The organism is Shimia sp. Alg240-R146 (assembly GCF_947331465.1).
Classification (GTDB): domain Bacteria; phylum Pseudomonadota; class Alphaproteobacteria; order Rhodobacterales; family Rhodobacteraceae; genus Shimia.
The window spans coordinates 748,168-805,838 of sequence record NZ_CAMZOK010000002.1 but is presented as its reverse complement, the minus strand read 5'-3'; the positions used below and the strand labels follow the sequence as shown (position 1 = coordinate 805,838).

The following is a 57,671-nucleotide window of genomic DNA, read 5'->3' as shown; positions in this document are numbered from 1 at the left end:
CGGCATCGACGCCGTTCTGACCGGTCACCACCACCGCGTGTTCCCATCGTCTGCTTACGAAGGCATCGCAGGCGTCGATGTGGCCAAAGGCACCATTATGGGCAAACCGGCCGCTATGGGCGGCTTCTGGGGCTCGCACATGGGTCTGATCGATCTGATGCTTGAGCGCTCCGGCAACGAATGGAAGATCGTCAGCCACACGACCGAAGCCCGTCCGATTTCCAAACGCAACGAGGACCGCTCGATCACTGCGCTGGTCGAAAGCCAGCCCGACGTGCTTGCCAGCGTCCAGAAAGAACACGACGAGACACTGGCCTATGTGCGCCGAGCCGTTGGTAAAACCGACGCACCGCTGCACAGCTATTTCGCGCTAGTAGCGGATGACCCATCTGTGCAGATCGTGTCGATTGCCCAACTTTGGTACATCGAGCAGATGATGAAAGGCACCGAGTACGAAGGTCTGCCGATCCTGTCCGCTGCTGCCCCGTTCAAGGCAGGCGGCCGTGGCGGCCCCGAATACTTCACCGACGTGGCCAAGGGCGATGTTGCGATCAAAAACGTCTCCGATCTCTACCTCTACCCCAACACGGCACGCGCAGTGAAAGTCACAGGCCAACAGGTCAAAGACTGGCTCGAACGCTCTGCTGGTATCTTCAATCAGGTAGAAGCCGGCAAAGCCGATCAGGTGCTGCTGAACCCTGAATTCCCGTCCTACAACTTTGACGTCATCGATGGTGTCACTTACCAGATCGACCTCAGCCAACCGTCAAAATTCGACCCCAAAGGCACTCTGATCAACGCCGATGCAAACCGCATCGTTGACCTGATGTTTGACGGAAAACCGCTTGATATGGCGGCGGAATTCATCATCGCAACCAACAACTACCGCGCTGGCGGCGGCGGCAAATTCCCCGGTGCCATGGGTGACACCGTGGTGTTTGAAGGCCCCGACACAAACCGCGACGTGATTGTGCGCTACATCGTTGAAAAAGGCACCATCAGCCCACGCGCAGATGCCAACTGGACCTTTGCACCGCTGCCCGGCACCTCGGTTCTGTTTGACACAGGCCCCAAGGCTGCTGACTACGCCGCTGACGTCGAAGGCGTGTCAATCGCACCCGCAGGCGAAGGCCCCGACGGCTTTGCGCGCTTCCGCATCGATTTGTGACCTGATCCGTCACCCCAAGATCTACAAAAGGGAGCCCCCATGGCTCCCTTTTTCACTTCCTACAATCCACACCGTTTCCCCCTCGCCCCTATGGCCAATACCTGCCAAACTGCTGCCAACACATCTTGGCAAACAAGGGCAGTATTCATGAGTATCTCGCGTCGCAATTTCACCTTGGGCCTTTCCGCCCTTGCGCTTTCCGCCTGTAACAGCACGTTGCAAACCACCTCACAGGCGCGTGCGCCGGCGCCAACTGGCCTGCCTGCCGACCTTCGACCGCAACTCAACCGTGACTACGCCGCTTGGGTCGCCAGCTTCCGCGGCCGCGCCCTCTCGCAAGGCATCACCGAATCCACACTCAATTCTGCCTTCCGCGACACCGGCTACTTGCCCGGCGTTATCAAACGCGACCGCAACCAAACCGAATTCACGAGAACACTCGAAGACTATCTGTCTATCGCCGCCTCTGACGAACGGGTCAGCAAAGGCCGGGCCGCGTTCTCACGCCACAAAGGTACCCTGCAAAAGCTAGAACAATCATACGGCGTTGACGCAGAAATTATCTGCGCGATTTGGGGATTGGAAAGCTACTATGGCGACCGTAAAGGCGACATTCCGGTGATCTCGGCCACGTCCACGCTGGCCTTTGATGGCCGCCGGGGCAGCTTTTACGAAAAACAACTGATTGCCGCACTTAAGATTTTGCAAAACGGCGACATCACACCTGCCCGCATGACCGGAAGCTGGGCCGGTGCCATGGGCCACACCCAATTCATCCCCACCAGCTATCAGGCCTTCGCCGTTGACTACACCGGTGACGGCCGCCGCGACATCTGGTCTGATGACCCGTCTGATGCATTAGCCTCCACTGCCGCCTATCTTGAGCGTAACGGCTGGTCGCGTGGCACAAAGTGGGGCCGGGAGTTGCGTTCTGGCGAAAGCGCAAGTCGCGTGATTCAACCTCAAGCAAACGGCCCACGTTTTGCTGTCACCGGAAATTTCAACGCCATCAAGCGCTACAACAACTCTGACAGCTACGCGATTGGCGTTGGCCATCTGGCCGACCGCATTGGGGGCGCAGGCCCTCTGCGCACCGCCTTCCCGCCGGACAAGTACGGCCTGACCAAAGACGACCGCATCGCGCTGCAGTCCCGCCTGACGGCTCGTGGTTTTGACACCGGCGGCGCCGACGGCGTGCTTGGTCCAAAATCGCGCGCGGCGATTGCGGATTATCAGCGCAGCCTCGGGTTGGACCCCACCGGCGACCCGTCGCAGTCCTTGCTGAAATCTCTGGCCTAACCGGTGGCACGCGCAATTGTCTGCGCGATCAGGACATTCACCTGATCAGGCGTTTCAATTGTACTGGAATGGCCGGCGCCTTTGAAAACGGTCAACTGCGCGCCTTTGATGGCGGCCTGAATGCGTTCTGATTTTGCGGGCACCGTGGCGACATCTTCTTCGCCCGCGCCAATGCCCACCGGAAGGTCGATCTGCCCAAGCAACGCTTCGCAGCCTTCGCGCGCGAACACCGCCTTCACGGCGCGCGTGATTCCAATCCTGTCGCCCGACGTCATCGACGCGCGCCAAAACGCCCGCTCTTGCGCCCGCGCCGGATCGTTCAAAAACGTCCGACCAAACATCGACTTCATCGCGCCGCCGACCACAGACCCCAGTCCCAGCCAACGCGCACAAAAGGTCATCACCGCATACTTGGGTCGATTGGACGTGGGCTCGGCTTCAGATGAGGTGTTCAACAACGTCAGGCTACGCAACACATCTGGCCGCCGCGCGGCAAGGCGCATCCCGACAAAACCGCCCATGGAAAGCCCGACAAAATGACACGGTCCGACACCGAGATGCGCGATCAAAGCCGCTGCGTCTTCGCTCAGCGTGTCCATGTCATACCCGTCATCGGTGATGCCGCTCTGCCCCTGCCCGCGGTGATCAAACGTGATCACGCGATAATCGTCCTTCAGATGCGCAACCTGCGCCGCGAACATACCTCCGTGATGCAAAAGCCCGTGGCTGAACACCACCGCGTCGCCGTCTCCTCCGGTATCAGTGTAGTGAATATGTGCCCCGTTCAGATCAGCAAATGGCATCGCGTGGTTCCTCCCCTATATGGGGATCAGACTAGCAGAGGGATTTACGGAATGCGCAAAATCCCCAACTGAACCGCAACGTCGGCCCCAAAAGAATTGGGACCGACGCGATACTGACGCGATACCGACGCATAACAGACAGGCATTTCAACCTAGTTTTGGGTGGTCAACGCCACCGATACCGGCGCGAGCGCCACTGTACCTGCGCGGTCCTGCAAGCCCCAAAGGACCAGCGCTGAAATCGTTTCTTCACGCAAACGACCGACCATCACGACCCCGCTTTCCTGCGGTGCTTTGAACGCCGCCTGATCGAGGAACCGGCGGATCACCACAGCGGTTTGCCCCTTACCATCAAAGTCTCGGAACACGCTGGCAGAAGGCACGCCCTCTTTGGCCGCGAGCTTTTGTGCGGTGTTCAGGCCTTGGGGAAACAAAACCAAACCATAACCTTCATTGAGCGCCACATCAGTTACTTGATCACTGACCACTTTGCCCCCCTGCAAGCCGTCGCCCACGCCCTCCATGATGCCGACAAAATCATCCGATACCGACAAATGCGCCTGCATAGCGACCTCGACATCGGACGCCCCGGCCCCGGCTGGCATGTCAATCATAGCCAACACTTCCATTCCTTGGGATCGGTACTGCGCAGCCTTGACTGCAACTTCCGGATCCAAGGTCGAAATCGCGATACTCAGCGGATACGGAAACCCTGCCAAAGCCTCTAGGTTGACCGGCTTGCCTTCGTCGATCAGGACTATCGACATGACCGGCTTTCCATCCACGTTCTCATATGGTTGCGCATTTACCGTAATGGGTTTGGATGCCCCCGTTTCAGGTGTTTGTGCTGCATCAGCGGTTTCATCACCAACACTTGGCAGGCGCGTTGACGTGCGCTGCTCAAAACTCTCGCCAAGCTCGCCTGCGGGCTTCAGCATCGATGTTTGCGCTTCGTCCGACGTCGCACCTTCCGCCGTCTCCTCGGCCTGCGGTGTCACATCTTCAGCTTCCGGTGTTCGGGCAGGTTCAGTCACAGACAGCGCTCCGTCCTCTTCTTGCTGATCTGTTGGAAAGGCGCTGTCCTGCCCTTCAACCGGCGCCTGCGGTTGCGGCGGGTTCACCGAAATGGACAGCTCGGTATCTGCGGCAGGCACATCAGGGCTTGGCGCCTGTGGATTGGGTAGCACCGGGCTCTCGCCTTCCAACGTCATCGAGCCGCTGTCTTGGGCCGCATCGGGCGCCTGCATGCTAGTCTCCGCGCCGCCAGTTTCCGGTTTCGGCGCCGAATCTGTGCTGCTTAGCACCGGTTGATCCTCATCAGCCGGAGTCGCGACATCGCCACCGGTTGCATCGCTGACGTCCGCATCAGTAGCACCGCCGGCCGCCGGCGCATTGGCAGCCTCGCCGCTGGTCTGCCCCTCAGTGCCTGCCGCCGCCTCGGTCTGTGGCGACACCGTCGCTGGCAAAGGCGCCAACAAAGACGTCACCGCCAGCACACCGCCGACAACCACGACACCCCAGATGATCCCTGACAATACTCCGCGCACCATGCCCGTTGCCCCCTAATTTCTTTCTTCGTTTACCCGTGCTCTTTGGGTCTCTCAGGAGGTTTCATGCCTGCGCCCCCCTTGACCCTTTTGCCCAAGCCTGAACATGTATACCGCGACCAAGGCCTCGGCCTCCACCCTGTTTCGCAAAACAGTAACGGAAGATGCAACATGTTGCTCCTAATCGATAACTACGACAGCTTTACCTACAACCTCGTTCACTATCTGGGCGAACTAGGGGCTGACGTGCAGGTTTGGCGCAACGATGCTTTGACGGTACAGGATGCAATGGGCATGAACCCTGCAGGCATTTTGCTCTCACCCGGGCCTTGTGATCCGGATCAGGCGGGCATTTGCTTGGCTTTGACCGAAGCCGCCGCCGAAACCCGCACCCCTCTTATGGGAGTATGTCTGGGCCATCAGACCATCGGACAGGCCTTTGGCGGCCAAGTTGTGCGCTGCGACGAAATTGTTCACGGCAAAATGGGCACGATGCACCACACTGGCAAAGGCCTTTTCGCCGGTCTTCCCAGTCCGTTTGAAGCCACACGCTATCATTCATTGGTGGTGGACCGCGAAACGCTTCCTGAGTGTCTCGAAATCACTGCAGAGCTTGAAAACGGCACCATCATGGGCTTCCAGCACCGTGAATTGCCGATGCAAGGCGTGCAATTTCATCCGGAATCAATCGCATCCGAGCACGGCCACAAGATGTTGCAAAACTTCCTCGACATGATGCCGCAAACCAAAGGGGCAGCCGCATGAACGACGCAATCAAACCGCTGATCGGCGCTGCTGCCGAACGCCCTCTGACCCGCGAAGAGGCCGAAGCCGCCTTTGCGATTCTCTTTGAAGGCGAAGCAACGCCAAGTCAGATTGGCGGCCTCCTCATGGCGCTGCGCACCCGTGGGGAAACCGTGGATGAATACGCCGCTGCGGCCGCAGTGATGCGCACCAAATGCAACGCCGTCAAAGCGCCTGAAGGCGCGATCGACATCGTCGGCACAGGCGGTGATGGCAAACACACGCTAAATATCTCGACTGCAACCGCTTTCGTTACGGCAGGTGCAGGCGTACCTGTCGCCAAACACGGCAACCGTAACCTAAGTTCCAAATCCGGTACGGCCGACGTACAAACTCAGATGGGTATCAACGTCATGGTTGGCCCAGATGTTGTTGAAAAAGCGCTAAAAACATGCGGGATCGCCTTCATGATGGCGCCCATGCACCACCCTGCAATTGCGCATGTGATGCCAACCCGCGCCGAACTTGGCACCCGCACGATCTTCAACATTCTTGGCCCGCTGACCAATCCGGCAGGCGTAAAACGTCAACTGACCGGCGCATTCACCCGTGACCTGATCCGACCAATGGCAGAGACGCTAGGCCAGCTTGGATCCGAGCGCGCTTGGTTAGTACATGGCTCGGACGGCACCGACGAGCTGACCATCACCGGCGTCAGCTGGGTGTCGGCATTGGAAACTGACGGAAGCATCAAAGACGTGGAACTTCACCCCGAGGACGCTGGCCTGCCCGTGCATCCGTTTGAGGCCATTGTCGGCGGCACTCCCGAGGAGAACGCCAATGCTTTCCGCGCCCTTCTGGACGGGGCCGACTCCGCGTACCGCGACGCTGTTCTGTTGAATACGGCGGCTGCACTTGTTGTGGCGGACGCCGCAAGCGACCTGCGAGAAGGCGTTGAAAAAGCGCGCGAAAGCATCGACACCGGTGCCGCAAAATCCAAAGTCGAAGGCCTCGCAGCCGTCACTTCCGCAGCATGAGCCTATCCACCGCCAAACTCGGCGGCTGGGCAGGCCTTCCTTTCTTTGCACAAGACCTGCCGGCAATTGCCACGCAGGTCCAAAACGACACGCGCGATATTCTTCCACCCTCAGATCAGGTCTTTGCTGCCCTTGAACGCACGCCGCTCTCCAAGGTTCGCGTTGTCATCCTTGGTCAGGACCCCTACCCGACGCCAGGCCACGCGCACGGCCTGTCTTTCTCTGTAGACCCAGACGTGAAACCACTGCCCCGCTCTCTCAACAACATCTACAAAGAGATGATCGACGACATCGGCTCAGCCCCGATGACAGGCGACCTCCGGTTCTGGGCAGATCAAGGTGTATTGTTGCTCAACACCGTTCTCACCGTTCCCGCAGGTGAAGCCAACGGACACAAAGCCCTCGGCTGGCAACGCCTCGCGCATCAGGTGCTGGCCGCCAGCTCGGCCAAACCCTGTGCCTTTGTCCTATGGGGAAAACAGGCACAAAGCCTTGCGCCGCACATCACATCGCCTAAAGATGGCACCAACCCTGAAAACGGGCACCTGATGATCGAAACCGCACACCCTTCGCCTTTGTCGGCGCGTCGCGGCTTCTTTGGGTCAAAGCCGTTTTCACGCATCAATACGTGGCTTTCCAACCGAGGAGAGCCGCCAATTAACTGGACTGACGCATGACCGAAACCGTTCTGGACAAAATCAAAGCCTACAAACTCGAAGAAGTGGCCGCAGACAAAGCCGCAAAACCGCTCGAGGCGGTGGAAGCCGAAGCCCGCGAAGCTGGCCCGACACGCGGCTTTGCGGATGCACTGCACAAAGCATCGCGCACCGGGTATGGTCTGATTGCCGAGGTCAAAAAAGCCAGCCCTTCCAAAGGTTTGATCCGCGAAGACTTCAATCCACCGGAGCTTGCAAAAGCCTATGAAGACGGCGGCGCTAGCTGTCTGTCAGTACTGACGGATACGCCTAGTTTTCAGGGGGATAAGTCCTTTCTGACGCAGGCACGTGCGGCGACCAATCTGCCCGCACTGCGCAAGGATTTTATGTATGACACCTATCAAGTGGCAGAAGCCCGCGCGCTTGGGGCTGACTGCATCCTGATCATCCTCGCAAGCGTCAGCGACGCGCAAGCACAAGAACTCGAAGACGCTGCATTTGGCTGGAACATGGATGTTCTGCTCGAAGTCCATGACGCCGAGGAGCTGGAGCGCGCAAGTCATTTGAAATCCTCACTTATGGGCATCAACAACCGCAACCTCAAAACCTTTGAGACGACGCTCGACACCACACGCATCCTGTCCAAACGAGTGCCTGCGGACCGTTTGATTGTTTGCGAAAGCGGCCTGAACACGCCTGCGGAACTGGCTGATATGGCGCGCTATGGCGCGCGCACATTCCTGATCGGCGAAAGCTTGATGCGCCAAGACGATGTCGCGACGGCAACCCGCACGCTGCTCGCCAATCCGTTGACCACAGGAGCCCTGTGATGAGTGGCCTCACCCATTTTGACGGCAAAGGCGACGCCCATATGGTGGACGTCTCTGAAAAGGCCGTAACCTCCCGTGTCGCCACCGCCGAGGGTTGGGTGAAGATGGCGAAACAAACCTATGAAATCATTACTGAAGGTCGCTCCAAGAAGGGCGACGTTCTTGGGGTCGCTCGCCTTGCCGGCATCATGGGTGCCAAGAAGTGCTCAGACCTCATACCGCTCTGCCATCCTTTGCCGATTACCAAGGTTGCGGTGGAACTGACCCCCGATGCCAGCCTGCCCGGTGTGCGCATCGAGGCCACAGTGAAAACAACCGGCCAAACGGGGGTCGAGATGGAGGCGTTGACCGCAGTCAATGTCGCAGCTCTCACTGTTTATGACATGTCCAAAGCCGTGGACAAGGAAATGGAAATTGGTGGCATTCGAGTGATCTTAAAGGATGGCGGAAAATCCGGGCGGTTCGAAGCCAAATGATTTCCGTTTCCGAGGCGCTCGACCAACTCTTTTTGCTCACCAAACCATTGCCCACCGAAACCATCCCTTTGGCGCAGGCCAACGGCCGCGTACTTGCGCAACCGGTTGCTGCTACCCGCGATCAACCACCGTTTTCGGCCTCGGCAATGGATGGTTATGCCGTCAGCGCCGAAGGCGTTGCGCCGGGCGCATCCTACGCTGTTATCGGCGAAGCCGCCGCAGGCCACGCGTTTGACGGAACTATTTCCTCCGGTCAGGCCGTCCGCATCTTTACAGGGGCACCAGTGCCGGACGGCGCAGGCCACGTCGTCATTCAGGAAGACATTGATCGCACCGGCGACACGATCACAATCACTGACCGACTTGGAACCGGCACCAACATCCGTCCCGCAGGTGGCGACTTCAAGGTCGGCCAAACCATTGATGCACCAACAATTTTACGCCCCAATGATATTGCTTTGATGGCGGCGATGAACATCGCTGCAGTCACCGTCGCCCGTCGCCCACGAGTGGCGATCCTGGCAACCGGCGACGAGTTGGTGATGCCCGGCGAAACCCCCGGCCCGGATCAAATCATCGCATCCAACTCCTTTGGCCTACAGGCGATGTTGCTGGATGCGGGATGCGAGGCGCGCCTATTGCCGATCGCAAGTGACACCGAAAACTCGCTTAAAACCGCATTTTCACTGATTGATAACGCGGACCTGCTGATCACAATCGGTGGTGCCTCAGTAGGCGATCACGATCTGGTTGGCGATGTCGCGGCCAGTCTCGGGATGGAACGCAGTTTCTACAAAATCGCCATGCGCCCGGGCAAACCGCTCATGGCTGGCACGTTGACCAATGGCACCATGATGATTGGCCTGCCCGGAAATCCTGTCTCGGCCCTTGTTTGCGGGCAAGTCTTTGTTCTGCCTGCCGTCCGCGCCATGCTGGGCCTTGGTCAATCCGCTTCGCCGGAACAGACGGCACAACTTGCGCACGACTTGCCGCCAAACGGCCCGCGGCAACACTACATGCGCGCCAATGTCGAGAACGGCACGATCCGCGTTTTTGACAATCAGGACAGCAGCTTGTTAACCGTTTTGAGCACTGCCAATGCCCTTCTCATTGCGCCGCCACACGCAAGGGCAATGACAAAGGGCACCGAAGTCCAATACCTTTCACTCTGATTTCTTATTACTTTACATAATGTTACGCACAAACTCAGGCAGACCGTCCCGCCTATGTTTCCGCTATGTTCACAAAAAGTTTTGACACAAAACAAGAACATGAATAGAACAAAGGGAATAACCCACAGGAAACGCCCACTCTAAGGCCGTTCCTTTAAAGGCAAAACCGACCCGGGTCAGACACAAGGGGGAGCAGTCCCATGTTAACCAAAAAACAGCTCGATCTTCTGGAGTTCATTCACACCCGCCTGCAACGTGACGGTGTGCCGCCCAGCTTTGACGAAATGAAAGACGCGCTGGATTTGCGGTCCAAGTCCGGTATCCACAGGTTAATCACCGCACTCGAAGAACGTGGGTTCATCCGCCGTCTTGCCCACCGCGCCCGCGCAATCGAGATCGTAAAACTACCTGAAAGCATGGGTGGCACGCCCACCGCGGCCGGATTTCAGCCCAAAGTCATCGAAGGTCCACACCCCTCGCCCGCGCAACCTGCGAATTTGGCCTCCGACAGAATCCAATTGCACGCACGTGAACTGCCGGTCATGGGTAAAATCGCCGCCGGTGTACCAATCGAAGCCATCAGCCATGTGGACCACCACGTCGCCGTGCCCGGACAGATGCTTGCACCTGGCTCAAGCCACTATGCGCTTGAAGTCAAAGGCGATTCGATGATCGACGCGGGTATCAATGACGGCGACGTTGTCATCATTGCCGAGACCACGACCGCCGACAACGGCGACATCGTTGTGGCCTTGGTCGAAGATCAGGAAGCGACGCTGAAAAAGTTCCACCACAATGGCACGTCCATTGCGCTTGAGGCGGCGAACCCCGCGTATGAGACCCGCGTTTATCCGGAGGATAAGGTCAAAGTGCAGGGTAAACTGGTTGGTTTGATCCGCACCTATTGATCCGAATGTGGCAGCGTTGCGTGCCACAGACGCCGCCCGCTGACCTGCCGCGCGCTGACCACCTTGGGGCCGGAAGGCGATATCTGAATCGCCACCGCGCCCAGAACACGAAGGTTTTCAGGACCAAAGCTTTGGCATGCCCAACGGATGTCTGACGTCTGATTTGTGACCAGAATGTCCCCTTGATGGCAGCCCTGAAACGCAGACAAGGCGCGCTTTCCGGATAGATGGATCAATCGGCCCTGCCCCACAATCGGCATCACAGACATGCCCTTTTCCGATGCGTCCCAACGACTTGCCGCATCTTCCTGATCTCGGGCACTGCCGTCATTTTCCAACCAACTGCGAGCAACAAAACCATTTCCGCGCGGCTTTGACAGCGCCCGACCATCAGCAGTCATGAGCCCGACCAATCCACCTGTGTCCGAGATAAGAATGTCCGGGCGCTCTGTCTGGCTCCACAATACTCCTGCTAAAACCAAGCAGCCAACCCCGCCCCAACGTGACGGTTTGCGCCAGAGGATCACCCACAGCGCACCAAACGCCACCAGCGGCAGCACCCAACCGCCCGGCGTCACAACAAAACTGCGCGCGCCTTCAAGTGAGCTGAAAAAACTCGCCACGCCCTGTATCCAACTCAACCCCTGCGCCATGATCCACAATGGTACGGCTTCCAGCCCCAACAGGCTCAGCACCCCCGCAAGCACTGCTGCGGGAACAACGATCGTGCCCATGACCGGCACAGACATCAGATTGGCGGGCAATCCATAGTGGGCCAAGTGATTGAAATGCATGGCTGCAAACGGCGCGGTGGCCAATCCCGCCACCAGTGACGACACCACGACTGCACTTACCGGACGAAACCACTTTGGCCCCAAGGGGATCTCACGGTCGCGCAGCCCGCCAAACACCGCCACAAGCGCAGTTGTGGCCGCAAATGACATCTGAAATCCCGGCCCCAACAGGGCCTCCGGGCGCATCGTCAACACAATCGTCGCCGCAACGGCCACCGCTCTCAAGCTGAGCGCGCGCCGGTCCAGCAAAATCGCGGTCAGCATCACGGCGGTCATCACAAAAGCACGCTGGGTTGATACACTTCCACCAGAAACCACCAGATACGCAGCAGATGCCGCCAAGGCGACCACCGCGGCCGCCTTTTTCCCATTTATTCGTACCGCCAATGGCGGGATCACGGCCACGCCAACCCTGACAGCGCCAAACACAAAGGCCGCCAACAGACCCATGTGAAGACCGGAAATCGCCAACAAATGCGCCAGATTGGCGATGCGCAATGATTCCAACACATCTTGTGATATTGCTGAACGGTCGCCGGTTGTGACCGCTGCCGCGAACCCCGCAACCTGTGGTGGCATGCGTGTCTGAATCGCTTTGGACAAGCGCATCCGAAGCGCAAGAATCGTCGCGTTCCCTTCAGTGCTGCTCAAAGTCACCAACGGCGTTCGGCTGTAGCCAATTGCGCCTAATCTCTGGAACCAGGCGTGCCTTTGAAAATCAAAACCTCCCGGCTCCACCGGGCCCGCAGGCGGAGATAAATGTCCGGTTGTGCCCACGATCATTCCAGGCTTTGGAGCTGTACCGTCCTCACGCGCGTGCAAAGACACCCGAACTTTGTGCGGGGTCCGAATTGGCGCCACGTTCTCAAGCACCACATCCGTCAAGGTCACCCGAACCGCGTCGGATGCCGATCGATCCAATCCGACAACCCGACCTTCAATTGGGCCATAATACCGAAATCCCAACACCGGCGCCGCCACGCTCTGTGCGCGCACGCCTGCCAGGGTGAAACCCGTCAAAACCAACGTCAAACACCACACCAGTGCTGCAGTATCCGTTTCCCGCCCATGCGCGATCAAGGCGGCGCCGGCGGCGATCGCCATCACCAGACAAAGCAGCGCCACAGTGGGTTCAAACCGCAGCAGAAAATATGTCCCGATCCCGCCGCCCAAACAGACAGGCACCCAATTAAACAGATGCCCCTGCTGTTCCAAAACGGCGATCCTGAAATTTCGGATCATGCGCAAACTGGTGGCCTTTGAATCTATTTTTTAAACAATTTTTAGGTTAGGCAGCGATGATTACCGAAACGTTAAAAGGCGAGCCACTTGGTGATTCCATCACCGCCGTCGCCGCCGGAAATTGCTCCCCGATCACAGCACCCACAATCCTCAGTGCTGCACTGCTGCAAAAGGCCATTCAAATTGTCCTCATTCGCCGGTCAAAATTCACCACACACCACATACCGTATTTCTACGCAGGACAGGACGCCGCAGCTCATTCACAATCTATTTGGCGATAAAAATCGTTATGAAACAAAATAGTAAGTCGGTTCACGGACTGTTGAAAAACACCAAGAGAAGTTAACTCAACCCCCTCATGGTATCCCTTTGTATACTGAAAGAATTGACGCCGCAGCTGCAAAATGTTAGCTCATCGCGCAAGACGCTTGTAGCCGCCTGGCGGGCCAATTTTTACGCTTGGGCAATGCGGACCCGTGACATGACGTGACCTTGTGCAAGTCGTGACGTCGGACCCGCAGGAAATGCCACGCAGGCGCGAAAAACAATGGGCGAGCCGCGCGCAACTGAACCGCGCCAAGCGCATGCCAAACACACATGGCGCCAATACTGACGGTTGCGATATGCACACCGCGGCATTGGCAGGGACACCGCCGCGACTTCACTTGTCGTGCGCATGAAGAAAAGGAATACAGTGATGTCTGAGACCCAGAAAACTGCAACTCTAACGATTGAGGGCGCGACTTTCGATTTGCCAATCTACTCGCCCACCTCCGGGCCGGACGTATTGGACATCCGTAAACTCTATGGTCAAGCTGGTGTCTTCACTTACGACCCGGGCTTCACCTCGACCGCGTCCTGCGATTCGACGATCACCTATATCGACGGCGAAGCCGGCATCCTGACTCACCGCGGCTACCCTATCGGTGATCTGGCCGAGAAATCGCATTATCTCGAAGTCTGTTACCTGCTTTTGTACGGTGCCCTGCCAACTGCAGCTGAGTTGGAAAAGTTTGAACACACCATCACGCATCACACGATGCTGCACGAGCAGATGGTCAACTTCTTCCGTGGCTTCCGCCGTGACGCGCACCCAATGGCGATCATGACCGGCGTCGTTGGCGCTATGTCTGCCTTCTACCACGACTCCACCGACATCAACGATCCGCGCCAGCGTGAAATCGCGTCGCACCGCCTGATCGCCAAGATGCCGACAATCGCCGCGATGGCTTATAAATACACCATCGGTCAGCCGTTTGTGTATCCGCGCAACGATCTGGATTACGCGTCCAACTTCCTGCGTATGTGCTTTGCCGTGCCTGCTGAAGAGTACGAAGTGAACCCGATCCTGGCACGCGCCATGGACCGTATCTTCACATTGCACGCCGACCACGAGCAAAACGCCTCGACCTCGACTGTGCGTCTGGCGTCTTCTTCCGGTGCGAACCCCTTCGCCTGTATCGCGGCTGGCATCGCTTGCCTCTGGGGTCCTGCCCATGGTGGCGCAAACCAAGCGTGTCTCGAGATGCTCAAGGAAATCGGGTCGGTTGATCGCATCCCTGAATACATCAAGCGCGCCAAAGACAAAGAAGACCCGTTCCGCCTGATGGGCTTTGGCCACCGTGTTTACAAAAACATGGACCCGCGCGCGACGGTGATGAAACAGTCGGCCGACGAAGTGCTGGAACTGATGGGCGTCGAAGACAACCCTCTGCTGCAGGTCGCCAAAGAGCTTGAGCACATCGCACTCAACGACCCCTACTTCAAGGACAAGAAGCTGTTCCCGAACGTCGACTTCTATTCCGGCATCATCCTCGAAGCGATGGGCTTCCCTACCTCGATGTTCACACCGATCTTTGCACTGTCGCGCACCGTCGGCTGGATCTCGCAGTGGAAAGAACAGCTGTCTGATCCCGGCCACAAAATCGGCCGCCCACGTCAGCTGTATCTGGGTGAAGACACACGCTCCTACACTGACATCGAAAACCGCTAAGGTTTCGACACCTGTTGCAAGGCCGTCCCCATTGGGGGCGGCCTTTTTCGTTGCTATTGTGCTTAGATTCCGCGCGCGCTACAGATCCCTGAGGGTCCGCAGTTCACCCAGGCGCCGCCGGTCATCAGACTTTGCTAAACCTGCGATATATCTTTTCGACAGCACCTTTGTTTCGTGCCGTCGACAAGGGCGGCCATCGACCCCGCTTTGCGGATGGCACTTCTGTCAAAGGATGCAAACATGTCTCAGGACGTGACCCCTCTCTATGTGGCCGATGTCTCGGCTTTCACCAAACAACTGCGCAAATCTCTGTCTGAGGCCGACACTCTGCCCGGGCACGCGGCCATGCTCGCGCTTGTGGCCAAGGCTGCGGGATTTCGCAATCACCAGCACCTCAAAGCCGCGCAACCGGCTCAGGTTGACCTCGACGAATTGGCACTAAAACGGGCGCTGCGGGTGTTTGACGACACCGGCCGCATGTTTCGCTGGCCAAAATGGACCAAGGTGCAGGGCCTCTGCCTTTGGCCATTCTGGGCGCAGCTGCCCGCACATCAGGATCTCTCGGAAAAAGAGGTCAACGCGGTCCTCAAAGGCGGTTTAAGCTTTAATGACCATGTGCTTCTGCGCCGCTCGTTGATTGACCACAAGCTTGCGACGCGCACCATCGACGGGCGGGTTTACCGCCGGATAGAACAAAGGCCAACGCCCGAAGCGCTGGCCCTTATGGATCGCTTGAAAGACCGCTGAAACGGATCAGCGCCCCTCGTATGTCGCGGGGCGCTTGTCCAGAAACGCCACCATGCCTTCCTGAAAATCACGGGTGCCGCCCAACTTACCCTGGCGTTTGGCTTCCTGTTCCATTTGTTTGGTCCAGTCGTTGCCCCAGGTCTCCTGAATGGCTGCCTTGATCTCGGCATAAGCCAGCGTTGGGCCTTCTGCCAAATGCTTGGCGCGCGCTTTCCAAACAGCTTCAAATTCGCCGTCCGCAACCGCTTCCCAGATCATGCCCCACTGATCGGCTTGGCGCGCGCTGATCTTGTCGGCAAACAACGCCGCCCCCATGGCTTTGGCTGCACCCATTGCGCGCGGCAACTCATAGGTGCCACCTGCATCTGGCATCAGGCCGATCCGTGAAAAGGCTTGCAGGAAATAGGCGCTCTCAGTGGCAATCACCACATCCGCCGCCAGCGCAAGGTTCGCGCCTGCCCCTGCGGCGGCGCCGTTCACGGCACAGATTGACGGGATTTTACTTTCGCGGATTGCACGGATCATCGGCATATATTCGTCGCGCAGCGTCCGCTCAAGGTTCAGGTTCGCTGCACTTGACGCGTCGCCCAGATCCTGCCCTGAACAGAACGCCTTACCCGCCCCGGTCAGCACCAGAACCCGCGCCTCTTTGTCCGCGGCCAGCACCGCGTCGGTGATCTCGGCCCGCATCTGCTGCGTCATGGCGTTATACGTATCCGGCCGGTTCAGCGTCACAACCGCAACGCCGTCCGTCACCTCATAAGAAATCGTCTGATAGTCCATAAATCCCTCCGGTCCTGCTCTTTCATCGCATTCCGGTCCGCCGTCTCCCAGCCGGACCCTGCGTCACTTTTTAAGGATTTCGTCCAGTCGTGCCTGCTCCGTATGGCTCAATCCGGCCTCGGTGCGGGCCGGTGCCTTGGATCTGCCGCGCAGATAGCCAAAGGCCACCCCAAGCGCCAACAACAGCATCAACGGTCCTGCAAGGTACAGCACTAGATTTGTGCCGGTCGTGCGAGGTCGCAGCAATACATACTCACCGTAGCGATCCACGACAAAATCGACGACCGCGTCGTTGCTGTCTCCCGCAACCAGCCGTTCGCGCACCAGAACCCGTAAATCCCGCGCCAAATCCGCGTTGGACTCATCGATGTTCTCGTTGCGACACACCAAACACCGCAAGTCCTGCGAAATCTCGCGCGCCCGGTCTTCCAACACGGGATCATCCAGAATTTCGTCAGGTTGCACCGCCAGCGCTGGCATCGCCACAGCGACAACAAGCGCCGCCAAAATCCGCTTCAAGGACGTCATTCCGCCGGCACTCCTGCCTTCGGGGCCGATTTTGCCCCGGCCGCCACGCGATATCGCCGGTCCATCAGGCTGAAACACCCGCCCAAGGCCATCATGAAACAGCCAAACCAAATCCAATTGGTCAATGGCTTGATATAGGTGCGCACTATGTGGCCACCGTCGGCCTGTGGATCCCCCAAGGCCAGATAGACGTCCCGCAGAATGCGATAGTCAATTGCGGCTTCCGTGGTCGGCATTCCCGCCACCGGATAGAACCGCTTTTCCGGTTGCAACAGCGCCACATCGCGCCCGTCCTTGGTGACTTGAATGTCCGCCTTGGTGGTTAGAAAGTTCGGCCCACGCTCATCACGCACGTCCAGTAAGGTGAACTCATACGCCCCCACAGAGTAACTCTCGCCCTCATAGGCCACGCGAATATCTTCCATCTCCCAAGCCATCAGGCCCGCAACGCCAAACATTGTCACGCCAAGGCCAGCATGTGCCGTCGCCTTGCCCCAATCAGCACCCGGCAGCCGCCGCAGCCGCGCAAACCGCGACGCCACATCACCACGCCCGGTGCGTGTCCACACATCGGTCATCGACCCAAAGACAAGCCATGCGCCCAAAAACAGCCCTACCGGCCCAAGCAAACTGCGCTCGGTCTGCATCGCCCAGACAAGACCCGCCAAAGCAACAGCCAGCACAAACGCAGGCATCAGAGGTCGGATCACCTTGTTCAGCGTCGCCCGCTTCCAGCTCAGCATCGCGCCAATCGGCATTGCGATGCCCAAAAGAACCATGAACGGAGTGAACGCCATGTTGAAGAATGGCGCGCCAACGCTCAGCGTGCGGTCAAAAACCATCTCGCTCACCAAAGGCCAAATCGTGCCGACGAACACCACAAAGCACGCCACCGCGAGCAAGATGTTGTTCAGTACAAGCCCGCTCTCCCGGCTGATCATCGCAAAGACACCTTTGGCCTCCATCTCGCGGGCGCGTGCCGCAAACAGCATCAACCCGCCGCCCATGAAAAAGGCCAGAATTGCGAGGATAAACACGCCGCGTTCCGGATCATTGGCGAAGGCATGCACCGAGGTGATCACGCCGGAGCGCACCAGAAATGTCCCTATGAGCGAGAAGCCAAAGGCCATGATGGCCAGCAGGATCGTCCAACTTTTCAGGCTTTCGCGCTTTTCAACAACAATGGCGGAGTGCAGCAAGGCACCAGCCAGAAGCCATGGCATAAACGACGCGTTTTCTACCGGATCCCAAAACCAGAAACCGCCCCAACCAAGTTCGTAGTAGGCCCACCAAGAGCCCAACGCGATGCCAATGGTCAGGAAAATCCAGGCGGCCAACGTCCACGGACGCACCCAACGGCCCCAAGCCGCATCAACCCGGCCTTCGATCAACGCGGCGATGGCAAATGAAAACGCCATGCTCAGTCCTACGTAGCCGAGATACAAAAACGGAGGGTGCAGCGCGAGCCCAACATCCTGCAACAGCGGGTTCAAATCCTGCCCGTCAAATGGCGGAATCAACACGCGATCAAACGGGTTGGACGTGAACAGAATAAACGCAAAAAACGCGACAGCCACAGCGCTTTGTACCGCCAACGCCCGCGCGCGAATGCCCGGCGGCAAACTGCCTCCGAACCACGCCAAGCAGGCCCCAAACAGCGTCAGGATCAACACCCACAACAGCATCGACCCTTCGTGGTTTCCCCAAACACCGCTGACTTTATAGATCAGCGGTTTCAATGTGTGAGAGTTGGAAATCACCAGCCCCACCGAGAAATCCGACGTCACAAAGGCATAGGTCAGCGCGGCAAACGCAAAGGCTGTGAACAGGAATTGTAATCCCGCCGCGGGTTCGGCCACGGCCATCCACGCGGGCCAGCGCTTTTGCGCACCAATGAGAGGAACAATAGCCTGCACCATTGCGGTGACGGCTGCGAGGATCAATGCGAAATGGCCAAGCTCTACAATCATGCTCCCTGTATAGGGGCGCAATGCGGCGCGGCCAACGCATTTCGCACGCCGCGCCCTTCACAATGTTGCGGCCTTTTGACTACCCGGCTTTGGTGCGTTGCCAGTCCACAAGCGCCGGGTTGCCGTCATTGGCGTGGTCCAGCCCACGTACCTCTTCAATCGCCTCTACAACTTGCGGCACCCGCGCCATGGTTTGGGCGATCTGGCGTTGAAACTCCTGTCCCTTTGTCTGATGGCGCGCGCCGAAATAAAAACTCACCACCACCCCCAACAGCCACCACAACGGTTCGGGCACCAGCGACATGCCCGCCATGCGCTCGGAAAACCAAACGGGATCAACCATTGCCGCCGCAAACAACCCCAAACACCCCAAAGCCATCGCTGGTCGCGGCAGGCGGTTTACCCCGTCCATAGCCCGATCAAACCATCCACGCCGACCGCCCAGAAACTCTGCCTGAAATCCATCCATCGCAGCGATTTGAACATCCTGCGCCCGCTGCGCCCCGGACTCCTCGTTTTCACGAAACACTTCCACCGTCTCGCGCACAACGTTGCGCCCACCGCCAAACACCAAAGTCAAAACCTTGCCAATCAACCCCATTTGGCGACCCTCCGACCAAATTCTGCCTCGCTCAAATGATACTTTGGCGAAATGAACTCTTCTGCCCGCTTTATCCATCCGCCCTTGCCGCCCTTTCGGGTGCGCGCAAACTTGCGCAGGCTCGGCTGCGCGTCCGCCAATTTCAGATAATAATTCCGCCGCGCAATGCCGTAGGCATCTTTCAAGTGGCTTGGCGACACGGTTGCCGCGGCCTTTGTGGCTTCGGCGGTCTGCGGTCCAATCCGCCCGTCCACAGCCACCGCTTGGCCCATGTGCCCCAAAAGGCGCTGCAGGATCTTCACCGCATTGGCCCCCGCGTTGACATACATGTCAAACACGCTCGCCTGCACCGCTTCCGGCAATGCACCGATGCCGGGGCGTTCAAAATAATGTGTTAGGAACACGGCCTCCGCATCCGCGCGTGTCAGTCCGCGAATGTCGGCCACATCAACGTCGCCATCGCCGTCTGTGTCCAATCTCAGACTGCGCGCAGTGCCTATTGTGACCCCGTATTTCGTCGCGCCGCCCGGATCATCAGGATCGTTCACAAATCCGCCTTCGCGCGCCACGATCTCGCGCGCCACCGTTTTGACATCCAGCATGCCTGCCTCCTCGCACTGCTCTTGAACCAATGTGAATGGCAGGTGTTAAAGCGGCGGTGGCATAACGCGCGGCGGTGTTGCGCAACGAAAAAGGCCCGCGGATTTCACGGCGGGCCTTTAAATCAACCATATGAAAAAGCTTAGGAACTTTCGTCCGGGTCCTGATAAACACCCTGCTCTTTCAGCGCGTCCATCACCTCTTTGGGCATGTACGTCTCATCGTGCTTGGCAAGGATTTCCGTCGCCTCAAACACGCCGTTCACGTAAGATCCGGTGCCAACCATGCCTTCGTTCTCTTTGAAAAGATCCGGCAAGATTCCAGTAAAACTCACCGGAATGGACGCACCGCCATCGGTCACGCTGAAGGTCACTGTGTCGCCTTGGCCGCGCACCAATGTACCCTCTTCAACAAGGCCGCCGATGCGGAACACTTCATTGGGCGCTGGCGGTTCTTCGGCCACCTGACTGGGCGAGCGGAAAAAGTTGATGCCGTCGCGCATACCATACCCGATTAGCCCAGTGGACACGACCAGCGCCACAAACAACAGAATAATCACCTGAACGCGGCGTTGCTTCTTGAGGCTCTTCATCTCTCACTCTCCTGCGCGCTTCGCGCAATTTACGGAAAACAAGGCGCCAGCATCAAGCCGGCAGTCTCATCTTCCCCAAGCATCAGGTTGGCGTTTTGCAACGCCTGTCCGCTGGACCCTTTGGTCAGGTTGTCCAACGCGCAAATCACGATGGCGCGGCCTTCGATACGATCTCCCGTCACGCCAATATGGCAAAAGTTACTGCCCCGCACATGGCGCGTACTTGGCATCTCGCCAAACGGAAGCACCTCGACAAACGGCTCCTCGCCATAGGCACCGGCCAACGTGGCGTGGATTTCGGCCGCATCGCCATGGACATATACTGTCGCCAGAATGCCGCGGTTCGCCGGCACCAGATGTGGCGTAAATTGCACTTTGACCGGACGTCCCGCAATTGCAGAAAACTCCTGATCAAACTCGCCCAAATGCCGGTGCGAGCCGCCAACTGCATAGCCGTGGTAGCCTTCGCTCAACTCTGCATGCAGGAGGTTTTCTTTCAAGGACCGTCCCGCGCCCGATACTGCACATTTCAGATCCAGAATGATCTGATCCAGATCAATCACGCCAGCTTCAATCAAGGGCCGCAATGCAAATTGACCGGTCGCGGCGTTGCATCCTGTTCCGGCAACCAACCGCGCGGCCTTGATCTCTTCACGGTAAAACTCGGTCAGACCGTATACGGCTTCTTTCTGCAATTCGGTTGCGTCATGTTCGCCGCCATACCACTTTGCGTATTCTTCGGGGTCGCGCAGGCGGAAATCCGCACTCAGATCAACGACCTTAACATCAGATGGCAAGGCCTTGATAACCTTATGAGATGTCGCGTGTGGCAGTGCGCAGAAGCACAGGTCAACATTGGCGAAATCGATCTCTTCGATCTTGCACAGAACCGGCAGGTCCAGATGGCGCAGATGCGGGAACACGGCCGCCATATCCATGCCAGCTTTACGATCCGCAGACATCGCCACGATCTCCATGCTGGGATGGGTTGCGATCAAACGTACCAGTTCGGCTCCGGTATAGCCGCTGGCGCCAAGAATTGCGATTTTATGGGTCATGGGATCGACCTCTTCCTTGTTCATCGCCCACGCAATCGCGCGGACCGCCCCGTCATTTGTGAGGCTAATTAATCAGAAATTGGGAGAATTGCGAGGGCTCGCGCCCTTACGCCGCTTCAAAAGTGATTTGTCGTCGCAAGAATTGCGTCGCACGGTCCGACACTTTCTGCACATTGCCCGTCGTCAGGAACAGGTTCTCGGTACCGGTCCCAACCATTTTCGGGTGCCGCCCAAGGTAATCCGCCAGCGATTCCGCCACCAGATTGGCCTGACTGTAGACCTTCACGTCTTTGCCCAAAGCCGCCTGAAACGTGTCGTGCATGATCGGGTAGTGCGTACAGCCCAAAATCGCCGCCTGGGGTTCGGGCATCTTGCGCTTAAGCGCGTCAACATGGCTGCGCACCAAAGCTTCGGCCAGAATCATGTCGCCATCCTCGATGGCATCAACCACCCCGCCACAGGCCTGCGCCTCAACGTCCACACCAATCGCGCGAAACGCCAACTCGCGCTGAAACGCGCGACTAGCAACCGTCGCAGGCGTCGCAAAAAGCGCGGCATGCTTGATTTCCACTTCGCGCGGCGGGCTGTTGTCGCCCCAGCTACGCTCGGTCAGGGCTTCGATCAAAGGCACAAGCACACCCAGAACGCGTTTGTCCTGGGGCACCCAGCTTTCCTGCATCCGGCGCAGCGCAGCGGCGCTCGCGGTGTTGCAGGCCAAAATCACCAGATCGCACCCCGCATCCCACATGCGTTCAACCGCCTGTGTCGTCAGCCCGTAAACGTCGTCTGCATCGCGCACCCCATATGGCGCATGTGCATTATCACCGAAATACACAAACGGCACGTCAGGCAATCGCTTGCTCACGGCGTCCAGTACGGTCAGTCCGCCCAAACCACTGTCAAAAATTCCAACTGCCACACCACACCTCGTCGCGCCTTACGCGCGGTATTTTTCTTCAAACTCAAAACCATAGTCCATATTGGCCATGGGCCTCGGGCTCAGAGAATAAGTGCTGTCGCGCAGGAAGTCCATGAGCGCCTTGGTATCCGTGGCGCGGCTCTTGACCGCATCCGCATCCAACGGTTTGCCCACAACGACCCGCACGGGCGTGTCCACGCGTTTCTTAAACTCACGGATCAGAAAGCCCATGCGCAGCGTCACATGCAGGTGGCTCGCAATCTGGAACAAACGAGACGTGTGGCCATCAAAGTAGACCGGAACCACAGTCGCTTCCGACTTCGCCACCATCCGCGCGGTAAACCCGCGCCAACCCGGATCCATCGGCAAACCAAAAGGACGCTCCGCCGTGCTTACCGTGCCACCTGGAAAAATCCCGATTGCACCTCCGCTTGCCAGATAATCCAGCGACGTTTTCCGCGTCTGCAGGTTCAGTTTGACCGCTTCTTTGGTTTCGTCAAAACTGATCGGCAGGATGATCTTGTTCAAATCCTCGGCTTTGCGGAACACCTGATGCGCCAGAATTCGGAAATCTCCGCGGGTCTGACTGAGGATATTGCCCATCATCAGCCCGTCTAGAATGCCATAAGGATGGTTGGCGATCATGATCAACGGCCCTGTGGTCGGGATATTGCTCAACGAGCCCCCCACAACCTCAAGCGTCAGCCCATAACGCTCACGCATAACTTCCCAGAAATCACGCCCTGCAGCGACTTCGTTCTCATAGCCTTGCGCCCGCTTGATCAGCTTTAAACGCCCCGTGGCATTCTCCATCACGCGTATCATCGCGCGTCCGCCTTTGGTTTGGGCGGAATAGGCATAGCTGATGTCTCTGGCGACTTCGCGATTTGGGGTCATGGTCTTTGGCCTGCGTCGTGCGATCTCTTTGTCCGGCAAGCGTATGACAGGTGTACGACAGTTTTTTAACCCTCGACAACCTGCGCGTCCAAAAAATGTGGGTTTTCCGCAAAAGGCACGTGTCTGGCCCGGGCTATCCACCCGAGCCAGTGTTTTTTTACTCCGCGGCGGTGGCCAGAGGTCCTTGCTGCAACTCAACCAACAGCGCTTCGCGACGTTTCGCAGCTTTGGCTTCATTCTCAATCTTTACCGGACCAAATCCGCGAATCTCCAATGGCAACTCCGCCAAGGCAATCGCCGCCTCCGGCGCCCCTGCGCCAAACTTGCCAATCACATCAGCCATATCGGCCTCGTATTGCGCAATCAGAGCCCGTTCCATTTTGCGCTCAGGATGGCGGCCGAATGGATCAAACGCGGTGCCGCGCAGCCGTTTGAACTTCGCAAGCACAGGGAACATGCGCATCATGCCTGCGCCATACTCGGTTTTCATCGGCCGTCCGTTCGGTCCTTCCTTCGCCAACAACGGCGGAGACAGATGAACCTTCATTTTGAAATCACCGTCAAACACCTCTTCGGCCTTTGCCCGTGTCTCAAGATGCAGACGCGCGACCTCATATTCATCCTTATATGACAGCAGCTTATGGTACCCTTTGGCGACCGCCTCCTTCAGGCGTTCGTCGCGGACACTTTCCACCAAAGCGCTGTATTTGTTCGACAGCTTTTCATCCTGATACTTCACCAAATGATCAGCACGGAACGCAATCTGCTCGGCAAGCGTCTTGGGCTTTTCAACCACTTTTGGTGCCAGCATACCTGCGGCATCCGCCGGATAAAGCACCGCCCAACGGCCAATCTCAAAGGCGCGCAAGTTGCGTTCGACGGCGGCGCCGTTCAGATCGATTGCCGCAACAATCGCCTCATGGCTCAGCGGCACAAGGCCCTTCTGCCAAGCCGCTCCAAACACCATCATGTTGGAGAAAATGCTGTCCCCCATCACGACCCGTGCCAATTCAGAAGCATCAAACAATGACAGGTCTTCACGCAGGCGAGCCTGCAAAGCAACTTCCAAACGACCTGTCGGCAGCTTGAATTCTGTGTCCTTGGTGAAGTCACCGGTTATGATTTCATGGCTGTTGACCACGGCACCTGTGCGACCCGTTGATGTCAAACCAAGCGTCTTTGCGCCCGCGCTCACCACCAAGTCGCCACCGATCAGGGCATCCGCCTCGCCGGTTGCCACGCGCACTGCACTGATGGCCTCCGGTGTTTCGGCCAGACGGCAATGGATATGCACTGCGCCGCCCTTTTGGGCCAACCCCGCCATCTCCATCATCGCGGCGGCCTTGCCGTCGATCTGCGCCGCCTGCGACAGAATCGCGCCAATTGTCACGACGCCCGTGCCACCAACGCCAGTGATCACCACGTTGTGCGTGCCATCAATGGTTTTGACGTCTGGCATCGGCATCTCCGGCAGGTCCAACGTCGCTGTCGCCGCCTTTTTGATGGTCGCCCCTTCGACGGTCACAAAGCTTGGGCAGAAACCATTCACACAGCTGAAATCCTTGTTGCAGCTCGACTGGTTGATCTTGCGTTTGCGACCAAGCTCCGTTTCGACCGGCTCGATTGAAATACAGTTGGACTGTACTCCGCAATCGCCACAGCCTTCGCAGACATCGGTGTTGATAAACACCCGGCGATCCGGGTCAGGGAACAGGCCCCGCTTGCGGCGTCGACGCTTTTCGCTGGCGCAAGTCTGCACATAAATAATGCACGATACACCACTGATTTCGCGGAATTTCTTCTCCACGTTCATCAGCTCGGCGCGTTCATGAAATGTCAGCCCAGCCGGGAACACCGCCTGATCCACGTCTTCTTTCTCATCATAAACCACGGCGACGTTCTCCACGCCCATCGCGCGCACTTCGTCTGCAATCCGCTGCGGGCTCAGATCGCCATCGTTGGCCTGCCCGCCGGTCATCGCCACAGCATCGTTGAACAGGATTTTGTAGGTGATATTGGTGCCCGCCGACATCGCCGCGCGGATCGCCTGAACACCGGAGTGGTTATAGGTGCCATCCCCAAGGTTTTGGAACACATGTTTGGTCTTTGAAAACGGCGCCTCGCCGATCCAGTTCGCGCCCTCGCCGCCCATATGGGTAAAGCCAGTGGTCTCGCGATCCATCCACTGCACCATGTAGTGACAACCAATGCCCGCATATGCGCGGCTGCCGTCCGGCACCTTGGTCGACGTGTTGTGCGGACAACCCGAACAGAACCAAGGCGTGCGCACGGCTATATCTTCGGCATTGTCGGCACGCTGAGCTTCCTTCAGGGCATTCATCCCGGCTTTCACGCCATCTGTGCCACGGCCTTCCTCAACCAGAATATCGCCCAGTTTTTCTGCAATCATGATCGGATCAAGAGCCCCGCGAGTCGGGAACAGTTCTTCGCGCCCCATCAGGCCAGCGCCACCTTTATACCAGCCATAAACACGCCGCCCCTGACGGGTGTCAAAAATGGCTTCCTTGATCTGAATCTCGATCAGCTTGCGCTTTTCTTCAACAACCACAATGAGATCAAGCCCTTCAGCCCATTCATTGAACGTGGTCATATCCATCGGGAAGGTCTGCCCCACCTTATAGGTGGTGATGCCAAGCCGCTCGGCCTCGGCTTCGTCAATGCCCAACAGGTCCATCGCGTGCACGAGATCAAGCCAGTTCTTGCCCGCGGCTACAAATCCGATCTTCGCACCGGGCGTGCCCCACATGCGCTTATCCATTTTGTTGGCGCGCGAAAACGCCTCAGCGGCAAAGCGTTTATAATCAATCATCCGCGCTTCCTGCGCGTGTGGCGTGTCTTGCAACCGGATGTTCAAACCGCCTTCAGGCATGGCAAAATCAGGTGCTACAAATTCCAACCGATGCGGATCACCATCCACCACCGCCGTTGCCTCAATCGTGTCTTTCATGGTCTTCAAGCCAACCCAGACACCTGCAAACCGGCTCAGCGCCAGACCGTAAAGGCCATAGTCCATGATTTCCTGCACGCCCGCTGGTGACACCACCGGCATATAGGCGTCGACCAACGCCCATTCGGACTGGTGCAACACGGTGGAACTCTCACCCGTGTGGTCGTCCCCCATCGCCATAAGAACGCCGCCGTTTTCAGACGTGCCCGCCATATTGGCGTGACGCATCACGTCGCCGGTGCGGTCCACGCCCGGCCCCTTGCCGTACCAAAGACCAAAAACCCCGTCGAATTTGCCTTCGCCGCGCAACTCCGCCTGCTGGCTGCCCCACAATTGAGTCGCCGCCAGATCCTCGTTCAGGCCTGACTGAAACAGCACGTCGCTGGCCTTTAGCTCTTTTTCGGCGCGCAGCATCTGGCTGTCGACCGCGCCCAACGGCGAGCCGCGATAGCCCGTCACATAGCCTGCTGTGTTCAACCCGGCTTTGGTATCGCGTGCCTTTTGCATCAACATCAAACGCACCAGCGCTTGTGTCCCATTCAATAGCACGTCCCGTTTGGTCAAATCCAAACGGTCATTTAGCGAAACCTTCTGAATGCTCATCTTGCGCTCCCCTCGCTTGACGGTCCAATTCCATCTTAACGCAACAATAGGTCACAATATCTGACCTATGCAAACAATTTTTTGAGATGCGTCTTTTGTCGTTTTTCCTTATGGTCTGAAATTGCAGGCGATATTTGATTGCGTTTCAAAGTCAGAAGAAAACGAACAAGAAAGTTACCCGGATGGATTGGGACAAGCTCAGAATATTTCACGCCGTTGCTGACGCAGGCAGCCTCACCCACGCGGGCGATGTGCTGCACCTGTCGCAATCGGCGGTTTCGCGCCAGATTCGCGCGCTCGAGGAATCGCTCAACACCACCCTCTTCCACCGTCATGCCCGCGGCCTCATTCTGACCGAACAGGGCGAATTGCTGTTTGACGCCACCTCCTCAATGAACAAACGGCTTGATGCCGCCGCCGCCCGCATCCGCGACAGCGAAGAAGAAGTCTTTGGCGAATTGCGCGTCACCACCACCATCGGGTTCGGTACACTTTGGCTGGCACCGCGCCTGCCGCATCTTTATGATAAATATCCCGACCTCAACATCGACCTGATGCTTGAGGAAAAGGTACTGGATCTGCCGATGCGAGAGGCCGACGTCGCCATCCGCATGAAAGAACCAAGCCAGGCTGACCTGATCCGCAAACGCCTGATGAGCGTGCGCATGCGCCTTTATGCAACACAATCTTATCTGGAAACCAACGGCACGCCGGGCTCGCTGGAAGAACTCTCCGACCACAGGCTTATCTGTCAAAACCTCAAATCCGAACAAGTCGGCGCTGGTGCCACATACGTTCAGGGCCTGCTCGCAAACAACGTGACCTCGATGCTCTACGTCAACAATTACTTCGGCGTGCTTCAGGCGGTACTGCATGATCTCGGCATTGGGGTGCTGCCAGACTACGTGATTCAGGATTTCCCTGATCTCACCCGTGTTTTGCCCGAGTCCGAAAGCGCGGAAATCCCGGTTTTCCTAGCTTATCCAGAGGAAATGCGCCAATCCAAGCGCATTGCCGCCTTCCGCGACTTTGTGCAGGAGGAAATCATTTCACACCGCAAGCAGTTGAGACAGAAAGAGAATATCTAAGCTATGCACTTCACGCATAGCGGGCATGCTGCAACTGCGACATGATATCCCTTGAAGGATTCAAAACTGACTACTAATTCATCTCTTGAAGACGGTGATTGCTTAACAGCGCATCATCTTCATACCTCCCTGTTGGACTAAGGCCGAGCTTATCGCTCGGCCCTTTTTTTTGCCCAATCATCAAGCAAATTTCCCCTCTCGCGCATCTTTTCTTGACGCCAAGTGCATTCGTCCCGTCTTCTGTGACAAAGACTTAATTTTTTGGGTTGGTTTAATGACGCGTTATTTTTTCGTTCTGCTGCTTCTCGTAGCACCTTTGTTTGCGGCGCATTCCGCGAAGGCACAAACTTTGCCGACGACAACTCTCTCGACCGCCGCGGAGCCTGAGCCGGTCTCGCCAGAAGAGATGACTCCTGAAGCCATCAACGCAATGGTCGCGAGAATGTCGGATGACGCGGTGCGCGAACTGCTTTTGGACCGGCTGGATGCCGTTGCGATGCAGGACGCCGCCGCGGCGCCACCGAAATCCGTACTCGATACGGCCCGAATGCTCTGGTTCGCCTTCAGCAATCAACTCATGGACGCAGGGCAAAAACTACCCAAACTCTTTCCAAAACAAATTGAGGCCCTTTCAAACTTTACAACCAGCAACGGAGGGCTTGCCGGCGTGGTGACCCTCTTTGGCTTGATCGCCTTGGTGCTTGCGATTGGCTTTGCCGTTGAATTTGTGGTGCGAACCTATCTGGTAAAAATTCGCAATCCCGATCCGAGCGAGCCACAACACTCTTTGCGCGAGGCACTCACCTTCCTGATCAAGCGCTTCTTCCGTGAAATCTTTGGCCTCATTGTCTTCTACATTACAGTTCGCATTATTGGTCGCTTGGTCTTTGACGCCAACGACCTGATCTTTGTGGCGCCTTTTGTTGGCTACCTGATCTGGATGCCGCGCGTCGCCGCCGCCTTCTCTCGCTTTATGATGGCGCCCGAACGATCTGACCTGCGTCTGGTGAATGTGTCTGACAAATGGGCTGCGTTCATCCACCGCCACATCACCGGCCTGATGCTACTGGGTGGCATGACCCTGTTCATCGTGGGCTTTAACCGCGACAACGGCATCCCGCCCGGCGAAACCCGCATCGGGTTCTGGATCGACAGTCTGGTCTATGTCTACCTCGCCTACATTGCGTGGACGGCCCGCGAGGGCCTCAGCGACATGATGCGTGGCAAAGACCCCGACAACACTGAATTCGACGAATGGATGGCACGCGGCTATCCCTATTTCGCTATAGTGGTTGCGGGATCGATGTGGGTGATCGTCTCCACCTTGATCGGCATGAACAAAGTCGAGCTTCTGGTGGGTGGATCCCACTACTCCACCATGTTCCTGCTCTTGATGACACCGGTGATCGACACGGCCATTCGCGGCCTCGTGCGGCATTTGGTGCCGCCAATGCAGGGCGAAGGACCCGTCGCCGAAGAGGCCTATGTGGCCACCAAACGCAGCTATGTGCGTATTGGCCGTGTGATCGCGCTCGGGATCGTCCTGTCGATTATCGCAAAAACATGGAACCTGTCACTCCTCAGCCTTTTGCAGGACCGCGCAGGCATTGGCGACAACCTCTTTAGCTTCACCATGACCGTGATCGTGGGCTACGTCGTCTATGAAGCTGTCGGTCTCTGGATCAACCGCCGACTCGCGGCAGAATTCACCGCGCTCGGCCTCTCCAAGGAAGATGCAGGCGGCGACGAAATGGGCGGCGGCGGCGGCTCGCGCCTCTCCACGGTTCTGCCCCTTGCTCTGGTCACCGCGCAGGGCACGATTATTGTGATCTTTGCGCTGCTCGCCATTGGCAACCTCGGTGTCGACATCACGCCGCTTCTCGCAGGTGCCGGTATCGCCGGTCTGGCGATTGGTTTTGGTGCCCAGAAACTTGTGACCGACGTTGTGTCGGGTGTGTTCTTCCTTGTGGATGACGCTTTCCGCACCGGTGAATATGTCGAAATCGACGGCACCATGGGCGCGGTTGAGAAAATCTCGATCCGCTCGATGCAACTGCGCCACCACCGGGGGCCCGTGCACACCATCCCCTATGGCGAAATCCCCAAGCTCACGAACTATTCGCGCGACTGGGTGATCATGAAACTCAAATTCACGGTGCCCTTTGATACCGACCCCAACAAAGTCAAAAAGATCTTCAAGAAAATCGGGCAAGAAATGCTGCAAGAAGACCTTTTCAAAGACGACTTCCTGCAGCCGTTCAAATCGCAAGGCGTCTTTGACATCGACGATGTCGGCATGATCATGCGCGGCAAATTCATGGCCAAGCCCGGCAAACAGTTCATGATCCGCAAGGAAATCTATAACCGCGTCAAATCCGAATTTGCCGCCAACGGCATCGACTTTGCCCGTCGCGAAGTGCGCGTTGCCATTCCGGGCATGGACCAAGAAAATATGTCGGACGCCGAAAAAGCCGCAGTGACTGCCGCCGCTTCAGAGGCGGCTCAACAGCAAGTCGAAGCTGGCGACGCGGCCCCTGCAAAAGGACCGGACTAAGGCTAATGGGTTTGCGCAGCTCTCTCCGGCGTCTCTCGTGCTCGGCCGCACTCACCGGGGCCCTGTTGAGCCCTGCATTGGGTCTTGCCGACACCGGAACGGAAGTTCTGACCAACCAGATATCCAAAGCCAATGCCGATGACATCGGCTTTAGCAACGGCTCTGTGGTTGTCGCGCCTATCCCGTTTCGCAACGAGCTCGTAGGCGCGGGGCTCGCGCTTGGCCTTGGCTACCTTCTGAAAACGGATGAAGCCAGCGACACTTCAATGATTGGTGTGGGCGCCCTTCGCAGCGAGAACGGGTCAGAAGCGTTCGCTGCGACGGCCAGTTTTGCCTTTCATGAAAATACGTGGAAACTCAACCTGACCGCTGGTCAGGCGGATATGTTCTATGACCTCTATATCGGCAATCTGAAATTCCCAGTGAATCAGGACGGCACGTTGATCAACGCCGAACTATTGCACCAAGCGTGGCAAGATACGCATATCGGCGGCCGTTTGCGTTATCTGGACACGAACCTGGCTTATGACACGTCATCACCGGGCCTTCCGGCATTGCCGCTCGTCAACGCCGAGTTGGTCAGCCTGTCCGCGCTTCTTCAATGGGACACCCGCGACGACACGTTTTCTGCAAGGTCCGGCCACTATCTGGATGTCGAGGTCATGCACGGAGAACTGCTCAACCAAAGCAACAGCGGCTATCAAAAGCTAACCACGCGCTTTAACGCCTATCGAGCACTCGGACCAAAAAACAGCGTCGCACTGCGCGCCACGGCGTGTATGGCCTCAAGCTCAGCGCCCTTTTTTGACAAATGCTCCCTCGGCGGCACAGACGGTTTTCGCGGCTACAACCCCACTCGTTTCCTGAATTCCCGCCTGCTCTCCTTTCAGGGCGAGTTACGCCACAACTTCACTGACCGTCTCAGCGGCGTGGCCTTTGCAGGCATCGGGTTTTCAGGCCCTTCCTTCGATCGCTTGGACAACGGTGGCGGGCAAATCGCCGGCGGGCTGGGTGGCCGCTTTCAACTTTCCAAGAAATTCAAGGCAATGTTCTCGGTAGACGTCGCCCGCAACGAAGTTGGAGAGAACACTTTATACGTCTACGTTGGCCAGCGTTTCTGACCATCTCCGCCTACCCCCTTCCCCTTTTGGCCCTGCTGTCCTAAAAGCCCCTCAAACGCTGTTTATTTTGGGGACTCTCGCGACATGCAGGAACCGGCCATCACCACCGATCTTATCGAAGCTCATGGACTGAAGCCTGACGAATACGACCTGATACTCGAGATTATCGGACGCGAGCCAACGTTCACAGAACTCGGCATCTTCTCTGCCATGTGGAATGAGCACTGCTCATATAAGTCATCCAAGAAATGGCTGCGTACCCTGCCCACCGAAGGCCCGCAGGTCATCTGTGGCCCCGGTGAAAACGCCGGTATTGTCGACATCGGTGACGGCGATGCGGTGGTTTTCAAAATGGAAAGCCACAACCACCCATCCTACATCGAACCTTATCAAGGCGCGGCAACCGGCGTTGGCGGCATCCTGCGCGATGTTTTCACCATGGGCGCCCGCCCCGTCGCGGCGATGAACTCGCTCTCTTTTGGGGAACCCGCGCACCACAAAACCACACAGCTTGTGAACGGCGTCGTTGAGGGCGTCGGTGGCTACGGCAATTGCTTCGGAGTTCCAACCGTCGGCGGCGAAGTCCGATTCCACCCGGCTTACAACGGCAACTGCCTTGTGAACGCGTTTGCGGCTGGCCTCGCCAAATCTGACGGCATCTTCTACTCCGCTGCCTCGGGCATCGGCATGCCGGTCGTTTACTTGGGCGCGAAAACCGGTCGGGACGGCGTTGGTGGCGCAACTATGGCCTCTGCCGAATTTGACGACACGATTGAAGAAAAACGCCCCACCGTTCAGGTTGGCGACCCCTTCACCGAAAAACGCCTGATGGAGGCGACTCTGGAGCTGATGCAAACCGGCGCCGTAATCTCTATTCAGGACATGGGCGCCGCAGGCCTGACCTGTTCCGCCGTAGAAATGGGTGACAAAGGCCAACTGGGTGTGAAACTCAACCTCGAAGACGTCCCGCAGCGTGAAGACAACATGACCGCGTATGAAATGATGCTGTCTGAATCTCAGGAACGCATGCTGATGGTCCTCAACCCTGAGCTTGAGGCCGAAGCCCGCGCTGTCTTCACCAAATGGGATCTCGACTTTGCCATTGTCGGCGAAACCATCGCCGAGGATCGCTTCCTGATCCTGCACAACGGCGACGTCAAAGCTGATCTGCCGCTCTCGCCGCTCTCGGGCCGCGCGCCGGAATACGACCGCCCATGGGTCGAAACTCCTGCCGCTGAAGAACTCGCTGATGTGCCACAGATCGACGCAATCGATGGCCTCAAAGGTCTCATCACGTCCCCGAATTACGCGGGCAAACAGTGGGTCTATGAGCAATACGACACCACGGTCATGGGCGACACCGCCCAACGTCCCGGCATGGGTTCGGGCGTGATCCGCGTGCACGGCACTGACAAAAAACTCGCCTTCACCTCCGACGTGACGCCCCGTTATGTCAAAGCCAACCCAATCGAGGGTGGAAAACAGGCCGTTGCCGAAGCCTTCCGCAACCTGTCTGCTGTTGGCGCAAAGCCACTGGCCAGCACCGACAACCTGAACTTCGGCAACCCCGAAAAGCCTGAAATCATGGGCCAGTTTGTGGGCGCCATCAAAGGCATCGGCGAAGCTGTCGCCGCACTCGACATGCCAATCGTGTCTGGCAACGTCTCGCTCTACAACGAAACCGACGGCTCCGGCATTCTGCCCACGCCGACAATCGGCGCCGTTGGCCTGATTGCCGCTGGCGAAGAGCCTATACTGGGCGAAGCCCGCGACGGCCACGTTGCGATGGTTATTGGCGAAACAGACGGCCACCTTGGCCAATCTGCACTGCTCGCCGAGGTCTTCAACCGCGAAGACGGCGATGCCCCACACGTGGATCTGACAGCGGAGCGATTGCACGGTGATTTTGTGCGCGATAACCGCGACCTGATCAAAGCCTGCACCGATCTTGCCGACGGCGGTCTGGCGCTTGCGGCCTTTGAAATGTCCGAAGCCGCTGGCGTTGGCGTGCAGCTTGATATGGACGACACCCCCACATTGTTTGGCGAAGATCAGGCGCGCTATCTTGTGGCCTGTAACTTTGACCAAGCCGAAGCTTTGATGATCAACGCCCAACAAGCTGGCGTGCCCATCACATCTGTGGGCCGTTTCACTGGTGACATGGTGAAATTCGGCAGCTCCGAGGCGCCTCTGGCAGAACTCTCAGAGACATTCCGCAGCAGCTTTGCCGCTGCTGTAGCCTAAACCATGGCTGACAAAGTGCCTAATTTACCGGCACTTACCGATGACTGTTCAAGCTGCGCAGCCCTTTGCTGCGCAGCTTATCCATTTGAGGCTCATGAGGATTTCGCCATCCTCAAGGACATCGACACCCCGTGTCCAAACCTTGCCAACAACTTCCGCTGCACCATCCACTCCGATCTCGCATCCAAGGGTTTTGGCGGTTGCGTCGCTTATTCCTGCGCCGGCGCAGGCCAGCGGGTGACCCAAGACCTTTTTGACGGCGAAACATGGCGCGATGATTCCGACCTGCTCACACATATGACCCACGCGCTGCGCGTGCTGCGCCCGATTCACGAAGCCCTCAAGGTGCTTCAGGAAGCCCACGCGCTGCCCCTGCCCGACACGCTCAAAACCCGCGCCACGACCCTCATGACTGCGCTCTGCCCGCCCGACCCCACATCTGTTTGGGATTTTGAGGACGACGCCGTACAGGACGCCCTGCACGCATTGCCCGACTTCATCGATCAGATCGCACCACACGTGGACCCTTCGCTCTGAATCGCCTTGCAGAGCCTCCGCCGCATCCCTACATTTTTGACCAAACAAGACAAAGGACATCCCGGATGCCGATGAACCCGCACCAAATCGAAGACCTCTTGCGCGAAACTTTCCCGAATGCCGAAATCGAAATCGGCGGCACCGATGGTGTGCACATGTCCGCAATGGTCGTGGACGAGAGCTTTCGCGGCAAGAACCGTGTACAACAGCAGCGCGCTGTTTATGCCGCGCTTAAAGGCAAGATGGACGGCAACAACGCCGATCTTCACGCGCTGGCCCTGACAACCCGCGCGCCGGAATAAGGGCCCAGCCATGGGATACGCGCTTCTCGGAATTGGCCTCGTGATCGCACTGATGGTTGTCGCCGTCGGCTACGATGCTGCCCGACGCGCCAAATCCCCGCGCGCGACCCCTGCGCGCAAGCGGGATTGAGCGCGTGGAATGGCTGATCCCAACCCTCGTGCTCGCCGTTGTTGGCATGGCCGGCTTGCTTGCATGGCACAGCCGTAACCGCAACCCGATTGAGCAAGACGACAGCGACCCCGACAACCACACCCTACGCTCGGATTACCAATCCGGCATGGGCGGCGGCAACGTTGCTACGTGGAAAGTCCCGAAGGACCCACAGGACTACGCCAAGCTGTTTGTCCCGTCTGATAAGAAAAAGTGACCGCGTCTGTCAAAGCCTGCGAACAGGCTGCATTGGCAAAGCGCATGAATTGGCCCTATATGATGGGCAACCCAAACACGGTACCGCCGTCACAAGGAAACGCGACATGAGTGATGTAAACAATCAAATCGACGAAACCGTCAAAGCCAGCGACGTAGTGCTCTTCATGAAAGGCACCAAGGACATGCCCCAGTGCGGCTTTTCCTCCCGCGTGGCGGGCGTGCTGAACTACATGGGGGTCGACTATACCGACGTGAACGTGCTGGCCGACGAAGGCGTGCGTCAGGGTATCAAGGATTATTCCGACTGGCCCACTATCCCGCAGCTTTACGTCAAAGGCGAATTTGTCGGTGGCTGCGACATCATCACCGAGATGGTCCTGTCCAGCGAACTCGACACGATGTTTGCCGACAACGGTGTGGCATTTGACAAAGACGCCGCGGACAAAATCCGCGAAGCTAACGGCTGAACAAAGCCTTCCAACTATATGAAAAGCCCCGCTTATTTAGCGGGGCTTTTTCGTATTTTCGGGTGTGCGAGTTGCTTATCAGGCGCGCCCGATCATGCGTTTCAATGTGTCGTCTTTGTCTAAGACATGGTGTTTGATCGCGCCCAGAACATGCAACAAAAGCGTGGCAATCATCACCTTGCCCATGACGGCGTGCAGGGTTCCCGCAATCTCATTTATCACGACAATTTTCGGCCCACCGGGAATGGTGAACAGTCCAAAAAAGCCGATCGAATGACCGCCGAAGTAAGACATCACCACGCCAGACACCGGCATCACAACAATTCCCACCAGCAAGATCACATGCGCCCAATGCGCCGCTTTGACCTGCCAGTCGTGCTGCAATGGCGCAACGAACCCCTGCATCAGACGCCAGACAACGCGCCATGTACCAAGTACAAGAACTGCAAGCCCGACCGCCTTGTGAACATTGCGCACGGGCGCCTTTGCCGCGCCTTCCAGCACCATATCCAACGCCAGTCCACTGGCCAGCAACCCGATGATCAAACACGCCACCACCCAGTGATTTAAGCGCGACACCCGATCATATGTTGTTAATTGATTTGCCATTCTGGACTCCAAAAACCCCGACATCGGCGGCCCACTAACCGCCTGATCCTTCTGGTACGCTGTTCCTCTATCTTTCCGTCGCGCCTCCGGACACAAAAAACGCCCGCGTCCTGCGACACGGGCGAGTTTTTGCTGAACAGGTTGTGCCTTCTGCAGGCTTAAACAACATGCCAATCCTGGGCTTTTCCAACCAGACGTTTCCACAATTTGACAAAATCTGCCGCACGCGCTCAGCACGCCCAGCCCTGCCAAAGAACAAGAGCCGCCATCACGTCTTCTTTCCCGTTTCAGATAAATCAAAAACCACCGAAGACCAGAATAGGCGGTGGACCATTTCCCCGAAAGATCACCTTAAGTAACCCTCAAGCACGCAACCAACTCATTTATAAATATAAAAAAACCGGCGATGCGCCATCGCCGGTCCTTCAATCCATTCATGAAAAAAACGCTCAAAACGCGGCGCCTTAACCAACCGTTTCTTCGACCAAATCGGCGATGGCTTCCGCCCGCGCCGTCAGTTCCGACAGCGTATCGGTCACTTCACCCGGGATCACAGGCACTTCAACCTTCTCGGGTTCTGCCGATTTCAATCCCTCGATCTCTTGTTGCGCCGCGGCGAGTTTGGCCTCAACCTCGCCGAGCTTGTCTTCCAATCCCGCTGTCTTATCCGCCAGCATCAATCCCGACATAAGCAACATACGCCCCTCAGGTATGCGTCCGGCCTGGCTGACCAACACGCGCGCCTCTGCGTCCAGCATCTTGGCCGCAGACTGAAGGAAATGCTGCTCACCATCCTGACACGCCACTTCGAATACGCGGCCGCCCACTTCGATTTGTACTTCAGGCATTACGCATCCTCCTCGTTGGCGGCTTCCGCCTCAACCCCATTCGCCACCGACAGCATCGGCGCTAGACCGGTCAAAATAACACCAGCTTCTGCCATCTCGGCCTCGCGTTGCGCTTTCAAACTGTCGATCTCGGCTTTCAACGCATCGTTGATCAAACCGGCGTCCACCACTTTCTCTTCGGCAACGGTCCGCAACCGTTCATTGTTTTCACGCACACCTTTGCTCATGCGGCGCATGCGGCGCAAGCGCTGTGCCATCTGCTCCATCGCCTCACGATTGGCCGCAAGGCTTGCTTCGCCGTCACCGGCACCAGCCGCCGCCAATGCATGGCGCGCGCCGTCTGCCGCTGCCTCGGCTGCGATCCGCGCAGATGTCTCTGCTTCAAGTTGACCTTCCAGAGCTGCAACTTTTTCCGAAAGCTCCTCAATACGCGCATCGGCTTCTTCGCCAGCCGCGCTGTCTTGATCAACTGTGCTCCGCAAACTCGCAACTTCGACCTTTGACGCATCAGCGGTCTCTTGTGCCGCCGCCAGATCGGATTCAGCTTTCTCCGCAGCTTCACGTGCCACCGCAAGTTCCGCTTCAGCCTCATCCTGTTTCTGCGTCACCGCCCGAAGACGCTCCTCCAACTGCGCCGAGGCACTGGCCTCATGCTCCAGTGCGCGCCGCAGACTTGCGACCTCTTCGCTCATGTCCTGAACCGCAGGCACTTCCGCGTCCGCTGCCGCAGAGGCCGGACCCAATTTCGCAACCCCGCGGCCAATACGCTCAAGCGCGCCGCTCAGTCTGCCTTCTAGGTCGCTGATGTCACTCATGTGCCTCGTCCTTGTTCGTCAATCGGTCTGATAATTGTCGTTTGACTGTCACTTTGCCACGTTCTTTTTGCACGCGCCACACCTTGTCGATCATTGATTCAAATTAGGAGCTGCACAAAAGATCGCCCACCCCCCTCAAACCGCCGCCGCCAGGCCGTTTTTCGCACCCATTGCCTCACTGACAGGCAAAACGGGCCTATCAGCGCTTGCAAGTTGGCCCGTCACTGCTATTGAGCTTTCAAGCCCCGTTTCTGGTTTTATTTGGAGCACGTCTTATGGACATCGCCACCCTGAAAGAAAACAACCCCGATCACTGGATGAAGGCCGCCGCAATCCGCGCCCTGACCCTTGATGCCGTCGCTGCAGCGAACTCCGGACACTCCGGCATGCCGATGGGCATGGCTGATGTGGCCACCGTTCTGTTTGAAAAGCACATGAAATTCGACGTCGCCGCGCCAAGCTGGCCTGACCGCGACCGTTTTGTCCTATCTGCGGGCCACGGCTCGATGCTGATCTATTCGCTGCTTTACCTCATGGGCGACGCCCAAGTGACGCTTGAGCAGGTCAAAAACTTCCGCCAGATGGGCGCTCTGACTGCGGGCCATCCTGAAAATTTCCTGATCGACGCTGTGGAAACCACCACCGGCCCACTTGGTCAGGGTCTTGCCAACGCGGTTGGCTTTGCCATGGCAGAAGAAATCCAGCGCGCCCAATACGGCCGCAAAATTGTGAACCACAACACCTACGTCATCGCCGGCGACGGCTGCCTGATGGAGGGCATCAGCCAAGAGGCCATCGGACTCGCAGGCCGCCATTCTCTGGGCAATTTGGTCGTATTCTGGGACAACAACAACATTACCATCGACGGCACCGTTGAACTGTCAGACCGCACCGATCAGGTCAAACGCTTCAAGGCGTCCGGCTGGCATGTGCAAGAAATCGACGGCCACGATCCCGCGGCCATTGACGCTGCCATCACCGCCGCCAAAAAGGCAAAAAAGCCTTCGATGATCGCCTGCAAAACCCACATTGCCATCGGCCACGCCGCGCAAGATACCTCCAAAGGTCACGGCGCTTTGACCGATGCCGACCAGATGGCCGCTGCCAAAGCCGCTTATGGCTGGACAACCGGCCCGTTCGAAGTGCCCTCCGACATCAAAGCCCAGTGGGAAGCCATCGGCAGCCGCGGCGCCGCAGATCGCACCGAGTGGGAAGGTCGCTTCGCAGAAGCCTCCAAGCAAAAACAGGCCCGCTTTAACCGCGCCTATGCGCTGGACGTGCCAAACAAGCTTTCGGCCACAGTCAAAGCCTTGAAAAAGCAGATTTCCGAGGAACTGCCCACAGTGGCGACTCGTAAATCTTCTGAGATGGCATTGGCAGCGATCAATCCAATCATGCCGGAAACCGTGGGTGGATCCGCCGACCTGACGGGCTCCAACAACACGCTGACGGCGGATCTGGGTGTGTTTGACACCAACAACCGCAAGGGCCGTTATGTTTACTGGGGCATCCGTGAACACGGCATGGCCGCAGCCATGAACGGCATGGCGCTGCACGGCGGTATGCGTCCCTACGGCGGCACCTTCTTCTGCTTCACCGACTACGCGCGTCCCTCGATGCGTCTGGCCGCGCTGAGCAAAATCCCCACCGTATTTGTGATGACCCACGACTCCATCGGTGTTGGCGAAGACGGCCCGACCCACCAACCGGTCGAACACCTCGCCATCTGTCGCGCGACGCCCAACACCTATGTGTTCCGTCCTGCCGACTCCGTAGAAACCGCAGAGGCCTGGGAAATCGCGCTGTCGAGCAAAGACACCCCGTCTGTGATGGCCCTGACACGTCAGAACCTGCCGACGCTGCGCACCGAGCACAAGCTCAAGAACCTGACCGCGCAGGGTGGCTATGTTTTGGCCGAGGCCGAAGGCAAACGTCAGGCCATCCTGATCGCCACCGGCTCCGAGGTCTCCACCGCCATGGAAGCCAAGAAACTGCTCGAAGCGGAAGGCATCGGCACCCGCGTGGTTTCCATGCCCTGCATGGAACTGTTTGCAGCTCAGGACGAAGCTTACCGCCGCAAAGTCCTGCCTGCAGGCGCGGCAGTGCGTGTCGGTGTCGAGGCGGCTGTGCGCGCCGGCGGCTGGGATCAACTGCTGCTTGGCGAACGTGCTCGTGCCGGCAAATCCGACTTCGTCGGCATGGACCGCTTCGGTGCCTCCGCACCGGCTGGTGAGCTCTTCGAAAAATTCGGCATCACCGCCGCCAACGTGGCCGAGAAAGCCAAAGCGTTGCTGTGATCTTGGGTTGATAGAGAACGAAAAGGCGCTCCTCTCGGGGCGCCTTTTTAATATGTTTTGTTGTGTACTAGCATTGCGGAGCAACCGTATGTCGATACCTCCGAACCTGATTTGGGCATTGCGTGCGCTGTGTCAGTACGCTCAAACACAAGCGTCTCTCTATCCAAGTTTTGTGCATGTGCCCGACGAACTGGTCGAGGACTTTGGAGAAGCCTTTGACGCCTTAGAAGAAGCCACAAAAAACCGATGGCCAAAGCTCTTCGAATTGGACAGCGCTATTATGAACAAATCCGGCCAACTAGAGTTCTGGACGACTGTCGCTCTGTCTAAACACCGGTTCTGGGACGATTTACGCGTGTTATCGCGTTCGACCTTGTTGGAAATGGGCGAAACGACGCTATGCCCAAATCCGAGCGCCAAAATCTTTGTTTCAAGGGATGGATAAGAGAAGCAACCTCGTTATTCCCCCAAACTTGCGCGACGTCGCAACGCCCTTTTTCTATGCGAGTTTCCATGCCCCTCTTTAAGAAGTCCCTACTTTCCGCCCTCGCGCTTTTTGCCATCTGCGGTAATGCAAATGGCCAAAACATTCATTCCAACAAACCTCAGGCCAACTACCCGCCTGAAAGCTGGCAATTCAAAGTGGAATTCAAGCGCTTCCCCTGGGACATCGCCTGCGCTGAAACCAACGGGCGCGGTGCACTCACCAAACGGGGCAACGGCAACAATGTAACTTACCTGTTGTCCGGATTCCCTGCGGCTGACGGTCTAACCTGCACCGTCGCAAACAATCCAAAGAGACGCTTCACAATTGACGTCGACAATCTTTTTGGCGTTGGACGTACAAAGCGTGTTATCGGCGGCGAGTACTTTGAGGGCGAGGTCAAAGGCGTTGACCTCAAGGTGGTGTACCAATCCAACGCTGTCGGCTACGGCTCCTACAAGGCCCATGCAAAGCGGCACACCGTGTTCAGCAAGAACAGAATCATCTATTCTGAGCAAAGCATGTTCGCAGCCTTCTTCCCAACAAGGGCGAACCAACCGCCGCGCCGATGGAAACCCTAAGTGGATTGTTTTAGGAGACAGTTGTTAGCCGCTTGTCTTTCGAACGCAGTTCGCTACCCCAATTCCCCCTATCTTTACCTATCGTAAGCCACTATGTGGCTACCAAAGCGTATCCCTCGCGCAGAACCCCTTTCGCCACAGGTCCATCCCCCATGCTCGTCACCCTGATCAAGCGTTGCTTTCTGGTCCTGCTCGGCCCCTTTATCTTCTTGTTCGTCGCTTTCATTCCGACGATCTGCGGCAAACGCCCGGGCTTTCGCGGCTGGTTTTGGCGCACCGTTTCCCGCTGCTGTTCTTGGCTGTTGTGGTTCCTAGACGTGGATGTCGACATCTCTGACGCTGCCATCGAGGCACTTCGTACAGACGAAAACTCCGTCATCGCCGTAAACCACCGCAGCCACTTGGATGGGTTTTCCATGCTGCACGTGATTCCCAACGAAAAATGGGTCACATTTGGCGCCAAAAAGGAACTTTGCGAGGCGGCTCTACTGAAACGTGGATTTGATGGGGCCGGCCTTCTGAAAATCGACCGAACCAAAGGCCGCGACGCGCTTTCTTCGCTCATCGAAGCCGTCGACATCATGCCAAAACGACGTTCGCCGATTTTGTTTGTCGAAGGCACCCGCGCCACCAAACCCGGCCTGCCCCCGTTCAAAGCGGGCGCCGTGCTGATTGCCCAAAAAACCGGCCGCGCTGTGCGTCCCTTTGTGATCAGTCACTCCGACAAGCTGTTGCCGCGCGGCAAATTTTTCCCATTCAAGGGCACCATCCGTATCGACGTACTAGATCAGATGCACTTCGGGCCGGACGAAGACACCGACACATGCGTTGCCCGCCTAAGAGCCGCTATGGCCGCCGCTTATGACGCGCAGACCGGCGAAACCACCGAAGATCTCTGAGTAACCTCAGACAAAAGTCACCACTGCCTGCATGCCATCCACCAAAAGATCACCATCCGCGTTCCAGATCCGCATAACTTGCGAGCTATAGCCATTCTCGGCCGCACTCAGATCGGTCTCAAGCATATACCAACCGTCCCGCGTCGACGTGTCCTCGCGCACAACGTTGTACATCCAGTTCATCGATGAATTCGGCCCCGGCTTGGTGGCTTTGACAAAGATTGCCGGCGGCAACACATCCCCAAGACAGATCAGCCCCTCTGGTGTGTCCCAACTTGCGTTGTCCTGATGCCGCGCCCAGATCCGCACATGCCCGCGCTCTGCCCCCGCAAACGGACGGTGGCCTTCGATCAGCCGCACCTCGAAATTGTTGAAAAAAGCCGCTGGCGCCTCGCGCCCTTTGGGGATCATAAGCTCTGTGTCTTCCGGTTTCGGCGCAGCAACCGCCGGAAGAAGATCCGTCACATGGCTAACTTGAGAGGCGCCGAAGGAAAACGTGCCACTGGCGACAACTTTCCCAGCGACACGGGCTTTGACCTCCAGCGTTGTCACATTCCGTCCCTGCCGCAACACCTCTACGCTGGTGTCCGGCGCCTGCGTCACGGGTGCTGTGAAGTTTATCATCGCCGAACGCAACGGCGGCAATGCGGTATCGCTTTCAAGCGCAGCTCTAAGCAGCACCGCAGCCGTAAAGCCGCCAAACGCCGTACGCCCCTGCGCCCAATTCGCAGGCACATTTTGCCCAACGTCGGCTCGGTCCAAAAATTCTGCCAATGTCTGCGCCATTCGTGGCTCTCCTCGACGGTTTCGCCACAGCCTATGCCACTAAGGCACAATCACAACCGCCATGACGCACCGTCAGTCGCTCAATGCGACGCGTCGTCGCCAGCCGTCCTTCCGGTCACCTTTGTGAAAATTGGCGCAAAGATCTTGGTCGCCACAGGGATCAATACAAACCCCAGCGCCAAACCAAAGACACCGTCCATCGCGGCCTTTGCGATCCATTCCACCGCGCGCGTCCAATCCGTCGTCACCAAAAGACCAACCGCATGTGCCCAATCATGGATATGATGGCCAATCCAGCCAAACCCCAGTTCCTCAAGCCCATGCACCACGATGGATCCACCAACCCACAGCATCGCCGCCGTGCCGATGATCGTCAGCAGCTTCATAAAGCCCGGCATCGCCCGCACGAGCCATTTCCCAAACGCCCGCGTCGCCGCCAGCCTACCCTTGGCATACAGCAACAAACCAAAGTCATCCGCCTTCACAATCAACGCCACAGAGCCATAAACCGCCACCGTGATCCCAACACCAGCCAGCGCCAACGTCGCCGCTTCAAACCAGAAACTGCTTTCAGGAATGGCGCTCAGAATGATGGTCATAATTTCGGCAGACAGGATAAAGTCGGTCTTGATGGCACCTGCCGCCTTCGCCTCTTCCAAATGGGCAGGATCGTTAACCTCGTCCACCGCTTCCTCGTGATGCTCTTTGTGCGGAACCAGAACGTGATACACCTTCTCCGCGCCTTCAAAGCACAGATAAGCCCCGCCAATCATCAAGAGCGGTGAAATCAGCCAGGGCGCAAAATTGGCCAGCAACAGCGCCGCCGGCAGCAAAATGAACAACTTGTTCTTGATCGAACCTTTGGCAATTTTCCAGATGATTGGCAGTTCACGCTCTGCCCGAAACCCCTGAACGTACTTCGGGGTGACCGCCGCATCATCTATGACCGCGCCGGCCGCCTTGGCTCCGGATTTCATCGCCTGCGCCGCGACATCGTCAATCGACGCCGCCGCAACCTTGGCGATCGCCGCCACATCATCCAGCAGCGCCAGCAAACCACCTGCCATCAAACACCCTTTCCATTAGTGTTCATTCAGGCTGCAGTCAGACGCCAAAACAATCAAGCCTAAGCCCGAAAACCGCACCGTCGCGATGCAGTCGCGATACCGACGCGATACCGACAGCGTCAAACGTCGACATCTTCTCGTGCTAAAACGAAGGTATGAATGCCGAAAACCACGGCCTGCGTTCTTGGCAAGCGCAACAGACTTTGCCGCTCAGTGCGCAGAAAATCTCCTTCAACCTCTTGATGCCGCGGCGCATTCTCGGTTTTTGGATGAAACAAATCCGGGTCCCGATACCAATGTGCATTCTTGCGCCACAGGGGCCGCCCGACCTTGATCCCGTCAAACAGCCGCTGCACACGCCGCGCGATGTTGTCATCATACTCTGGCACAGGAACATGTATATGTGTCAGAGGCTTACCAATCTTTTCGGTCAAGCTCCAACTGGCAGGAAAGCACAACACAGCCGCTGTCATCACGTGCTCATCGCCCCGTTTTTCATGCAAACAAAAATCCTGCTGCACGAGTCGCCCAACTGTACCCAATGGATCCGCTAAATCCAGATCAACGTGTCGCCCGTCGGGACAGACTACGCTGTCATCGCCAACGTCAAAATCGTCCCGTGTATCAAGCACAGACAACACCGCCTCCAACAACTCGTCGCAAGCCGCCTCGGATCCTTTGGTTGCCGCCAATACGGCCGAACGGTTTTCCGACAAAAGCCGTTCTCTTTCAACCATTTGCGCACCATAAGACTCGTCCACGATGATCCAGTCTTCGGTCGCCATGGGTGCTATCCCCGGCAACGCCACTTTGGCCAACGCATCATAGGGAACAGAGGTCTGAAGTATCTTTTTCATCTCGTCTTCGTAGCCCACACCGCCGCCATCTGCATCTGAAAACGAACTTTTTCACGTCGCAAATAGGCGGGTCAAACACTGTTTCATGGTTTCAGACTGACCTTAGGGAGGCCATCATGAACCAACACTTCAGCGACACCCGCAAAATCGATCCCAGCCGCGGAGCGGTGCTGGGCGACAACACCCCCAACGACGCCAACCGAGTTGAGATTGGCCCCACCCGCCTCGCCATTCAGGAATGGACTGCAGCGGGCCTTCAGCAACCTGATCTGCAAGCCATGCGCCGCTATCGCTGGGAGCGCCTCACCCGGCATATTGCCGACCGGGGGTACGCCGGCCTTCTGATGTTTGACCCACTCAACATTCGCTACGCCACTGACAGCACCAACATGCAGCTTTGGAACACGCACAATCCGTTCCGAGCCGTGCTGGTTTGCGCCGATGGGTATATGGTAATTTGGGATTATAAGAACGCGCCATTCCTAAGCAAATTCAATCCACTAGTGCGTGAAGCTCGATCAGGTGCAGATCTGTTCTATTTTGACCGCGGCGACAAGGTTGACGTCGCAGCCGACGTCTTCTCCAACGAAGTCCGCGTGCTTCTTCAGGAACATGCCCCGGGTAACAAACGGCTCGCGGTCGACAAGATCATGCTGCACGGGTTGCGCGCCTTGGAAACCCAGGGCTTTGAGATCATGGAAGGCGAAGAAGTCACCGAAAAATCTCGTGCGGTTAAAGGTCCTGACGAAATTCTTGCGATGCGATGCGCGAGCCATGCCTGCGAAACCGCGGTGGCGGAAATGGAGAAGTTCGCCCGCGACAACGTGCCCATTGGAAACACCTCCGAAGACGATATCTGGGCTGTGCTGCACGCTGAAAACATCCGTCGCGGTGGCGAATGGATCGAAACGCGCCTACTCGCATCCGGACCGCGCAGCAATCCGTGGTTTCAGGAGTGCGGCCCACGTATTGTGCAAAATAACGAAATCGTCGCATTTGATACGGATCTTGTTGGCTCGTACGGCATTTGTGTGGACATCTCTCGCACATGGTGGGTTGGCGACAAAAAGCCAACAGATGAAATGGTTTACGCCATGCAGCACGCCCATGAACACATAATGACCAACATGGAAATGCTGAAGCCTGGCGTGACAATTCCCGAACTGACCGCGAACTGTCACAAGCTGGACGACAAGTTCATGCAACAAAAATATGGGTGCCTGATGCACGGCGTGGGGCTTTGCGATGAATGGCCTTTGGTCGCCTATGCCGACAAGGCCGTGCCTGGTGCGTTTGACTATGCGCTGGAACCCGGCATGGTTCTTTGCGTTGAGGCTCTGGTCGGAGAAGTCGGAGGAGATTTTTCGATCAAGCTAGAGGACCAAGTTTTGATTACCGAAGATGGGTTCGAAAACTTGACGACATACCCATTTGATCCGGCATTGATGGGCGAGTCGTAAGATCGCGAGCAGTCACCTTGCTGTTACTTCGTTGGCTCGGCCCTTTCCGACCGCGCTATCTGCGCGCATCTTGGAGGCACATCCAATTTAGGAGAGCGCCATGCCCACTCAACGCGTCACATTTCCCGGCCACGACGGCGGCAACCTGGCAGCGCGGCTTGATCTCCCGGACGGGCCGCACTTGGCCACGGCACTCTTTGCGCATTGCTTTACCTGTTCAAAGGACATCCCCGCAGCCCGCCGCATCGCCGGCCGGTTGTCTACGATGGGCATCGCTGTTTTGCGGTTTGACTTCACCGGCCTTGGTCATTCCAGCGGCGAATTCTCCAATACAAATTTTTCGTCAAATGTCAGTGACTTACGCGCCGCAGCTAAATTCCTAAGCGCCAAAGGCATGGCGCCGAGCTTGCTCATTGGTCACAGCCTCGGGGGTGCGGCCGTGTTGCGTGCAGCAGGAGGCATTGACGGCGTTAAAGCTGTCGCCACACTAGGGGCACCTTTCGACCCAAGCCACGTGACTCATAACTTTGGCGGCGCTTTGAAAGACATCGAACAACATGGCCACGCCGAAGTGAGTCTGGGTGGCCGCCCCTTCACAATCAAGCAAAGCTTCGTTGAGGACGTAAATGCCGCCAATCTCGGCCCAGCAATTGCCACGCTCAAACGTGCCCTCTTGGTTCTGCATGCGCCTCGCGATGAAATCGTGGGGGTCGAAAACGCCGGCGCGATCTTTGACGCGGCCAAACACCCCAAAAGTTTTGTGACGTTGGATGACGCGGATCACCTCATTTCTCGTAACGAGGACGCCGAATACGCTGCTGAAGTGATTGCCGCTTGGGCCGGCCGGTATCTTGACCTCGCCCCACCAGCGCCGCCACCGGGCGCGCCGGAAGGCATCGTGCGAGTTTCCGAGGCAGATCCTAAGGGTTTCTTGCAAGATGTGAACTCCGGCCCCTTGCACCACGCGCTCGCCGATGAGCCGCTGGCCTACGGCGGCACAAATCAAGGCATGACTCCGTATGGTTTTCTCGCCGCAGGTCTTGGTGCCTGCACCTCGATGACGATCCGCATGTACGCCCGCCGAAAAGGATGGCCGCTGGACCATGTCTGGGTCGATGTCAGTCATGACAAATTACATGTCAAAGACGCGGAAATGCCAAAAGGCGATAAGGTGGACACTTTCAAGCGGGTCATTCACCTGATTGGGAATTTGGATAAAGAACAGCGCTTTCGATTGATTGAAATTGCAGATAAATGCCCTGTTCACAAAACGTTAGAACGCACAAGTAAAGTGATTACGACAGCCGGATGATGCATCAATCGATGACAATTCCATCGGAAAATGATCCGTCGGAGGAAATGAATTTGACGGTTTGGCCCTGCGCTGCAACGTCATAACAGTCCCAGAGGCCGCTGGGTGGCCATTGGCTGCAATATTGGTCACCGCGCACCTGCCAGTATCCCCAACTGTCGGTACCTGCGTTGTAGAGAGTACGACCAGAGGCATAAAATGCTTGTGTCGCGTTTTCATATTGCAGGGTTCGATCTGTGAGCGCTCTGGTAATCTCTTCGCCTGACAAAGCCTGCCACTCGGCCGCAGAAACCGCCCCAGTTGCCAATGCAAAAACGCTTATACCAACGGCAATACGTCTCACTTTGCCCCTCCCGACTTGCTGATATCTCCAACACAGTCTAAACCGCGCGCAACCCCAGCTTCACAACACAAGGCCGTGATATGATCCCTCGCTACGCCCGCCCCGATATGGTTGCCGTCTGGTCTCCTGAAACAAAGTTCCGCATCTGGTTCGAAATCGAGGCGCATGCCTGCGACGCACAGGCCAAACTTGGTGTCATTCCACAGGAAAACGCCGACGCCGTTTGGAAAGCCAAAGATGTCGAATTTGACGTGGCCCGCATCGATGAAATCGAAGCCGTCACCAAACACGACGTGATTGCCTTTCTGACCCATCTTGCCGAACACGTTGGATCCGAAGAAGCCCGCTTTGTGCATCAGGGCATGACCAGCTCTGACGTTCTGGACACCACGCTCAACGTGCAATTGGTGCGTGCAGCTGACATCCTGTTGGAAGGCATGGACAAAGTCCTCGCCGCGCTGAAGAAACGTGCCTACGAGCACAAAGATACTCTGCGGGTTGGCCGCTCTCACGGGATCCACGCTGAGCCGACGACAATGGGTCTCACCTTCGCGCGTTTTTATGCCGAAATGGACCGCAACAAAAACCGACTGGAAAAGGCACGTTGGGAAATAGCCACCGGTGCGGTTTCCGGCGCAGTTGGTACATTTGCAAACATTGACCCGACCGTTGAAGAACATGTCTGCGAGCAGATGGGCCTAAGGGCAGAGCCGATTTCCACACAGGTGATTCCGCGTGACCGCCATGCGATGTTCTTTGCCACCTTGGGTGTGATTGCCTCTTCCATCGAAAATGTGGCCACCGAAATTCGCCACATGCAACGGACCGAAGTGCTCGAAGGTGCAGAATTCTTCTCGATGGGTCAAAAAGGCTCCTCGGCCATGCCGCACAAGAAGAACCCCGTCCTGACCGAAAACCTGACCGGCCTCGCCCGTCTTGTCCGCATGGCAGTGGTGCCGGCGATGGAAAACGTTGCCCTCTGGCATGAGCGTGACATCTCACACAGCTCAGTTGAGCGCGGCATTGGTCCCGACGCCACCATCACACTGGATTTCGCGTTGAACCGTTTGGCTGGCGTGGTCGACAAAATGTTGATCTTCCCCGAAAACATGCTTGAAAACATGAACAAATACCCCGGATTGGTGATGTCGCAACGCGTGCTTTTGGCCCTGACTCAAGCTGGCGTTTCGCGCGAAGACGCTTATTCAATGGTACAGCGCAACGCTCTCAAAGTTTGGGAAGAGCGCGTTGATTTCCAAGAACAGCTGTTGGCGGACGCAGACGTTGTTGCAGCGCTTGGCGTTGATGGCGTCAAAGAAAAATTCGACATGGGCTATCACACCAAACACGTAGACACGATTTTCAAACGTGTTTTTGGCGCATAAGCCCGTCACCAAAATACAAAGAAAAAGCCGCGTTATCAAACGCGGCTTTTTTGTTATGTTCGGCGATAGCATGGTATTTCCGGTATTAACGCGCCTGTGATTTAGTGTTTATCATCGCTTGTGTTACAGTCCTTGCATCGTACATGGAGGCGGAAATGACAGTGAAATCTCTAATCATCGCAGCGGCCTTAGCTGCGACCCCCAGTTTGGCGGCGGCCATGGGCTGCGGTCAAGATCACGCAGTAGCGTCTTGTGCCGATGGAACCTCGTGGGACCTTGGCAAACAACGTTGTGTTTCCAGCACAAGTTGATCCATACAAAAATTTCTTGCGTAATCAATTGGTACTGCACCCACACTGGGTGCGGACCGTTTTTGGAGTTTGTTTCATTATGATGAAGGTTATTTTGTCCGCCGCTGTCGCATTCGTCGGGGCGGCTCCTGCATTTGCGGCGGGTGACGCGACACCGGTTGAGCCTAAACCGGTGAAGGAATGCAAAAAAAACAAAGTGTGGAGTGAGAAAAAAAACCGCTGCGTCAAACCTGAAAACGCCAGCGTGACCGATGACACTCTGTATGACAATGTGCGGGCGCTGGCTCACAACCAACGGTTTGAAGATGCCCAACTGATCTTATCGGCAATGTCGGACCAATCCGAAGATCGGGTGCTGACATATTGGGGGTTCACCCATCGCAAACTGGGCGACGTCGACCAAGGTATGGCGTTCTATAACCAGGCCCTCGTTCAGAACCCAAACAACATACTCGCGCGGTCTTATCTTGGCCAAGCGCATGTAGAGGCCGGAAATCTGGTAGCAGCACGTGCGGAACTCTCCGAAATCCGGAAACGCGGCGGCGCGGGCACATGGGCAGAGGCCTCGCTAGCATCTGCATTGCAGACCGGTGTCACGTTTAACTATTGATCTGACCCGGCTTTGTTCAGGGATTCTTTAGGCTTGGGTGTTTCAGTGCACCCAAGCAAAGGAGAACCCTATGAGCGCGATTCCAATGGCACAAATTCCCCTATCGACACCGATGGGCGGCGGCTCAACTCTGTCGCGCAAGCATAAGGCAGCCATCATCGTGCGGTTTCTGTTGAACGAAGGCGCCGATCTGGAACTCACCAACCTTTCCGAAGAAAACCAGTCCGACCTCACCTATTTGATGGGTGAGATGGGGTATATTGATCGCAGCACTCTTGGCGAAGTTCTCATGGAGTTCGCGCATGAGCTCGAATCCATTGGTCTTTCCTTCCCTAATGGGATCTCTGGCGCATTGAATGTTCTCGAAGGGAAAATCAGTCCGCTCACCGCTGCGCGCCTGCGCAAGGAAGCCGGAGTGCGGGTTGCGGGTCAGCCTTGGCAACGCATAAAGTCGCTTTCGATAAATGATCTGGTCGATTTGCTTGCCGCCGAAAGCATCGAGGTCTCCGCAGTTCTGATCTCCAAGCTAGACGTCGACAAGGCCGCCACGTTGCTCAGCCAGCTGCCAGGTGACAAAGCGCGACGCATCACACACGCCATGTCCATGACCGACCAGATCGGGCCCGAAGCCGTCGACCGGATTGGCCTGACGCTTGCGTGCCAGATCGACGACCGTCCACCCCGAGCGTTCAATGACGGTCCAGAAAGCCGTCTCGGAGCCATTCTCAACAACTCTACGATCGCAACGCGCGACGATATCCTGGACTCTCTTGACGAAACCGACGCGGACTTTGCGATCAAAGTGCGCAAAACCATCTTTACTTACGCGCACATCCACAAGCGCTTGAAAAAGCTCGACGTTCCAGCAGTGTTGCGAGACATTGATCAAGATGATCTGATCACAGCCATCGCTTATGCGACCGAAGGGGACATTGGCGAAACCTCAAAATTCCTTCTAGACAACATTTCTGTCCGGCTTGCCGATCAGCTTCGCGAAGGTGTTGAGGAAAGAGGCAAGGTGAAGCTAACCGAAGCAGAGCCCGCAATGGCAGAGATCACAAAAACCGTCCGAAATCTGGTCGATCTGGGCGACATTGACCTTATCATTCCAGACGAAGATTAATATCTCTAATCAACAGTTTGCAGACTGTAGTTAAGGGATTCTGGCCGCCGCGAGGATCGGTCCGCCGTTTTTGAGTTGCACCAAAACGACCACAGGTCCATCACCTTTGGCGAAAGCGTCCACCTTTAGCGGCGCACGGCCATTCCAGGTTTTCACCACTTTCCAATCATCTACGATATTGGCGTAGGTCAACGTGCGTCCAGCGTTCTCACCCCGTTTGATCGCAACATCCTCTGACGCACGGTAGCGGACCACATGCACGCTCATTTCCTTGCGCATGTCGGTCTGGGCTTCGATCTTCACCCGATTGCCTTTGCGTACAACGCTCAAGGACACTTTCGGACTGGCCGCTTTGTGGGTTTTGATTAGGCGTTCAACCTTGTCCGGATGCGTTCCAACCACATGGTCGGCACCGTTGACGATCATCTGCGGCGTATAGACTGAGCGATGACCGGCCGCTTGGGCATATAGTTTTTGACGGTTGGTGAAATCTGGATTGGCAAAATTATCTTTCCACCCAATGTAATCCCAATAGTCTACATGCAGCGCGAGCGCGATAACATCGTCGCGGCCCGCAAGGTGTTTACGGAAATACTCGTCCGCCGGTGGACAGCTGGAGCACCCCTGCGACGTATATAGTTCAACCACCACAGGATATGTTGTTTGCGCCACAGCCACGCTGGACACCGCAAACCAAAGGATTGCGAAAAGAGCTGCCACTTTTGTCATTGATGGTCCATTCCGTGAAGTCGTCCCCTGACTCCGTTCTACGCAAGCCGGCACCGTAACACCAATCAACGTTTTGCGAGATCGCAGTGAATACCGCATTGGCAGCCGGTCTTCCCCTTGAACCTCACCGCCCTTTGAGTGACAATTTTTCGTCAAGACCCATTTTCGTACCACCCATTTTCGCACCAATGGAGCCGCACATGCCCATCACAGTTGGAATAGACACAGCAAAGGCGCGCAAGTCGCTTTCTGTTAACGGGAAATCCTTGGCCTTCTATTCGATTCCGGCCGCTCAAAAGGCAGGCTATGGCGATTTCTCACGCTTGCCGGCCGCGCTAAAAGTCGTATTGGAGAACCTTTTGCGGTTTGAAGACGGCGGATTTTCAGTATCCACCGACGATATTGCTGCTTTTGGTAAATGGGCGGAGCAAGGTGGTAAGAACCCGCGTGAAATCGCCTATCGCCCTGCCAGAGTACTGATGCAGGATTTTACGGGTGTGCCGGCGGTGGTAGATCTGGCGGCAATGCGAGACGGGATCGTCGCCCTTGGCGGGTCCGCGGCGAAGATCAATCCGCAAGTGCCGGTGGATCTTGTGATTGATCACTCTGTTATGATTGACGAATTTGGCAACCCCCGTGCCTTTCAGATGAATGTGGACCGGGAATATGAACGCAATCTTGAACGCTATACCTTTCTGAAATGGGGGCAAACCGCGTTTGAAAATTTCCGCGTGGTGCCACCCGGCACCGGCATTTGTCATCAGGTCAATTTGGAATACCTGGCCCAAACCGTCTGGAGCGACACGGACCAAAGTGGCGAAGACGTGGCCTATCCCGACACGCTTGTTGGCACCGACAGCCACACCACAATGGTCAACGGTGCGGCCGTATTGGGCTGGGGCGTTGGCGGCATCGAAGCGGAGGCCGCAATGTTGGGTCAACCGATTTCAATGCTAATCCCGGAAGTGATCGGCTTTGAGTTGACCGGGACTATGGTCGAAGGCACCACCGGCACCGATCTGGTGTTGAAAGTTGTTGAAATGCTGCGCGCCAAAGGCGTGGTTGGCAAATTTGTGGAGTTCTATGGCGACGGGCTGGACCGACTGCCTTTGGCGGATCGGGCCACCATTGCGAATATGGCGCCGGAATATGGTGCGACCTGCGGGTTTTTCCCGATTGATGGCGAAACCCTGCGCTACATGCACAACACTGGTCGGGATGAAGACCGGATCGCGTTGGTTGAGGCCTATGCCAAGGAAAATGGCCTGTGGCGCGACGAAAATTACGCGCCGATTTATACCGACAGGCTGCATCTGGATATGGCCACCATCGTGCCCGCCATTTCCGGTCCCAAACGCCCGCAGGATTTCATTGCCTTGAGTGAGGGAAAAACCGCCTTTCACCGCGTAATGAAAGAGACCTTCAAGCGACCTTTGGACAAAGAAACGGCTGTTGCTGGCGAAGATTACACGATGCAGAGCGGCAAAGTGGTGATCGCCTCGATCACCTCCTGCACCAACACCTCCAACCCCTATGTTATGATCGGAGCTGGTTTGGTGGCACGCAAGGCGGCTGCCTTGGGCCTCAACCGAAAGCCATGGGTCAAAACCTCGCTTGCGCCAGGTTCACAGGTTGTGTCCGCCTATCTGGAGGCTGCAGAGCTGCAGGATGATCTGGATGCGCTCGGCTTCAACCTCGTTGGCTATGGCTGCACGACCTGCATCGGCAACTCAGGCCCGATCCAAAAAGAAATCAGCGACGCGATTGCCGAGGGTGATTTGGTGGCCACGTCGGTCCTGTCTGGCAACCGCAATTTTGAAGGACGCATCAGCCCCGATGTGCGCGCCAACTATCTGGCATCACCGCCTTTGGTCGTTGCCTATGCCATCGCAGGCACAATGGACATCGACCTTTCATCTGATCCACTGGGTCAGGATAAGGACGGGAACGACGTTTATCTCAAAGACATCTGGCCGGACGCTCAGGAAGTCGCTGATTTGGTTCAGAAAACCGTCACCCGAGAGGCGTTTCAAAGCAAATACGCCGATGTCTTCAAAGGTGACGAGAAGTGGCGCGGCGTGAGTGTGCCGGATCAGGAAACCTATGATTGGCCCGCCACCTCTACCTATATCCAAAACCCGCCATATTTTCAGGACATGGGGCCGGAGCCGGGCACTATCGAAAACGTCACGGGCGCTAAGGTTCTTTTGATGCTCGGCGATATGATCACGACGGACCACATCTCTCCCGCCGGCTCGTTTGCTCAGTCCTCGCCTGCAGGTCAGTATCTTGTCGACCGGCAAGTGGCACCGCGGGACTTCAACTCTTATGGATCACGCCGCGGCAATCACGAGATCATGATGCGGGGCACTTTTGCCAACATTCGCATCAAGAACGAAATGTTGGACGGCGTGGAGGGCGGTTTCACCAAAGGGCCTGATGGTCAGCAGGCATCGGTTTTTGACGCCTCTATGGCCTATCAAGCCCACGGTACGCCTTTGGTCGTCTTTGGCGGCGCTCAGTACGGCGCGGGCTCGTCTCGGGACTGGGCGGCAAAAGGCACCGCGCTGTTGGGCATCAAGGCCGTGATTGCCGAGAGCTTTGAACGCATTCACCGCTCCAATTTGGTTGGGATGGGCGTGATCCCGCTTGAGTTCACAAATGGCGACACGCGCAAAACACTGGGTCTCACCGGTGACGAAGTGGTGAGTATTACCGGACTCGACAGTGTCGAGCCGTTGCAAGACGTGCCTTGTGTGATCACTTTTGCCGACGGCAGCTCCAAAACCATCACGTTGAAATGTCGGATCGATACTGCGCCGGAAATTGAATACGTCGAACATGGCGGCGTGCTGCACTATGTGCTGAGAAATCTCGCAAAGGCGTAATCCCAGCGAGTGTTGCAAACACATAGGGCCCTGAACTTGCTTCTCAGGGTCTTTGAATCTGTTGAGACACGCGTTTATGCAGCGGTGAGAGGCACACCCTCGACCGTCACACGGTGCATGTAGCGTCGATGCCCATGGTAGTCATTGATGGCCTTGTGCCACGTCGCACGGTTGTCCCACATGGTCACGTCGCCAGCCTTCCAACTCACCCGACACTGAAACTCCGGCTTCTGACAATGCACATAGAGCATGTTCAAAATAGCGTCGGATTCCTCTGGCGACAGACCGTCAACTCGAGTCGTAAACTGCGGGTTCACAAAAAGCCCTAACCGACCTGACAAAGGATGTCTGATCACAACCGGATGCAGAGCGTCCTGAGTGGCCTTGTCAGCATTGCCCACACGCCCGGTTTGCGACGCCTCTGATTCTGATTGCCTCGCCCCAAACACGTGTCTCGATGAATGCCAGGCACTCAGGCCACTCAGCAGCTGTTTGAACCGGTCGGACAGGGCATCATAAGCCGCGCCCATCGCGCAAAACGCTGTGTCTCCGCCATAGGACGGTGTTTCGATTGCGTGCAGGATTGAGCCCAATGCCGGAACTTGATCATAAGCATGATCGGTGTGCCACACTTCTCCGATCGCGCCGGTTTGGTCGGCTTCTTTCAACACAATGGCAACCTCGGGATGACCGTCCAACGCTTTGAAAAACCGATTGACGTTGATGTCTCCCCAGCGCCGCGCAAATGCCAGATGATCCTCCGGCGTGATGTTTTGGCCCCGCAATGTGATGACCGAGTATTGAGCAAACGCACGTTTGATTTCGTCAAACTGTGCAGCGTCTTTGATGTCGGCGCCAAAAATCTCAGCGCCTAAGTTGCCCGTCAGGGGGTGAATTTCCATCGGCCTCTCCCTTGCAGATGCCACAAGAGTAATGGCTTTGCCCGCAAAAGGAAGCTCAAGCAGAGTCAGCCTGTGCCGCAAACAGAACGTTTAGCGCAGCTTTTCCATCGCAGGACCAAGGCGTTCGTCGATCTCGCGCTGGGTCACCGGCCCGGCGATACGCAAAACCACCTTACCTTCGCCGTCAATCAGATAGGTTTCTGGCACACCATAGACCCCCCAGTTAAGCGCCATACGGCCTGTGGTGTCTGCACCGCCTTTGGCATAGGGATCGCCAAGTTCTGACAAGAACCGCACGGCGTTGGCAGGCTGATCCTTGTAGTTCACGCCAATGATTTCAACGCCTTCGGCCTTGAGCGCCATCAAGTTCGGGTGCTCGACGCGACACGGGCCACACCAGCTGGCCCAAAAATTCACAAGCTTTAGGCCACCGCCACGCAAATCCGCGTCCGTGACTTCCTGCATATCTGAAAACTGAGAGACTTCGATAGCTGGAGCCGGTCGCCCAACCAGCGCGCTCGGAAGTTCATCAGGGTTCTCGCGGTTCATTCCCAACAGAAACAAAAGCGCCAACCCACCAAAAAGGATCGGCGGCAAAAGCATCAGAAACGACACACCTTTTTTCTTGGTGCCATCCTCGGTCACGTCATCGCTCATCGCGCCGTGCCTCCGCTGCTTCCAAGTCCTTGCGCGCCTTACGGGCCGCACGGATGCTGGCCAGAACCAACACTGTCGTCAAAACAATTGAAACACCGTAAGCCGTCAGGACTTCGGTCGCATATTTCCCAAGCTCAGGCATCAGCTCAGACGCTCCCGTGCCAAGAGCGCCGACGTGCGACGCTTGTGAATTTCTGTCCGCGTGCGCAGGAACACCAGCGCCACAAACAAAAGAACAAACCCGATGATGCAAAGCAGCAGCGGATAAAAGAAGATGTTGGAGACTTTCTCTTCGGTATCAGTCCCGGTCACAGCACCGGCACGCATCACTGATGCGCCTTGATGCAGCCCCTGATTCCAGAAGTTCACCGCATAGCGACTGAGCATTGCAAAGACCGAACCAACGATGCACAAAACCGAAGTCAGATCCGCGGCGGTGTCAGGATCATCAATCGCCTCCCACAACGCCAAGTATCCGAGGTAAAACAGAAAAAGGATCAGGAATGACGTAAGTCGCGGATCCCAGACCCACCAAGTCCCCCACATCGGTTGACCCCAGACAGCTCCGGTGATCAGAGCGATCAAGGTCATAACCACTCCAACGCTCGCCGCACCTTTGGCGGCCAATACCGACACATGGTGGCGGCGGATTAGCCAGATCAGCGACGTCACCAGCATCATCGCCCAGATGTTGATCGCCATCATCGCAGAAGGTACGTGGATATAGATGATCTTGACGGTGGAGCCTTGGCGAAAGTCATCGGGTGTAAAGAAAAACCCCCACACCAAGCCGACGGCCAATGTGACCGCAGCCAAAACGCTCACCCAAGGCAAAACGGTGCTCGCCGTTTTGCTGAATTTTACCGGATTGGCATATTCCCAAATCGAAGCCATGGGTGTGTCCTACCTGTCTAACTTTTTCGCCGCGCCCTACTTTGCCGAATTCGCGGCTGGCGACTTTGATTTCGATTAATCTTTACCTGATTACCGTAGATTTACACGCAAAACCAAGGCACTCGCAAAGGGCAACAAAGCGATCACGCCAAATGTGATCCCAGCCAACATCAGCATCGGTGTGGTGGTGGCCTGC

Annotated in this window: 54 protein-coding genes (2 of these 54 only partly in view); 28 read left to right on the top strand and 26 right to left on the bottom strand. The window is 56.9% G+C overall.

All coding sequences use genetic code 11. The annotated features are described in order from the left end of the window. Positions 1-1,168 carry the 3' portion of a bifunctional 2',3'-cyclic-nucleotide 2'-phosphodiesterase/3'-nucleotidase gene (locus tag PG871_RS13155; RefSeq protein WP_270729993.1) on the top strand. The gene continues 794 nt to the left of window position 1, outside the view, so only the last 1,168 of its 1,962 coding nucleotides appear in the window; its start codon lies beyond the left edge, outside the window; its stop codon occupies positions 1,166-1,168. A 147-nt stretch (positions 1,169-1,315) separates the two neighbouring features. Continuing rightward, entirely contained in the window at positions 1,316-2,467 is a 1,152-nt protein-coding gene (locus PG871_RS13150) for a lytic murein transglycosylase (protein WP_270729992.1), read from the top strand. On the opposite strand, the gene PG871_RS13145 is transcribed toward PG871_RS13150, so the two are convergent. Both PG871_RS13145 and PG871_RS13140 read right to left on the bottom strand, forming a co-directional pair. Then, positions 2,464-3,270 carry an alpha/beta fold hydrolase gene (locus tag PG871_RS13145; RefSeq protein WP_270729991.1) on the bottom strand — a complete coding sequence of 269 codons (807 nt, stop codon included), beginning with the start codon at positions 3,268-3,270 and terminating at the stop codon, positions 2,464-2,466. The genes PG871_RS13150 and PG871_RS13145 overlap by 4 nt on opposite strands. A 152-nt stretch (positions 3,271-3,422) precedes the next feature. Next, positions 3,423-4,820, bottom strand: a complete 1,398-nt coding sequence (locus PG871_RS13140; RefSeq protein ID WP_270729990.1) for a divergent polysaccharide deacteylase family protein — start codon at positions 4,818-4,820, stop codon at positions 3,423-3,425. A 168-nt stretch (positions 4,821-4,988) separates the two neighbouring features. On the opposite strand from PG871_RS13140, the gene PG871_RS13135 reads away from it, so the two are divergent. The 7 genes from PG871_RS13135 (at position 4,989) to lexA (ending at position 10,640) form a co-directional block, all read left to right on the top strand. Continuing rightward, positions 4,989-5,582, top strand: a complete 594-nt coding sequence (locus PG871_RS13135) for an anthranilate synthase component II (protein WP_270729989.1) — start codon at positions 4,989-4,991, stop codon at positions 5,580-5,582. Then, positions 5,579-6,598, top strand: coding sequence for an anthranilate phosphoribosyltransferase (gene trpD / locus PG871_RS13130; protein WP_270729987.1), 1,020 nt, complete (start codon positions 5,579-5,581; stop codon positions 6,596-6,598). Before PG871_RS13135 ends, trpD begins: the two co-directional genes overlap by 4 nt. Next, entirely contained in the window at positions 6,595-7,275 is a 681-nt protein-coding gene (locus PG871_RS13125) for a uracil-DNA glycosylase (protein WP_270729985.1), read from the top strand. Before trpD ends, PG871_RS13125 begins: the two co-directional genes overlap by 4 nt. Beyond that, a complete protein-coding gene (gene trpC / locus PG871_RS13120; protein WP_270729982.1) occupies positions 7,272-8,084 on the top strand; it encodes an indole-3-glycerol phosphate synthase TrpC in 813 nt (270 codons plus the stop codon). The genes PG871_RS13125 and trpC overlap by 4 nt, the downstream gene beginning before the upstream one ends. Next, entirely contained in the window at positions 8,084-8,560 is a 477-nt protein-coding gene (moaC, locus tag PG871_RS13115) for a cyclic pyranopterin monophosphate synthase MoaC (protein WP_270729980.1), read from the top strand. The genes trpC and moaC overlap by 1 nt, the downstream gene beginning before the upstream one ends. Continuing rightward, the gene (locus tag PG871_RS13110; RefSeq protein ID WP_270729978.1) at positions 8,557-9,732 is read left to right on the top strand and encodes a molybdopterin molybdotransferase MoeA; all 1,176 of its coding nucleotides are present in this window, start codon (positions 8,557-8,559) and stop codon (positions 9,730-9,732) included. Before moaC ends, PG871_RS13110 begins: the two co-directional genes overlap by 4 nt. A 200-nt stretch (positions 9,733-9,932) precedes the next feature. Further along, positions 9,933-10,640 carry a transcriptional repressor LexA gene (gene lexA / locus PG871_RS13105; RefSeq protein WP_270729975.1) on the top strand — a complete coding sequence of 236 codons (708 nt, stop codon included), beginning with the start codon at positions 9,933-9,935 and terminating at the stop codon, positions 10,638-10,640. On the opposite strand, the gene PG871_RS13100 is transcribed toward lexA, so the two are convergent. After that, positions 10,634-12,676 carry a ComEC/Rec2 family competence protein gene (locus PG871_RS13100; RefSeq protein ID WP_270729972.1) on the bottom strand — a complete coding sequence of 681 codons (2,043 nt, stop codon included), beginning with the start codon at positions 12,674-12,676 and terminating at the stop codon, positions 10,634-10,636. The genes lexA and PG871_RS13100 overlap by 7 nt on opposite strands. A gap of 697 nt (positions 12,677-13,373) precedes the next feature. Between PG871_RS13100 and gltA the strand changes: the two genes are divergently transcribed. Both gltA and PG871_RS13090 read left to right on the top strand, forming a co-directional pair. Next, entirely contained in the window at positions 13,374-14,669 is a 1,296-nt protein-coding gene (gene gltA, locus PG871_RS13095) for a citrate synthase (protein WP_270729971.1), read from the top strand. A 240-nt stretch (positions 14,670-14,909) separates the two neighbouring features. Continuing rightward, complete coding sequence (locus tag PG871_RS13090; RefSeq protein WP_270729969.1) at positions 14,910-15,416, top strand: DUF2087 domain-containing protein; 507 nt, start codon at positions 14,910-14,912, stop codon at positions 15,414-15,416. 6 nt (positions 15,417-15,422) lie between these two features. Here the strand turns inward: PG871_RS13090 and PG871_RS13085 are convergent, their stop codons facing one another. The 10 genes from PG871_RS13085 to PG871_RS13040 all read right to left on the bottom strand — a co-directional run bounded on the left by PG871_RS13085 (position 15,423) and on the right by PG871_RS13040 (position 26,935). Then, entirely contained in the window at positions 15,423-16,199 is a 777-nt protein-coding gene (locus PG871_RS13085; protein ID WP_270729966.1) for an enoyl-CoA hydratase-related protein, read from the bottom strand. A 63-nt stretch (positions 16,200-16,262) separates the two neighbouring features. Next, positions 16,263-16,727, bottom strand: coding sequence for a cytochrome c-type biogenesis protein (locus tag PG871_RS13080; RefSeq protein WP_270729963.1), 465 nt, complete (start codon positions 16,725-16,727; stop codon positions 16,263-16,265). Further along, on the bottom strand, positions 16,724-18,697 hold the full coding sequence (locus PG871_RS13075) for a heme lyase CcmF/NrfE family subunit (RefSeq protein WP_270729961.1): 1,974 nt from the start codon (positions 18,695-18,697) through the stop codon (positions 16,724-16,726). The genes PG871_RS13080 and PG871_RS13075 overlap by 4 nt, the downstream gene beginning before the upstream one ends. Before the next feature lie 79 nt (positions 18,698-18,776). Continuing rightward, positions 18,777-19,298 carry a holin family protein gene (locus PG871_RS13070; protein WP_270729959.1) on the bottom strand — a complete coding sequence of 174 codons (522 nt, stop codon included), beginning with the start codon at positions 19,296-19,298 and terminating at the stop codon, positions 18,777-18,779. Then, on the bottom strand, positions 19,289-19,900 hold the full coding sequence (locus PG871_RS13065; protein ID WP_270729958.1) for a holin-associated N-acetylmuramidase: 612 nt from the start codon (positions 19,898-19,900) through the stop codon (positions 19,289-19,291). Before PG871_RS13065 ends, PG871_RS13070 begins: the two co-directional genes overlap by 10 nt. A gap of 140 nt (positions 19,901-20,040) precedes the next feature. Further along, entirely contained in the window at positions 20,041-20,490 is a 450-nt protein-coding gene (ccmE, locus tag PG871_RS13060; RefSeq protein ID WP_270729957.1) for a cytochrome c maturation protein CcmE, read from the bottom strand. Positions 20,491-20,519: 29 nt separating this feature from the next. Continuing rightward, on the bottom strand, positions 20,520-21,548 hold the full coding sequence (gene argC, locus PG871_RS13055) for an N-acetyl-gamma-glutamyl-phosphate reductase (RefSeq protein WP_270729955.1): 1,029 nt from the start codon (positions 21,546-21,548) through the stop codon (positions 20,520-20,522). Positions 21,549-21,654: 106 nt separating this feature from the next. Further along, positions 21,655-22,467 carry a glutamate racemase gene (locus PG871_RS13050; RefSeq protein WP_270729953.1) on the bottom strand — a complete coding sequence of 271 codons (813 nt, stop codon included), beginning with the start codon at positions 22,465-22,467 and terminating at the stop codon, positions 21,655-21,657. Positions 22,468-22,485: 18 nt separating this feature from the next. Then, entirely contained in the window at positions 22,486-23,364 is an 879-nt protein-coding gene (locus PG871_RS13045; protein ID WP_270729952.1) for a lysophospholipid acyltransferase family protein, read from the bottom strand. A gap of 157 nt (positions 23,365-23,521) precedes the next feature. After that, positions 23,522-26,935: an indolepyruvate ferredoxin oxidoreductase family protein gene (locus tag PG871_RS13040; protein ID WP_270729950.1), complete on the bottom strand. Its 3,414-nt coding sequence runs from the start codon at positions 26,933-26,935 to the stop codon at positions 23,522-23,524. A gap of 182 nt (positions 26,936-27,117) precedes the next feature. On the opposite strand from PG871_RS13040, the gene PG871_RS13035 reads away from it, so the two are divergent. From PG871_RS13035 to grxD, 8 genes are all read left to right on the top strand, one after another. Beyond that, positions 27,118-28,023 (top strand): LysR family transcriptional regulator, encoded by a 906-nt coding sequence (locus tag PG871_RS13035; RefSeq protein WP_270729948.1) that lies wholly within the window; start codon positions 27,118-27,120, stop codon positions 28,021-28,023. A gap of 274 nt (positions 28,024-28,297) precedes the next feature. Further along, a complete protein-coding gene (locus PG871_RS13030) occupies positions 28,298-30,577 on the top strand; it encodes a mechanosensitive ion channel family protein (RefSeq protein ID WP_270729945.1) in 2,280 nt (759 codons plus the stop codon). Positions 30,578-30,642: 65 nt separating this feature from the next. Further along, a complete protein-coding gene (locus PG871_RS13025; RefSeq protein WP_270729943.1) occupies positions 30,643-31,698 on the top strand; it encodes a BamA/TamA family outer membrane protein in 1,056 nt (351 codons plus the stop codon). 84 nt (positions 31,699-31,782) lie between these two features. Then, positions 31,783-33,942 (top strand): phosphoribosylformylglycinamidine synthase subunit PurL, encoded by a 2,160-nt coding sequence (purL, locus tag PG871_RS13020; RefSeq protein WP_270729939.1) that lies wholly within the window; start codon positions 31,783-31,785, stop codon positions 33,940-33,942. 3 nt (positions 33,943-33,945) lie between these two features. Next, positions 33,946-34,479: a hypothetical protein gene (locus tag PG871_RS13015; protein WP_270729935.1), complete on the top strand. Its 534-nt coding sequence runs from the start codon at positions 33,946-33,948 to the stop codon at positions 34,477-34,479. 65 nt (positions 34,480-34,544) lie between these two features. Beyond that, on the top strand, positions 34,545-34,781 hold the full coding sequence (locus PG871_RS13010) for a BolA/IbaG family iron-sulfur metabolism protein (protein WP_270729933.1): 237 nt from the start codon (positions 34,545-34,547) through the stop codon (positions 34,779-34,781). Between the two features lie 134 nt (positions 34,782-34,915). Further along, positions 34,916-35,149 (top strand): hypothetical protein, encoded by a 234-nt coding sequence (locus tag PG871_RS13005; RefSeq protein WP_270729932.1) that lies wholly within the window; start codon positions 34,916-34,918, stop codon positions 35,147-35,149. A gap of 106 nt (positions 35,150-35,255) precedes the next feature. Further along, entirely contained in the window at positions 35,256-35,618 is a 363-nt protein-coding gene (gene grxD / locus PG871_RS13000; RefSeq protein ID WP_270729930.1) for a Grx4 family monothiol glutaredoxin, read from the top strand. Positions 35,619-35,696: 78 nt separating this feature from the next. Here the strand turns inward: grxD and PG871_RS12995 are convergent, their stop codons facing one another. The 3 genes from PG871_RS12995 to PG871_RS12985 form a co-directional block, all read right to left on the bottom strand. Beyond that, positions 35,697-36,227: a cytochrome b gene (locus PG871_RS12995; protein ID WP_270729928.1), complete on the bottom strand. Its 531-nt coding sequence runs from the start codon at positions 36,225-36,227 to the stop codon at positions 35,697-35,699. Between the two features lie 464 nt (positions 36,228-36,691). Continuing rightward, complete coding sequence (locus PG871_RS12990) at positions 36,692-37,075, bottom strand: cell division protein ZapA (RefSeq protein ID WP_270729924.1); 384 nt, start codon at positions 37,073-37,075, stop codon at positions 36,692-36,694. Next, positions 37,075-37,890, bottom strand: coding sequence for a hypothetical protein (locus tag PG871_RS12985; RefSeq protein ID WP_270729922.1), 816 nt, complete (start codon positions 37,888-37,890; stop codon positions 37,075-37,077). The genes PG871_RS12990 and PG871_RS12985 overlap by 1 nt, the downstream gene beginning before the upstream one ends. A 275-nt stretch (positions 37,891-38,165) precedes the next feature. Here PG871_RS12985 and tkt point away from each other — a divergent pair, with 275 nt between their 5' ends. The 3 genes from tkt to PG871_RS12970 all read left to right on the top strand — a co-directional run bounded on the left by tkt (position 38,166) and on the right by PG871_RS12970 (position 42,151). Beyond that, positions 38,166-40,187, top strand: a complete 2,022-nt coding sequence (gene tkt / locus PG871_RS12980) for a transketolase (RefSeq protein WP_270729919.1) — start codon at positions 38,166-38,168, stop codon at positions 40,185-40,187. Between the two features lie 399 nt (positions 40,188-40,586). Next, positions 40,587-41,252, top strand: a complete 666-nt coding sequence (locus PG871_RS12975) for a hypothetical protein (protein WP_270729917.1) — start codon at positions 40,587-40,589, stop codon at positions 41,250-41,252. Positions 41,253-41,404: 152 nt separating this feature from the next. After that, positions 41,405-42,151 carry a lysophospholipid acyltransferase family protein gene (locus PG871_RS12970; protein WP_270729916.1) on the top strand — a complete coding sequence of 249 codons (747 nt, stop codon included), beginning with the start codon at positions 41,405-41,407 and terminating at the stop codon, positions 42,149-42,151. Positions 42,152-42,157: 6 nt separating this feature from the next. Here the strand turns inward: PG871_RS12970 and PG871_RS12965 are convergent, their stop codons facing one another. The 3 genes from PG871_RS12965 to PG871_RS12955 all read right to left on the bottom strand — a co-directional run bounded on the left by PG871_RS12965 (position 42,158) and on the right by PG871_RS12955 (position 44,861). Then, positions 42,158-42,937 carry a thioesterase family protein gene (locus PG871_RS12965; protein ID WP_270729914.1) on the bottom strand — a complete coding sequence of 260 codons (780 nt, stop codon included), beginning with the start codon at positions 42,935-42,937 and terminating at the stop codon, positions 42,158-42,160. Between the two features lie 80 nt (positions 42,938-43,017). After that, entirely contained in the window at positions 43,018-44,004 is a 987-nt protein-coding gene (locus PG871_RS12960; protein WP_270729912.1) for a DUF808 domain-containing protein, read from the bottom strand. A 119-nt stretch (positions 44,005-44,123) separates the two neighbouring features. Beyond that, a complete protein-coding gene (locus PG871_RS12955) occupies positions 44,124-44,861 on the bottom strand; it encodes a heme-dependent oxidative N-demethylase family protein (protein ID WP_270729910.1) in 738 nt (245 codons plus the stop codon). Between the two features lie 116 nt (positions 44,862-44,977). On the opposite strand from PG871_RS12955, the gene dddP reads away from it, so the two are divergent. Both dddP and PG871_RS12945 read left to right on the top strand, forming a co-directional pair. Then, positions 44,978-46,321 carry a dimethylsulfonioproprionate lyase DddP gene (gene dddP / locus PG871_RS12950; RefSeq protein ID WP_270729908.1) on the top strand — a complete coding sequence of 448 codons (1,344 nt, stop codon included), beginning with the start codon at positions 44,978-44,980 and terminating at the stop codon, positions 46,319-46,321. 100 nt (positions 46,322-46,421) lie between these two features. Then, the gene (locus tag PG871_RS12945) at positions 46,422-47,633 is read left to right on the top strand and encodes a bifunctional alpha/beta hydrolase/OsmC family protein (RefSeq protein WP_270729907.1); all 1,212 of its coding nucleotides are present in this window, start codon (positions 46,422-46,424) and stop codon (positions 47,631-47,633) included. A 4-nt stretch (positions 47,634-47,637) separates the two neighbouring features. Here the strand turns inward: PG871_RS12945 and PG871_RS12940 are convergent, their stop codons facing one another. After that, positions 47,638-47,976 (bottom strand): hypothetical protein, encoded by a 339-nt coding sequence (locus PG871_RS12940; protein WP_270729905.1) that lies wholly within the window; start codon positions 47,974-47,976, stop codon positions 47,638-47,640. An 80-nt stretch (positions 47,977-48,056) separates the two neighbouring features. On the opposite strand from PG871_RS12940, the gene purB reads away from it, so the two are divergent. The 3 genes from purB to PG871_RS12925 all read left to right on the top strand — a co-directional run bounded on the left by purB (position 48,057) and on the right by PG871_RS12925 (position 51,405). Beyond that, the gene (gene purB, locus PG871_RS12935) at positions 48,057-49,361 is read left to right on the top strand and encodes an adenylosuccinate lyase (protein WP_270729902.1); all 1,305 of its coding nucleotides are present in this window, start codon (positions 48,057-48,059) and stop codon (positions 49,359-49,361) included. Positions 49,362-49,916: 555 nt separating this feature from the next. Continuing rightward, positions 49,917-50,282: a tetratricopeptide repeat protein gene (locus PG871_RS12930; RefSeq protein ID WP_270729899.1), complete on the top strand. Its 366-nt coding sequence runs from the start codon at positions 49,917-49,919 to the stop codon at positions 50,280-50,282. A gap of 70 nt (positions 50,283-50,352) precedes the next feature. After that, entirely contained in the window at positions 50,353-51,405 is a 1,053-nt protein-coding gene (locus tag PG871_RS12925; protein ID WP_270729896.1) for a flagellar motor switch protein FliG, read from the top strand. 30 nt (positions 51,406-51,435) lie between these two features. On the opposite strand, the gene PG871_RS12920 is transcribed toward PG871_RS12925, so the two are convergent. After that, complete coding sequence (locus PG871_RS12920; protein WP_270729894.1) at positions 51,436-52,134, bottom strand: DUF1223 domain-containing protein; 699 nt, start codon at positions 52,132-52,134, stop codon at positions 51,436-51,438. A gap of 200 nt (positions 52,135-52,334) precedes the next feature. On the opposite strand from PG871_RS12920, the gene acnA reads away from it, so the two are divergent. Then, the gene (gene acnA / locus PG871_RS12915; RefSeq protein WP_270729891.1) at positions 52,335-55,022 is read left to right on the top strand and encodes an aconitate hydratase AcnA; all 2,688 of its coding nucleotides are present in this window, start codon (positions 52,335-52,337) and stop codon (positions 55,020-55,022) included. Positions 55,023-55,096: 74 nt separating this feature from the next. On the opposite strand, the gene PG871_RS12910 is transcribed toward acnA, so the two are convergent. From PG871_RS12910 to ccmB, 5 genes are all read right to left on the bottom strand, one after another. After that, positions 55,097-55,924: a TauD/TfdA dioxygenase family protein gene (locus tag PG871_RS12910; protein WP_270729888.1), complete on the bottom strand. Its 828-nt coding sequence runs from the start codon at positions 55,922-55,924 to the stop codon at positions 55,097-55,099. Between the two features lie 90 nt (positions 55,925-56,014). Further along, positions 56,015-56,527 carry a DsbE family thiol:disulfide interchange protein gene (locus PG871_RS12905; protein WP_270730894.1) on the bottom strand — a complete coding sequence of 171 codons (513 nt, stop codon included), beginning with the start codon at positions 56,525-56,527 and terminating at the stop codon, positions 56,015-56,017. A 43-nt stretch (positions 56,528-56,570) separates the two neighbouring features. Beyond that, on the bottom strand, positions 56,571-56,723 hold the full coding sequence (gene ccmD / locus PG871_RS12900) for a heme exporter protein CcmD (protein WP_270729886.1): 153 nt from the start codon (positions 56,721-56,723) through the stop codon (positions 56,571-56,573). Next, positions 56,723-57,475 carry a heme ABC transporter permease gene (locus tag PG871_RS12895; RefSeq protein ID WP_270729884.1) on the bottom strand — a complete coding sequence of 251 codons (753 nt, stop codon included), beginning with the start codon at positions 57,473-57,475 and terminating at the stop codon, positions 56,723-56,725. The genes ccmD and PG871_RS12895 overlap by 1 nt, the downstream gene beginning before the upstream one ends. Before the next feature lie 90 nt (positions 57,476-57,565). Beyond that, positions 57,566-57,671 carry the end of a heme exporter protein CcmB gene (ccmB, locus tag PG871_RS12890; protein WP_270729882.1) on the bottom strand. 551 nt of this gene lie beyond the right edge of the window, so 106 of the gene's 657 nt are visible here — the last part of the coding sequence; its start codon lies beyond the right edge, outside the window; its stop codon occupies positions 57,566-57,568.

Bases quoted from the DNA above. Each gene is read 5' to 3' on its own strand.
- dddP (WP_270729908.1), top strand. From the start codon at position 44,978: ATGAACCAACACTTCAGCGACACCCGCAAAATCGATCCCAGCCGCGGA.
- PG871_RS13085 (WP_270729966.1), bottom strand. From the start codon at position 16,199: ATGGACTATCAGACGATTTCTTATGAGGTGACGGACGGCGTTGCGGTT.
- PG871_RS12910 (WP_270729888.1), bottom strand. From the start codon at position 55,924: ATGGAAATTCACCCCCTGACGGGCAACTTAGGCGCTGAGATTTTTGGC.
- PG871_RS12990 (WP_270729924.1), bottom strand. From the start codon at position 37,075: ATGCCTGAAGTACAAATCGAAGTGGGCGGCCGCGTATTCGAAGTGGCG.
- PG871_RS12995 (WP_270729928.1), bottom strand. From the start codon at position 36,227: ATGGCAAATCAATTAACAACATATGATCGGGTGTCGCGCTTAAATCAC.
- argC (WP_270729955.1), bottom strand. From the start codon at position 21,548: ATGACCCATAAAATCGCAATTCTTGGCGCCAGCGGCTATACCGGAGCC.
- PG871_RS12955 (WP_270729910.1), bottom strand. From the start codon at position 44,861: ATGAAAAAGATACTTCAGACCTCTGTTCCCTATGATGCGTTGGCCAAA.
- PG871_RS12925 (WP_270729896.1), top strand. From the start codon at position 50,353: ATGAGCGCGATTCCAATGGCACAAATTCCCCTATCGACACCGATGGGC.
- PG871_RS13065 (WP_270729958.1), bottom strand. From the start codon at position 19,900: ATGCTGGATGTCAAAACGGTGGCGCGCGAGATCGTGGCGCGCGAAGGC.
- PG871_RS13075 (WP_270729961.1), bottom strand. From the start codon at position 18,697: ATGATTGTAGAGCTTGGCCATTTCGCATTGATCCTCGCAGCCGTCACC.
- PG871_RS12985 (WP_270729922.1), bottom strand. From the start codon at position 37,890: ATGAGTGACATCAGCGACCTAGAAGGCAGACTGAGCGGCGCGCTTGAG.
- trpD (WP_270729987.1), top strand. From the start codon at position 5,579: ATGAACGACGCAATCAAACCGCTGATCGGCGCTGCTGCCGAACGCCCT.
- trpC (WP_270729982.1), top strand. From the start codon at position 7,272: ATGACCGAAACCGTTCTGGACAAAATCAAAGCCTACAAACTCGAAGAA.
- PG871_RS13035 (WP_270729948.1), top strand. From the start codon at position 27,118: ATGGATTGGGACAAGCTCAGAATATTTCACGCCGTTGCTGACGCAGGC.
- lexA (WP_270729975.1), top strand. From the start codon at position 9,933: ATGTTAACCAAAAAACAGCTCGATCTTCTGGAGTTCATTCACACCCGC.
- PG871_RS13110 (WP_270729978.1), top strand. From the start codon at position 8,557: ATGATTTCCGTTTCCGAGGCGCTCGACCAACTCTTTTTGCTCACCAAA.
- PG871_RS13125 (WP_270729985.1), top strand. From the start codon at position 6,595: ATGAGCCTATCCACCGCCAAACTCGGCGGCTGGGCAGGCCTTCCTTTC.
- ccmD (WP_270729886.1), bottom strand. From the start codon at position 56,723: ATGCCTGAGCTTGGGAAATATGCGACCGAAGTCCTGACGGCTTACGGT.
- PG871_RS13145 (WP_270729991.1), bottom strand. From the start codon at position 3,270: ATGCCATTTGCTGATCTGAACGGGGCACATATTCACTACACTGATACC.
- PG871_RS12960 (WP_270729912.1), bottom strand. From the start codon at position 44,004: ATGGCAGGTGGTTTGCTGGCGCTGCTGGATGATGTGGCGGCGATCGCC.
- PG871_RS13070 (WP_270729959.1), bottom strand. From the start codon at position 19,298: ATGGGGTTGATTGGCAAGGTTTTGACTTTGGTGTTTGGCGGTGGGCGC.
- PG871_RS12905 (WP_270730894.1), bottom strand. From the start codon at position 56,527: ATGCTTTTGCCGCCGATCCTTTTTGGTGGGTTGGCGCTTTTGTTTCTG.
- PG871_RS13030 (WP_270729945.1), top strand. From the start codon at position 28,298: ATGACGCGTTATTTTTTCGTTCTGCTGCTTCTCGTAGCACCTTTGTTT.
- PG871_RS13150 (WP_270729992.1), top strand. From the start codon at position 1,316: ATGAGTATCTCGCGTCGCAATTTCACCTTGGGCCTTTCCGCCCTTGCG.
- PG871_RS13015 (WP_270729935.1), top strand. From the start codon at position 33,946: ATGGCTGACAAAGTGCCTAATTTACCGGCACTTACCGATGACTGTTCA.
- grxD (WP_270729930.1), top strand. From the start codon at position 35,256: ATGAGTGATGTAAACAATCAAATCGACGAAACCGTCAAAGCCAGCGAC.
- acnA (WP_270729891.1), top strand. From the start codon at position 52,335: ATGCCCATCACAGTTGGAATAGACACAGCAAAGGCGCGCAAGTCGCTT.
- PG871_RS13040 (WP_270729950.1), bottom strand. From the start codon at position 26,935: ATGAGCATTCAGAAGGTTTCGCTAAATGACCGTTTGGATTTGACCAAA.
- PG871_RS12970 (WP_270729916.1), top strand. From the start codon at position 41,405: ATGCTCGTCACCCTGATCAAGCGTTGCTTTCTGGTCCTGCTCGGCCCC.
- moaC (WP_270729980.1), top strand. From the start codon at position 8,084: ATGAGTGGCCTCACCCATTTTGACGGCAAAGGCGACGCCCATATGGTG.
- PG871_RS12945 (WP_270729907.1), top strand. From the start codon at position 46,422: ATGCCCACTCAACGCGTCACATTTCCCGGCCACGACGGCGGCAACCTG.
- purL (WP_270729939.1), top strand. From the start codon at position 31,783: ATGCAGGAACCGGCCATCACCACCGATCTTATCGAAGCTCATGGACTG.
- PG871_RS12895 (WP_270729884.1), bottom strand. From the start codon at position 57,475: ATGGCTTCGATTTGGGAATATGCCAATCCGGTAAAATTCAGCAAAACG.
- gltA (WP_270729971.1), top strand. From the start codon at position 13,374: ATGTCTGAGACCCAGAAAACTGCAACTCTAACGATTGAGGGCGCGACT.
- PG871_RS12965 (WP_270729914.1), bottom strand. From the start codon at position 42,937: ATGGCGCAGACATTGGCAGAATTTTTGGACCGAGCCGACGTTGGGCAA.
- PG871_RS13090 (WP_270729969.1), top strand. From the start codon at position 14,910: ATGTCTCAGGACGTGACCCCTCTCTATGTGGCCGATGTCTCGGCTTTC.
- PG871_RS13140 (WP_270729990.1), bottom strand. From the start codon at position 4,820: ATGGTGCGCGGAGTATTGTCAGGGATCATCTGGGGTGTCGTGGTTGTC.
- PG871_RS13135 (WP_270729989.1), top strand. From the start codon at position 4,989: ATGTTGCTCCTAATCGATAACTACGACAGCTTTACCTACAACCTCGTT.
- PG871_RS13010 (WP_270729933.1), top strand. From the start codon at position 34,545: ATGCCGATGAACCCGCACCAAATCGAAGACCTCTTGCGCGAAACTTTC.
- PG871_RS12920 (WP_270729894.1), bottom strand. From the start codon at position 52,134: ATGACAAAAGTGGCAGCTCTTTTCGCAATCCTTTGGTTTGCGGTGTCC.
- purB (WP_270729902.1), top strand. From the start codon at position 48,057: ATGATCCCTCGCTACGCCCGCCCCGATATGGTTGCCGTCTGGTCTCCT.
- PG871_RS12975 (WP_270729917.1), top strand. From the start codon at position 40,587: ATGCCCAAATCCGAGCGCCAAAATCTTTGTTTCAAGGGATGGATAAGA.
- PG871_RS13045 (WP_270729952.1), bottom strand. From the start codon at position 23,364: ATGACCCCAAATCGCGAAGTCGCCAGAGACATCAGCTATGCCTATTCC.
- tkt (WP_270729919.1), top strand. From the start codon at position 38,166: ATGGACATCGCCACCCTGAAAGAAAACAACCCCGATCACTGGATGAAG.
- PG871_RS13100 (WP_270729972.1), bottom strand. From the start codon at position 12,676: ATGATCCGAAATTTCAGGATCGCCGTTTTGGAACAGCAGGGGCATCTG.
- PG871_RS13080 (WP_270729963.1), bottom strand. From the start codon at position 16,727: ATGACGTCCTTGAAGCGGATTTTGGCGGCGCTTGTTGTCGCTGTGGCG.
- ccmE (WP_270729957.1), bottom strand. From the start codon at position 20,490: ATGAAGAGCCTCAAGAAGCAACGCCGCGTTCAGGTGATTATTCTGTTG.